A 57671-nucleotide genomic window follows, 5' to 3' on the forward strand; every position below is an offset into this window, starting at 1 on the left:
CCCCGGGGGGGTTTCCTGGGCCCCTACTTTTTTCCGGGGGCCCCGCGCGCGGGGCGGGGGGGCCGCGCCCCCCCCCCCGCGTCCGCGTATGTCGACGTCGGCGGGACGCGCCGGTGTCCGCGACGTAGGCGTCGACGAACAGGAGTTGCCGGTTCCCGTTGCACTTCGACGATCGATTCGACGCTCCGGCCGGTGGGGGCGCGTCCGCCGGCCGGCGGGTGGCCCGCGGTCACAACGGCGGTCGTTCGTTCGGGATTTGCTCGCGCCCGCGTGGGCGGCGCGTGCGGGGGCGCGCACCCGTGTGGTGATCTGTGTGCGCTTCGTACGCCCTACCGGAGTCGTCGAGTCGTCGTGATGATGAGCGAACCACAGGTGGCCCAGGCGACTCCGCATCGGCTCGTGACGAGCATGCGGGGCGGAAGGAGTCCGCGTTGTTGCTTCTCATCTCTCCCGACAGTGTCGAGGAAGCCCTGGATTGCGCGAAGGCGGCGGCACATCTGGACATCGTCGACGTCAAGAAGCCCGACGAGGGATCGCTCGGCGCGAACTACCCCTGGGTGATTCGGGAGATCCGCGAAGTGGTCCCGGCGGACAAGCCGGTTTCCGCCACGGTGGGCGACGTCCCGTACAAACCGGGGACCGTGGCCCAGGCCGCGTTGGGCGCGGTCGTCTCGGGGGCCGGCTACATCAAGGTCGGTCTGTACGGATGTACGACGCCCGAACAGGCCGTCGAGGTCATGCGAGGGGTCGTTCGGGCGGTGAAGGACTACCGCCCGGATGCGTTGGTCGTCGCCTCCGGCTATGCCGACGCCCATCGGATCGGGTGCGTGAATCCGCTCGCGATCCCCGACATCGCGCATCGCTCCGGCTCCGACGCGGCCATGCTCGACACCGCGATCAAGGACGGGACACGGCTGTTCGACCACGTCTCCCCCGACGCCTGTGCGGAGTTCGTCCGGTTGGCCCACCAGGCCGATCTGCTCGCCGCCCTCGCGGGCAGCATCAAGGTCCGCGACCTCCGCGAACTCACCGCCATGCATACGGACATCGTGGGCGTGCGCGGGGCGGTCTGTGCGGGCGGTGACCGCGACAGGGGGCGGATCGAGGCGCGATTGGTGGCCGACTTCCGCGCGGAGATGGATCGGCATGCCCGGGCGCACACCACCGGTACGGGCTGAGCGCCGTCGTGACGATCGAGGTATCGACGCAGCCGCTGGGGTCGGTCGTCCCGTCCGTTCTGCCCGAGCACGTCCCGACGGTGGTCACGGGCCGCGAGCCGCTCGGCGCGTGCCTCGCGTCCCACGCGGGAATCCGACACGTGACGTTCACCGGTTCGGTTCCCACCGGACGGGCCGTCGCACGCGGTGCGGGCGCGTCGTTGGCGCGCGTGACCCTGTTGTCGGGCGGCAACGACGCCGTCGTGCTGCTCGACGACGTGGATGTGGACGGCATCGCGGATCGGCTGTTCCGGGCCGCGTTTCGCGAGCCAGCGCGGGTCGAGCGGTACACCGCGCGGGCGCCGGCCAATGGCGCGCGAGCGGCGGCGGGCGGTCTGCGGCTCGGCCGTCCGTGGAGGCTGTACGGGAACCTCGGACCGTTCGTGGTGCACCGCCCCGAGTCGGGCGCGGAGCCGGCGACCGAGCAATTACGGGACCGGGAGCCGGACGGGCGCCGACCGGACGCGGATCCGCCGTCGAGGGAGCGGCCGTGAGATTCGACGCCGCGGTACTGCGCTCCTACGACGGCCGGTTCGTCGTCGAGACGGTGAATCTGGACGGCGGTCCGGGACCCGGTGAGGTGCTGGTCGAGATCGCGGGCTGCGGAATGTGCCGGACCGATCTCGCGGTGCGGCACTCCGCCGGCCGTTCACCGCTCCCGGCCGTGCTCGGCCACGAAGGGGCGGGAGTCGTGCTGGAGACGGGCGGCCCGGATACCGGAACGCAGGTCGGCGACCATGTCGTGCTGAGCTTCGACTCCTGCGGGCACTGCCGGAGTTGCCTGGGCGCGTCCCCGGCCTACTGCGACTCCTTCGCCTCACTCAACCTCTACGGCGGCCGATCACACCACGCGGCCCGCTTCACCGACGCGGCCGGGGAGCGGTTGGCGCCGCGATGGTTCGGCCAGTCCGCGTTCGCCGCCTACGCGATGGTCTCGGCCCGAAACGCGGTCGGGGTCGACCAGACCCTGCCCATCGAACTGCTCGGACCGCTCGGCTGCGGATTCCTCACCGGCGCCGGCGCGGTGCTGAACTCGTTCGGGATCGGCCCCGGCGACACCCTCGCGGTCTTCGGCGCGGGAGCGGTGGGCCTGGCCGCGACCATGGCGGCCGTCGCCGCCGGAGCGTTGGTCGTGGCGGTCGATCGTCGTCGCGAACGGCTGGGACTGGCCGAGCGGTTCGGCGCGATCGCGTTGCCCGCCGCGACAACCGGACTGGCCGATCGCATCCGACGACTGACCGACGGCGGCGCCCGCTACGCGCTGGACACCACGGGCTCCGCGCGTTTGATCAACGACGCGTTGGAGGCACTGCGCCCCACCGGCCGGCTCGGCTTGGTGGCCCGCCTGCACACCGCGTTGTCGCTCGCGCCGGGATCACTCGACCGTGGCCGAGGGATCGTCCACATCTGCGAGGGCGACGCGGTCCCCGCACTGCTGATTCCTCGCCTGACGGCGCTGTGGCGGGCCGGACTGTTCCCCTTCGACCAGCTGATCCGCACCTACCCGCTCGCCGACATCAACGACGCCGAACGGGACTGCGACGCGGGCCTGGTGGTGAAACCCGTCCTGATCCCGTAGGGCGCGGGCGAGCGGGGATCGACCCACGGTCGGGCGAGGACGAACGAACCGCTCATCGTGCGGGCTTGCTCGCGAACACCCAGCGATTGCCCGCCAGCGCGTCGTTGTGTTCGGGCAACGGACCGCGCCCGTGCCGACGGGTGAAGTCGAACGGGGTGTGGATCGTGGTGGACCAGCCCTTGCCGGCCAACTCGCCCGCGGAATCGGGTCGCGCGCCGTGGGCGAACAGCGCGAGCAGGTCGATGCCGATCTGATGCTTCGTCGAGGTGTAGATCGGACTGTCCCGGTACTCCCACAGATCCTTCTCCAGCTTGACCTCGAACGCGAATGCGCTGCCTCCGGTACTCAATCGATCCACCGTGTCGATGAGATACGTCTCGGCGGGGCGGGGCAGGTAGAACAACAGCCCTTCGGCCAGCCAGACGCTGGGAGCGCCCGGCCGGAACCCGGCATCGGTCAACGCACCGACCCAGTCACCGCGCAGATCGATCGGGATCGGTACACGGGCCGACTTCGGCACGGCGGACAAACCGTCGAGCACGTCGTGCTTGAACGCCAGTACGCCCTCCCGGTCGACCTCGAAGATCACACAGTCGGACGGCCATTCGAGGCGAAACGCCCGAGCATCCAACCCCGCCCCGAGCAGCACCACCTGGCGCGCTCCGGCACGCACCGACCGAAGGAGGAAGTCGTCCAGGACCCGCGTCCGCAGACCGAAGTAGCGTGCGAAGCGCCCCCACAGGGGGTTCTCGTCCCCATCTGGGACCTGCTCCATGCGCACCGGCCATCCGGCGGACGTCGGGGCGGCCCGCACGAAGTGCTCCGCGTAGACGTCCCGCGCCAGGCTGTCGCGGCGTCGGGTCTCGATCGCCCGCGCCGCGGCGACCATCAGGGCGGTCAGCCCGACGCCTCCTCCCACACCCTCCGCGTGGACGTCCCGACGCGCAGCGCCGACCATGAGTCCCCCTGAGACGAGCCGTGACCGCGAATGACGAGGACGACGGCCCCGAGCCACCGACGCCGAACCGGAACCGGAACCGGAGAAGAGGCAACCGAATCCGAGCCGCGCCGAACCGCATCCGAGCACGGAGGCGGACGTCGTCTTCCCATCCACCATCGCGCCACGCTCCCGCAGCCGCGCCGGAATCGCCCCGATTCCCCCGTTGGAGTGAATTCGGGCGTGGCCCGACACCGAGCCCTCGGTCGAAATCGCACCATGCGCCCAGGACGATCCACCACCCACACACCGCTCCTCGCCCGGCCTCCGGATCCGCACAGCACTCGATCGGCGGATGGCGCAAAGCCGCGCTCCGGAACCACAGTTCCCGAAGAGCCCGCACCGTAGCGGACGGGCCGCCTTCGGAGGGATGAGGCAGTGGAATCGCATATGAACGTCGACCCGATTCGACCCCACCCCGGTCGACACGTGCCGGGACATCGCCTGCCGGCCGTACTGCTCGCCGGCCTCGCACTGGCCGTGTCGACCGCTGCGGGAACGTGGGCGTCGCCCGCCGCAGCCGCCGCGCCGTCGGTCGCCCCCGCGATCCGAGCCGGCATCTGTGACCCGGGCCACGTCTGCATCTACAAGGGCGACATCTGGGACGACACCCCCAATCACCCCAAGGTGTACGACTTCTACCGCTACGGCACCTACAACGTGGCCGGCCTCGTCGGCGACTACACCGTGTTGAACTGCCAGACCGGCGGCGCGGGAGTCAAGGGGTATACCGGTCGCGACGGCACCGGCAAGGTCGACTGGAACCTCGACGTCAACAACTGCAACTCCGGCCTGTGGACCAGCCTCACCAAGACCAACTCCGTACGCTTGTACGCCTGAACACCCACCCATCCCCGCGGGCGCGACCGGCGAAGCCGACCGTGCCGCGCGCGTCGGCCCGGGGCGTCGCCTATCGGCCTCAAGCGGCCCGGAGGTAGGCGACGCCCTGGAGCACGTCGCTGGAGTACGCCACATCGGTGAGACCGAATCGGTCCGAGATGGCGGGGCGCGACAGCGGCAGGTCGACGCCGCCGCGGTGGGTCGTAGCGCCGGCGCGGTGGCGCCCGCGGGCGATGCTTCTTTTCCGACAATGGCTGAAAACGATGAAGATCGCGCCTCCCGTCGACAACGCGGGTTATTTCTCGCCTCTACTTTCTCTCGGGTTGCGAGCGGGCGGTAATCGATCAATCGGATTCTTCGCCCCGTACGAACCGACGGGGATCGAGGAAATGGATCCGACCAGGCCTGATCAAACCCGGGTCAAGTCCGGGCACAACACGGCGGCCGCGCCGCGGCGGCGGCGTCCGCACCCACACCCTCACCGTCCCGGGCACGCGTCGTGATCGCCGAAGGCGTCGCACCGGGCGAGCCGTCGCGATGCCTTCCGGGAAAAGCGGAATGGTCGACGGGATGTCCATTCACCACGCGAAGGAATTTATTTCGATCCGGACCTCTCGATCCGATTGGCTCGGGTCGAGTCGGGTAGCGATCCGGCGAACGTTTCCATCGGCTCGTGAATCCCCACACATCCGACCGGCGGGCTCGTTCGATTTCGAGATCTTCGACAGCGGGACACGAATGGTCCCGGGCGAGTGCGATCGGGAGCCGCACGGCCCGGCCGTCCCACGACGGTGGGACGACGCATCGCTGTCGCGGCGGGCAACGCGGCCACCGATCCCCTTCGGGCCGAGACGCGTACGAACCCTCCCCCGCCCGGTCGTGCGGCGGCGTCGAACACGGCGCGAGGGCACGCAGGCGCTGCCCCCGGCGATCGAAGCCGGGACGTGACCCGGGCGACACACGGACCCGTATCCGAGAGGTCTCGACGGCCCTGTCCCACGACACCGAGAAAGGAACATCGTGAAAGCCCAGGAACTGATCGCGAGTATGCGACCCGACGTGGAGCGCTGCATCGCCGACAACGAGACCGTGACGCGCGTACGCGCCCGGGATGCCGACCGGGACCTGCTGCGCCGACTGGTCATCGCGGAGTTCAACTGCCAGGAGTCCGAACTGGTCACCTATGGACTGCTGGTCGCCCGACACCACGACGAGACGTCCCTCGACCTGTTCTCCCTCACCATCCGCACGGTGACCGAGGCACGCAAACTGCTGAACGAGGCGGCCCGATCGGTGGATCTGGGACCGCAGGACCTGACCCTCGCGGGCGAAGGGCGCCTGGGGCGCGCCGTGAGCAGCCTGGTCGCACCGGGCCTGCTCGGCACGCCCGGAGCGGTGGCGCTCTACCTCCACAGCGATCTCGTCGTGTGGTGCGCCCTGTTCGATCGGATCGCGTCCGCGGCGCGCGAGGCGAACAATGTGCCGAAGCCGCTCATCGAGTACTTGGAGTCGTGGGGAAGCGAACCGTCCGCGGAGTTCGTCGACAACACCGTCAAGGTGATCTCCCACAGCCTGGCACATGGTGAGGATCCGGCACGGATGCTCGCCTCGAGCCGGCAACTGGAGTCGATCGTCTCGGACTACTGGGGCTTCGTGAACCACGGCGGCTAGCGCAGGGGGAACATCGCCCTCACCATCGTGCCGCCGGGCGCGGGGCGGCGTCCGGCGGCACGGCCTCCCCGCCCGATCGCGGATCGCCGGCCCCGGCGCGGCGCCGCCCAACGGCACCTCACCCACCGTGCGAAGGAGAACCCCCGTTATGCCCACCGTCCGCGACGCCGTGCTCGACGCGTTACGCCTGCATGGGATGAACACATTGTTCGGCAACCCCGGAAGTACCGAGATCCCGTTCCTCGCCGACCTGCCTTCGGATTTCTCCTACATCCTGGGCCTGAACGAGGTCGTCGCCGCTTCGATGGCCGACGGTCACGCGCGAGCCACCGGTCGGCCCACGCTGGTGAGTCTGCACAGCACGGTGGGCCTGGGCAACGCGATGGGCGCGCTCGTCAACGCCCAGCACGCGCACAGCCCCGTCGTCGCCCTGGTGGGTCAACAGACACGCGCGCTCGTACACTCGCGCGCGGTTCTGACCAACGAACACCCCCACGTCCTGCCGCTGGGCACGGTCAAGTTCGCCGCCGAGCCGGTCCGCGCCGCCCGGGTGCCCGCGGTCCTGAGTCAGGCCATCCACCTGGCCCGACTGTCGCCCGCGGGCCCGGTGTGTGTTTCGGTACCCATGGACGACTGGCACCGGGAGTGCGATCCGCTCGATATCCGGTACACCCTGCCGCGGCACGTCTTCGCCGACAGCGTCCTGAATCCCTCGGCGTTCGCGCGGCTCCTCGATCGGGTGCGCGCGGCGCGCAACCCGGCACTGGTCGTGGGCCCCGCGCTGGACACGGAGGAGGGCTATCGCCACACAACCGCGCTCGCGGAGCGGCTCGGCGCCCCGGTGTGGATCGACTGGCTGCCCGACCGCTGCGGCTTCCCCACCGGCCACCCCGCGTTCCGCGGCACGCTGGGCCCCGACGCGCCTTCCACCGCCGCCCTGTTCACCGGACACGACCTGGTCGTGGCGCTGGGCTGCCGGGTGTTCCGCTACTTCGCCGACGCCCCGGCTCCGCACCTGCCCGCCGGGACCGAACTGGTCTCGGTCACCGCCGATCCCCAGGACGCGGCCACCGCCGTCGTCGGCGACTGCTATCTCGGCGCACCCGCCGCCGCGGCCGAACTCCTGGCCTCCGCGCTGCCGGCCACCGCCCGCGCCGCTCCCGGCCGCCGTGTCCTTCCACCGGCGTACACCGACGCGGCCCCGCGACTCCTCACCGCCGACGAGGTGTTCACGACCCTGGCCGAGGTCGTGCCCCCGGAGAGCGTCATCGTCAACGAGGCGTATCGCCAACAGGAGCACTTCTGGGCCCGCGTGCCCGTGGAGCGCCCCGGCGGATACCACCTCGCGGGAGCCGGTGGCCTGGGCTTCGGCATGGCCGGAGCGGTCGGGGTGCAACTGGCCCAGCCTCGGCGACCGGTGATCGCGATCCTGGGTGACGGTGCCATCCAGTACACCGTCCAGGCCCTGTGGAGCGCGGTCCATCACAGGGCTCCGGTCACCGTCGTGGTCCTGAACAACGGGCAATACGCCATCCTCCACGACGTGGAGACCCGGGTGGGTGCGGGTCCGGTACCCGGCCTGCGCCTGCCCGGTCTCGACCCGATCGCCATCGCACGCGGATACGGCGTCACCGCCACCCGGGTCCACACCACGCGTGAACTGCGCGCCGCGCTGACCTCGGCCGTCGAATCCCCCGAACCGCACCTGATCGACGTCGCCTTCGTCGACGATCCGACCCCCGACCCGCCGCGACGAACGGGGGGATGATCAAGACCGTTCGACCGGTCCCAACGGCCTCGGCCCCTCGACCTGCCGGCCGGCACTACCACTCGCCGCCGCCCTGCCGCACGTCCACGGATCTCCCGACGGTGCATGCCCCGACCGCGTCGATCGGCGAGATCGCCGCGTGCCTCCGCTCGCGCCGGCCCCTACGGCCAGACGACTGCGCCGTCACGCACCACCAGCGGCTCGGCCTGCCGCGATTCATGGAACCGGGTCCACCCCAGATCGACACCGCCGTCGAAGCGGAGATGACGATCACCGGCCCTTGCCGCCAGCCAACCGAGCAACTCGCCCAGGAGATCGAACTCGTCCGGGTGGATCTCCTGCCGACTGGTCAGGGCCCACCTTCCGTCCCGCCGCCGAAGCAGAACCGACACCAGCGCACCGCCTGCCTTGTCCGCCTCACCGTGACGGCTCAGCAAAGGTTCGGGCCGGTCCTCGACGACAGGCGCGCCGTCATCGCCCTCGTACACGAACGGAAACCCGGTCACGATGTGCAGCATCTCCGGCTTCGGACCGAGCCCCAAGTGCCATCGCAATTCGGTGAGTTCGTCCTCGGACAGTTCATCGCGCAGGTCCACGGCGAGCACGAGCTCGAAAATGTCGGCCATGCACGCACACGCTAGCGTCCGTGTGCGGCCCGGCGCGTACCAGCTCGCGCACGCAATCCCCGTGTTCCGACCCGTGCTCCGCGGGCGGGAGGACCACGGCGTGCACGTGTCGTGGACGTCACCGTCCATCCGCCCCGGCTCGCGGTGGTGTACTCGCGCGTGCTCACCCGTCATGCCCCGGGACACCTCGCCGACGAATTCGCCGGGTCGCCGCACTGGCCATGGCCGCACCGCCGGTCCCTCCCACCGGGTGGCACGCACCCCCGAGGACGTGGACGCCTGCCCCTCGTCGTGACAGGACGTCGTGGTCAAGCCGCACCACGACCACGCGTCGGTCGACATCCTGCGTCTGCGGGCGGCAGGCCCCGACAGCCCGCACCCCGGCGGCTCGGCACCCGAACGGGCATTCTCGTCCGGCACCTGTCGAACGTGGTGTGAAGGATCCGGTCGTGTGGTTTGGGTCGGTGCGCGTGCCGGTACGGAGGCTGTACGCACTGCCACGAACACGGGAGAGACCTGCCGATGGGCACTTCGGAACGCTACATGCGCGCGTGGGAGGGGTTCTGGGCCGAGAACACGGGCGAGCCGGGTGCGGCGTTCTGGGACGCGGACGCGGCGCTGACGGCGGCTCCGCACACCGAGTTGCTCGCGGCCCACGTCGATCCGACGCTGCCGATCGTCGACCTCGGCTGCGGCAACGGCACCCAAACCCGGTACCTGGCCGGGCGGTTCCCTCGCGCGGTGGGCGTGGACCTGTCCCCCTCGGCCGTGGCACACGCCCGACGCGCGGACGGCGACGCGGTGGCCGAGTTCGAACAACTGGATCTCACCGACCTGGCAGGGGTGCGGGGGCTCGGCGACCGGCTCGGCGAGGCGAACGTCTACCTGCGGGCCGTGCTCCACCAGAGCGATCCGGCCGACCGGGCACCCGTCGCCGCCGCCGTCGCCGTGCTGCTCGGTAGGCGCGGACGGGGCTTCGTGATCGAGCCGACCGCCGCCGCGAAGGAGGTGCTCCGGCAGGTCGCCGAACGGCCCGGTGGGCCACCGGAGAAGCTGCGCCAGGTCCGCAAGCACAACCTGCGCCCGGCCGAGGTCGCGCCGGGGGAATTGCCCGACCTACTGCACGGCGCCGGACTGGAGATCCTCGACCGGGGCCGGACCGACCTCGTGATGAGCGAGCGCCATCCGGACCTCAGCCCCGTCGCGCTTCCCGCCGACTGGTTCGTGGTCGCCTTGAGCGAGGACGGCCGACCGGTCGGCTGAACGAGAGCCGGCGGCGGTCGGAGCGGGCGCACCCCGGGCGGTCGAAGGCCACCACCCGTACGCCGGCACGGTTCGGCCCCTGCCATCCGCCGGGACCCCATTCCCGCATCAGCAGCCTGCCGCCACGACCGATGTCGCCGCGTCGTTCGCGGCACGGCGGCACGGGGCGGGCAGTGGATGCGGACTCGGGGGTCTCGGCTGCCGCGCTCACCGGTTCGCCACCTGGAGCTCGGGCGCGAGCGAGGAGAGGAACCGCGGCTCCCCGTCGGTGAACACGACCGTGTCGACGAGCGGGCCTCGTCTCCGCCCCCCGCGGGTGCGCGAGACGCGGCGCGCGCGGCCGAACGGCGCCCGTGCGGCGTGTACGGGTCAGCTTCGAGGCTGCCGGGTGGGCACCGCCTCCGGAGGCGGTTCGCACCCCGGTTCGAGCCGGACCTCGCGCCCCCGCCAGCGCCGACGGAGCCAACGGTCGTGGCAGGCCACCACGATCGCCCCCGGCCCACTGCCCAGGGCGGCCTCCAGTTCGTCGCACAGACGGGGGGAGAGATGGTTGGTGGGCTCGTCGAGCAACAGCAGTTGGGGCGGGCGGGCCACCAGGAGGGCAAGGGCGAGCCGGCGCCGTTGCCCCACCGACAACTCGCCGACCGGTTTGCCCAGGTCCGAGGCGTGCATCAGACCGAGTGTGTCCAGCGGCACCCGCTCGGCCCGCGCCGCGCCCAGCGACAGCTCGTAAGTGTCGCGGACGGTGCGTTCGGGTCGTTCGAAATCGGTGTCCTGGGTGAGCAGTCCCACCGTCAACCCGGGACGCTCGCGCACCTCGCCCACGGCCGTGAGGCGTCCGGCGAGCACGGCGAGCAGCGTGGACTTGCCGACCCCGTTGCCGCCGGTGATCAGCAGTCGGTCGGTCGCCGACACCTCCAGGTCGATCGGGGCGAGCCGGCCAGGCACCCCCGCCCGCCGCAGGGACACCAGCGGCCGCGGGCTCTGCGTCGCCGGCGCCGCGAGGTGGGCGGCGAAGCGCAGGGGGCGCGGCGGCTCGGCGACCCGGTCGCGCTCCAGTTCCGCCAGCCGCCGGGTGGCGTTGCGCACCCGCCGGGAGATTTGATTCTGCACCCGACCCGCGCGGCGACCGTAGCCCATTTTCTCGTTGTCGGTGGGCCCGCGGTCCGGTGCCACGCGGTGCGCGGTCACGCCCGCCGACCGGCGCAGGTCCGCCAACTCCTCCTGCTCCTCGGCGTAGCGCCGCTCCCAGCGCGCCCGTTCGGCGTGCTTCTCGGCCAGATAGGCGCGGTAGTTGCCTCCGTAGCGGACGGGGCCGTCCAACGCGGGGTCGAGGTCGATCAGGTCGGTACAGACGGCGTCCAGGAACGCCCGGTCGTGGGTGGCGATCACCACGGTCCCGGACAGGCCGCGAACCTGCCCCTCGAGGAAGGCCGCGGCATCGTCGTCGAGATGGTTGGTCGGCTCGTCCAACAGCAGTGCGGATGGCCGCCGTACGAGCAGCGCGGCCAGAGCCAATCGGGCGCGCTGCCCGCCGGAGAGCGAGCCGAGCCTGCGGTCGGGCGTGAGGGCGCCCAGGCCCAGGCCCGCCAACATCAGTGCGGCGCGGCGGTCGGCGTCCCAGGACTCCCGATCGCGAGCCTGCTCCAGCCGCTTCCCGTAGGCGTCCAGGAGAGTGTGCCTGCTCGCATCGTCCTCCGCGACGCGGGCCAACTCCTCGCCCAGTCGGTCCAGTTCGGTGAGGTCCTCGCGGGCTTCGCGCAGCGCCTCGTCCAGCACCGCGGCCGGGGTGGAGTCTGCGTCGAAGGGCATCTCCTGCCGGAGGTAGCCGAGATCGCCGGGGCGGGTGACGGTCCCCGAGTCGGCTTCGTCCACACCTGCGAGCACCCGCAGCAGGGTGGACTTGCCGACGCCGTTCTCCCCGATCAGGCCGATGCGCCGGCCCGGGGAGGCGGTGAGGGAGACGCCGTCCAGGACGCGTCGGCCGCCCAGGGAGAGGACGAGGTCGTGGGCGAGCAGAGCGGGCTGAGGCATGATCGTCCGTCCGATGTCGTCGGTGGTCGACCCGCCGGGCATGGCGCCTCCGGCGCGCAAGCGACCTCGGAGACGGGAGTGCGGAGCCTGAACTCCGCCCGGCAGGTGCGGGAAACGGGGTACGACGAAAGCGGCCACGTCGGCGGCGCCTCTGGGGCGCCGGCCGGAGGCCGTCACATCCGGATCTCAGCCGGAGATGTCGTCTTCGCCCGCCACGTCTGCAACTCCTCGATGCCTCGAATGCCGATCGCCGGCAGCCTAGCAGCCCACGCCCCCGCTCGATCCGACCGGACACGAACACGCCCTGCCGAGGTACTACCGGTGTACCGCGCCTGGTTGTAGCGGTGGACGCGGGGCGCGGACGGTGTGGTGGATCTGCCGGCCGCGCCACATGCCCGGGAGCATCCACACAGCGGTCCCCAGGGACATCAGCACGGTGATGGTGCGGCGTGCTCGGGTGCCCGGGTGTCCGTGGCGAGGAGCCGCCGGAGTGCCGTCGGGGTGTGGCCGAGATATTGGCGCATGGTTCGGCAGAGGTGGGCCTGGTCGGAAAAGCCCAGGTCGGCGGCGAGGGTGGCGAGGCTTTCCTCACCGGCGTCCAGACGGTCGAGGGCGCGGCCGACACGGACCCGGTTGCGATAGCGGGTCAGGGACACCCCCAGTTCGCGGGTGAAGGCGCGGCTCAGCCGGTAGGGCGAGGCGCCGAGGAGTTCCGCGAGTGGCAGCAGTCCTTCGGAAGCGGGGTGGGCCTCGCCGATCGCCCGCCGGGCCGCGGCGACGAGCGGCCCCTCGTCCCGGCCGGGGCGCGCGCCGGGCGGGACGGCTCCGTCGACGGCCTGTCCGACGGTGGCGGCGAGCAGTGCGAGAAGTTCCTCCGTCACGGCGTGGTCCACGTCGCCGGTGTGGGCGGAGGCGAGGACGCGGCGGTGGGCCAGGTCGAGGCGGGCGTCCACGTACACGCTCTGCCGCGCCGGGCGGGCGTCCTCACCGGCCAGGGCCCGCCACAGCGTGGGCGTCAGGCTGATCGAGGTGCACTCGTCGCCTCCTTCGGCCGGGTGTGCGAATCGTTCCTCCTCGCCCGGTACGCCGAGATACGCCACGGTCGGGTCGACCTCGGCCGGGATGCCGGCCGCCTGCCTCCGGAACCGGCCGCGCCGCACGAGCACCACCCGGTAGTCCGCACGCACCTCCGTCTGTGACCAGCGGGTGTGGTCGTCCCGGCAACTGACGGTGGTGACGCGGAAGTCGGGCCGAGTGGCGAGGACCGTGGTGGTGAGCACTGTCGAACGCTACGTCGCAGGTCCGACAGTCGTCCCGCGCAAGGATCTTCAAGACCGGGAACGGGCGTGCCAGGCAAGCTCGGCAATGTCGTACTCGACGCCGCACCACACTCTAGGAGTCACCATCATGTCCGTTCTTGCGCAGATCAGCACCGTAGTCATCGATTGTGGTGACCCGGTTCGGCTCGCCGAGTTCTACAGCAGGGTCACCGGTTGGGAAATCACCCACAGCGGGGAGGACTTCGCCTCCCTGGCCAACGGGGACCACCCCGGCCTGGCGTTCGTACGCGTCGAGGGCCACCGGGCCCCCGACTGGCCCCACGACGCCAAGCACGCCCACCTCGACCTCACGGTCGTCGACCTGGAAGAGGCGACCGACCGGATCCTCGCCCTCGGAGCGTCGAAGCCCGCGTTCCAACCCGGCAAGGACCAGTGGATCGTCCTCACCGACCCGGAGGGGCATCCGTTCTGCCTGGCCACCGGTTCCTGACAGGTCCCCCCACAGGAGAAGCCCACATGGCTCACGACGATACGGCCCGCCGGGTGGCCTACGCGGTGATCGGAGGCTCGATGGCGCCGAAGCACCATCATGCCTCGATGCAGGTCCTCGCCGGGGCCATGGGCGAGATGGCCGAGCAGGACGTGCGCGTCATTCGGCGTTGAAGGCCGCCCCGGTCCCGACGCGCGGGTAGAGCCCTCGCGCCGGGGGCCGGACCGAGGGGGTCTCGGTCCGGCCCCCGGCATTGCGACCACGGGTCGCGCCGATAGTGGGCAGTCTCGTACGAACGAGGTTTCCGCCGCGCGTACTTGGACCGCCCTGGCGAAGTCGGTGACGCCGCAGGTGGGCCCACCGCGAGGCGTCCGCCCGGGAACTGCACCACCGCGGCGTCGTAGGTGTGGCCGATGGTGACCACAAGGTACCCGTGGCTGCCCATGCCCTCGACCACGCCGGTGCCGAACGCGCGGGTGGCGTTGACGCCGGGCGAGTACAGCGCCACCACCGGCACGGCGATCGCGCCTTGGGTTCGCCGCGCCGGCTCCTGGACATGCCGCAGCGGGACCGGTGTGGGCAGGGGTCCCATCGTGGCCCCGAGCCGTGTCGTCCTTGCCGAGCGGGCGTTGTCACTCGATCGGGTCGACCTTCGGGGATACGAAGCGCGCCGCCACGGATCGGCAGGAAGATCGTCCTCGGGCCGGTCCACGGCTCGTCGGAGCGCCGGATCCGTCCCGGCGCGACGTCACCGTCACTGCCGGGCCGTGTGTGCCGGGCTTCGTATGGAGGACAACCGTGATCTCGAACGTCAAGAAGGCCGTCGGCTCCCTGGCCATGGCGCTCGCCGCGGCGGCGTCGTTCACCGTCGCCGGACCGACCGGCACCGCCTTCGCCATCGACCACGTCGAATGCGTCGGCGGCGAGAACTTCCTGAAACTCTGGTCCCACCTCGACGGCCGGGAAAGCGTCGACTGCTACGCGAACGCCGGCAGGACCGACTTCGGCGGATGGTGGGTCGACCGGATCTCGACCGGCAACAACGACCTGATCTACTACGACGTCAACGGCGACTCGGTGAGGATCAACAGGTGGACCGACATCACCTTCCCCAACCGTCCCCCGCGCGTGAAGTCCATCCAGATCCTTTGAGCGCCTCGCGCGCGCCGAGACGCCGACGGAGTTCGACCACGAGGTCACGCGCCGGCTCGTGGCGAGGCTTCGCGACGGCGCCGACAGGCCGTCAACCGTGCGACCCACGCGTCGTCCGGGCACGGGCCGGCTCGCAGGTGCGGATGCCGTCGACCTGTTGAAGAACCTCGCCGAACGGATCGGCGCGACATCCGTATACCCGGCCTCGTCCCGTCCCCGACCGGCACCGCGGTGCCGGTCGGGGACGCGGAACAGGATGATGGTCCGGCGGTGTCCACCCGAGCGTCGTGCCTCTCGACGCGCCATGTGACACCCACGGCTTGGCCGACCGGGTGGTCGCCGGTCCGGCTCAAGCCGCGGAGCCCGGCACTCCCGCGTAGCCGGGCGGCCCAACGCCGTTGATCGCGCGCCCGACCAGCTCGGTGAACCACTCGCCGGCGAAATCGGGGACGCGGATCGCGTCGAACTCCGGTATCGGAGTGGTGTCGGGGCGGGCATGAACCGGGCCAGGCCCTGCACCCATCGGGTCGCCGAGCGGCCGTCGGCGGCGACGGCCACGGCGAACAGGCAGCCCCACGGGCCGGATTGCCGCGAACCGTTCACTCCTTCGCCTCGGTTCGGTCATCATGACGCCTGGACCGCGCACGGCGGAATCAGCCGCTGGGACCACGGCATCACTCTCACCGAACACGAGCAATACGTGTGGGAAGGCAACCCCGACACCGGCCGCCGCTTCCACCTCCCCGGCCCGGTACCCACACACGCCTGAACCGCCACACCACGACCGGGGTAGACGAAGGGGCCAATCCCGTCGGCGGCAAACGCGGCGTCGTCTTCGTCTGCCACGATCGCTCGTGGGCGTGTGTTCGGTGGGCTGTCGGAGCGTCTCGGTCAGGGCCCGGTCGCGGGGTTGCGCCCGGTGTGCGGGCGCCCCGGACCGCATGTTCGAAGCGGTGACCAGGGCTGCCCGTAGGTGCGGCGGGGTCGCCCGGACCGGGGCTGCCGCCCGCCACACCGGGACCAGCTACGGCAACGGACCCGACGCGCGTTCCACCGCGACCGTCTCCCCGGCCGGAGTCGCCGAACACGCACCTGTCGTGAGGAGGCCATTCCCGTGTTTCGGCCCCATCCGGCCTCCGTCCGGCGCGGTTCAGCCCGAGCGGGCGAATCCGGGGACGTCGGTGTCCTGCGCGTCCGCACTCGCGGCAAGGTGCTCGTACTGGGCGAGTGCCAGGCCCAGGCCGAAGAAGGTGGGCGCCCATTCGCCAACGAAAATGCCCCAGCGGTCGGCGCGTTCCGCGTCCTCGGCCTTGTTGCTGACCAGCCACGACGCGAAGGTCAGGCCGATCGAACCAAGCGCTGCGGTGTACGCGTGCTCGCTTCGCAGGCCCATCTCGTACAGCTTCTTGATGATCACGACGTCCTCCGGGGTCGGCGGGTGTGGTTTGGTTATTCGCTGCCCGGGCGGGCGCCGGGATTGTTCGTGGTCGCGACCGGACCGTGTACGGCCGCCGGCATCGGGGTATGTGCCGCGGTCGCGGCGACGGCGCCCGATGCCCGCCCGGAGGTGATGGCTTCGCGCAACGTGTCCTCGCGGGCCGCCTGTTCGGGGTGCCGGGAGCGCCAGTAGGGATTGTCGTGCGGAAGGTTGCCGCTGACGCGCCCGTACAGGCCGAAGGTGAGCACCATCAGACCGACGCAGAAGCTGAAGATCACGTTGGGCATACGGAAGGCGAGGATGTTGGCGTCCTTGCCGATCAGCCCGAGATTCACGAAGCCGCTGAGGATGAACGAGGCCCCGACCATGATGTTCAGGGTCGAGGCCAGGTTCCCGCCGATCACGGCGCCGGCGATCAAAATCGCGCCGACGACGACGGAGATCGTACTCAGCGCGCCATTGGTGCTGAGCCCGGCGACCCGTTCGCCGGAGGTGTCGAAGAACGTCAGCTGGTCGGCGAATCCCAGGGCGCCGAACACCAACAGCACCATGCCGGTGAAGCCGGCGCCGAAACGGTAGACATAGGCGAGCCGGTGGTCCACCGGCATCTCGTCGGACAACTTCACAACCGCCTCCAATGCGTGAGGCCCCCTACCGCAATGGTTCGCACCACCCGCCGCTTGCACAAGTTGCATCGTTAATGCATCGTTTTTCGGGACTTGGACCATAGAGGGAGGCCGTCCTTTGTCCGAACCACCACCGCCCGCGAGCATCGGCCCCGGCGATCCGGAACAGGAGCTGGACCTGACGGCCGGCGCGGCCGCGAGCAGGCTCGGTGTGGCCGTCACCACCCTGCGCTCGTGGGACCGGCGATACCACCTGGGCGCGAGCCGGACCAGCGCCGGCGGGCACCGCCGCTACTCACCCGACGACATGGCCCGCCTCCGGCGCATGTGCGCGCTGGTCGCCGACGGCGTCCCGGTCGCCGACGCCGCCCGCGCGGTCCTCGGCAACGAAAGGGGCGGCCAGACGAAACAGCGCCCGGCGGGGCGGTCCGGAGGAGGTCACACCTTCGCCGTCGGTACCCGCGCAAGCGGTCAAGCCCGCGGCCTCGCGCGCGCCGCGATACGACTGGACGGCGCGGCCGTGCACGACATCCTGGACCGGGCGATCACCGAACGCGGCGTCGCGGCCACATGGGAGGACCTGGCCCAGCCGGTGCTGTACGGGATGGGGCGCAAATGGGAAGGCGGGAGAGGCGATCGGGACTCGAACACGTACGTGGAGGTGGAGCACCTGCTGTCGGAGTGCGTGCTCGCCGCTCTGCACCGCGCGTGTGGCCGCAGCCATACGACCGAAGCACAGGGACCGTGCGCGTTCGGCACCCGCGGGGTGCTCCTGGCCTGCACGGACAAGGAACTCCACACCCTTCCCCTGCACGCTCTCAACGCCGCACTGATCGAGCGCGGGATTCCCACGCGCATGTTCGGCGCCGCCCTCCCCGCCGACGCCCTGGGCCGGGCGATCGCCCGCACCCGACCCTCCGCGGTTGTCCTGTGGTCCCAGAACCCCGACACCGCGGACGCGCGTTCCCTCGACCTGCTGCGCGACATCCCCGGCACCACCGTGCTCGCCGCGGGCGCGGGTTGGGGCGCGACGCCGGCCCGCGGCACCGTCCGACTGACCAGCCTCACGCAAGCACTCGCCATCCTCACCCCGACCCCGACCTCGACCCGCCGGCCGCGCCGGCGGCAGGGCCCGAAGACCGTGACGATGGAAGAACTTTCGTGAAGGCACGAGCGAATAAACCGCGGGATCACGGCGTTGCCTGTCGTGTGGAACGAACGAGGATCACCGTGATGGCCCGGCTGACCGCGAAGCCCGGGTACGAAGAGCAGGTCCGTGCGCAGTCGATCTCGCTGGTCGCGCCGTCACGCGCCGAGGCCGGCAACGTCTCCTACAGCACCTTCAACAGCGCGACCGACCCGCGGGAGTGGGTCGTGGTGGAGGAATGGGAGAGCCGCGAGGCATTCGAGCGTCACCTGGCCAGCCCGCACATGCGGGAGGCCTTCACGGCCGGCGCCGAGTGGCTGGCCGGGCCGCCGGTCGACACGGTGATCGAGGGGTGAGCCACGGATCCCCTTCGCGGCACTGTCGAATAGTTCTCAGTTCCCGACCGCGTTGACCGAGTCCAGGTAGAGGCAGTAGGCGGCGGTGTGGCTGCCGGCCCCGGCGGCGAAACGCCACCAGAAGCCGGCCGCCTCGTCGCGTCCGGTGATGTGCAGCAGGCAGGCGAACACCAGGGCTCCCCGCGGCTCGATGCGGCGGTCGTTGACCAGCCGTGACAGTCGGTGCGCCGCGTAGGGGGAGTTCAGGACCATCGCGTCGGTGGAGCCGAGTTCGCGGGCGGCGCGTTCGTGCCGCGACAGGTCCAGGCCCCGGCCGAGCATCGAGACGCCCACGGCCCGGCCGGGCGTGCGGGTCGGGCCGGGTCGGTCACGGTGAGCGGGCCGGCGTCCGGCTGCCCGGAGGCCAGTTCTGATCCACGACCAAGCCGACCTGCGCGAGCCGAGCTGCCCCTCCGCGAACGAGCACGTGGTCGGCCGGGTGCGGGACCCGGCGTTGTCCAGCAGCAGCCCACGGCTTGGCCTACCGGTTCGGCAGCGCCTCGCGGAAGGTCGTGGTGATCCACGCCGGTACGGTGATCGCGGTGCCGACCACCACCGCGTGCGCGCCGGCCGCGATGGCCGCCGCCGCGTCGGTCGGGCAGTGGTATCGGCCCTCGGCGATCACCGGGACGTTCACCCGTGCGGCCAGCGTCTCCACCAAGGCCAGATCGGGGCCGGGCGTGCGGGCCCTGTCCGGGGTGTAGCCGGCCAGGGTCGTCGCCACCGCGTCCGCGCCGGCCGCCTCGGCGGCCAGCGCTTCGTCCTCGGTGGACACATCCGCGAGGACCAGCGCCCCCATGGCATGCACCGCGCGCGCGGCGTCGGCGAATGTGCTGCCGTCGGGCCGGGCCCGGGTGGTGCCGTCGACCGCGACGATCCCCGCTCCCGCCGCTCGCACCGCCACGGCGTGGGCGGCGCTCGGCGTGATGTACACGTCCGCGTCGCCGTCCTTCCACAACCCGATCACCGGCACGTGTACCGCCTCGCACACCGCCTCGACGTCGGGGATGCCGCCGATACCGCCACAGCGGATCGCGGCCGCGCCGCCCTCCACCGCGGCGCGTGCGATCGCCGCCATGGTCGCCGGGCCCCGCAGCGGGTCGTCCGCGCGGTGGACCTGGACCGACACGATCAGGCCACCGCGCAACCGCTCAAGCAGGTGATGCATGGTCACATCCGTTTCGGTGCAAGGGATTCATCTGTTCCTTCGGATTCACGAAAGCACTCGGGCCGGCTCGGTTCACCGGCCCCTCGCGTCGTTCGCGTTCACGGCGACCGTCAGGTCCTCGGGCAGCAGGGCCGCGCCCACCAGGGGCGCGTCCAGCCCGAGCGCCGCCGTCAGCACGGGAATCGTGCGCAGCGGCGGCAGGACCTCGGCGCGCAGCGCGTCGGCGAGGGATTCGGTGAAGCGTGGGCCGATAGCGGCCACCCCGCCGCCCACGACCAGCGCCTGGGGGTCCAGCGCGCTCACGAGTCCGGCGAGTGTGCGTCCCAGGACGACCGCGGCCTCCTCGATCACCTGGCCGGCGCGGGTTTCCCCGGCGTGCGCGCGGCGGGCGATCTCGCGCAGGTCCGGTCCGGGGGTGCTGTAGGCGGCTTCGATCGCGGGTCCGGACGCGACCGCCTCCAGGTGCCCGGTGCGACCGCATGCGCACGGTCGCGCCCGCACCGGGCCGGCCACGCTCAGGTGGCCCAGTTCGCCCGCGACTCCGCGACCGCCGCGCACGATCCGGCCGCCGAGGGCGAGTGCGCCGCCCACCCCGGTGCCGACCGACACGTACAACACCGCGTCGTTGCCGATCGCGGCGCCGCGGCGCAGTTCACCCAGGGCCAGCACGTTGACGTCGTTGTCCACCAGGGTCGGCAGACCGGACGCGGACGCGACCGCGTCGCCCACGGCAGTGCCCGCCCAGCCGGGAAGCAGGTCCGTCGCGAAGCGGACGGTCCCGGTTCGGCTGTCCACGGCACCGGGCGCGCCGACGCCCACGCAGGTCGCGTCCGGGGCGAATTCGCGCACCAGGTCGATCACCGCCGCCAGCACCCGGTCCGGGCCCGCCGCGGCCGGGGTCGCGCGCACGCGGCGACCGATGACGCTTCCGTCGCGCCGCACCAGCCCGGCGGCGATCTTCGTTCCGCCGATGTCGACCCCGATCCGGGGCCATCCCGGGAGTGTCATGCCGCGAGCAGGCCGGCCCGGACCAGGTGGGCGCGCACGTCGGCGATCTCGGCCGCGTTCAGCGGGATCTGCGGTGCGGCGGTCGCGGGGCAGTCGATCACGCCGAGCAGGTGCAGCGCGGCCTTGAACGCGCCCAGCGCCGACGATCCGCGCCCCATGCGCTCCGGCGAGCCGACGTCGACGAGGCCGAAGAGCGCGATCAGACGCTCCTGTTCGGCCTTGGCCGCATCCCAGTCGCCGGCCGCGGCCAAGTCCCGCAGTCGCACGTAGCCGCGCGGGTCGACGTTGCCCAGACCCGGGACCACGCCGTGCGCGCCCATCCGGAAGGCGGTGTCCACGGTCAATTCCGAGCCGGTGAGCACCGCGAAGTCCGCGACGTCGGCGGTCTCCAGGAGCAATCGGCGCAATCCGCCCTCGTCGCCGCTGGAGTCCTTGACCGCCTGGATCACCCCGTCGCGGGCCATGTTCGCCAGTTGCGCGACGCCGAGCTTGGTGTGTACCGACACCGGCAGATCGTAGGCGATCACGGGCAGGTCGGTGGCGGCGCGCAGCGTGCGAAAGTGAGCGTTGATCTCGGCCGGGTGGGTGCGGGTGTAGAAGGGGGCGGTGGCCACCACTCCGTCCACGCCGTACTTCTCGGCGGTGCGGATGTGCTCGACCACGCGCAACGTGGCGGTGTCGATCACGCCGGCGACCACGGGCACCCGCCCGGCGACGGCGCTCACCGCGATCTCCAGGACCCGGGCCCGGTGCGTGTCCGGCAGGAACGCGACCTCGCTGGTGGAGCCGAGGACGAACAGGCCGTCCACGCCGGTGTCGAGCAGGTGCGCGATCAGTCGCTCCAGCGAGGGGGCGTCGACTTCCGATTCGGGGGTCAGCGGGGTGCAGACAGGGGGTACGACGCCGCGAAATGCGGTCGGCGACGAGGACATGCGGTTCAGAGCTCCTGGCAAGGGTGAACGGGGAAGGCGGAACAGAACGGGGCAAGGGCGGTAGGAGGGTGGAACAACGGCGGATCGCGGAAGAGCGCGGGAGCGGTCACAGGGGGTGGTGACAGCGGAAGAGGTGACCGGATTCCGCCTCGCGCGGCTCGGGCGACACTTCGGCGCAGGTGTCCGTGGCCTGCCTGCACCGGGTCCGGAACGGGCATCCGCTGGGCGGGTCGACGGCGGAGGGAAGGGGGCCGGTCAGGGTGATCCGCTCCGCCGAGTCGAGCAGGCTGGGCGTGGCCGAGAACAGGGCGACCGTGTACGGGTGCCGCGGGGTGGCGGTGACCAGCGCGGTCGGGCCCTCCTCGACGACGCGGCCCAGGTACATGACGGCGATCCGGTCGGCGAGGTAGCGCACGGTCTGGATGTCGTGGGAGATGAACACCAGGCCCAGGCCGAGCCGGTCCTTGAGGTCGCGGAGCAGGTTCAGGATCTGCGCCCGCACGGACACGTCGAGCGCCGAGGTGGGTTCGTCGGCGACGATCACCTCGGGTTCCAGGACCAGTGCTCGGGCGATCGCCACCCGCTGGCGTTGTCCACCGGACAGCTGTCCGGGCAGTGCCTCGGCCGCGCTCGGTGGCAGGCCGACCAGGTCCATGACCTCGCGCACGCGCGCCTCGCGCTGCTCCCTGGTGCCGCGCCCGTGCACGTCGAGGGGGTCGCGCAGGACCCGGCGCACGGTCAGGCGTCGATTCAGTGCCGTGGAGGCGTCCTGGAAGACCATGCCCAGGGCGCTGCCGAGTTCGCGGTCGCGGCGCTTGGCGGGCATCTCCCACAGGTTCCGGTCGTGAAAGCGCACGACGCCCGCGGTGGGCTTTTGCAGCCCCACCAGCACCCGGGCCAGGGTGGACTTGCCGCAGCCCGATTCGCCGACGATGCCCAGCACTTCGCCGCGGCGGATCGCGATCCGCGCACCGGTCAGGGCGTGCAGGTGTGCCCTGGCGAAGAGTCGGGTGCCGGGCACGGTGTGGGTGACGTCCACGTCGTGCACCGAGAGCACCGCGGGCTCGGCCGACGTCTCCGGTTCGGGGTTGGTCGCGGGTGTGGGCACGGTACGGGTCCGGCTCATCGGACGCCTCCGGTCGGGATGTGGGCCGGGTGGTGGCAGGCGGCGGCGTGCGCGTGCACGTCACCGCTCAGGGCCGGTCGCACGTCGAGGCACTGCTCGCTCGCCGCGGGGCAGCGTTCGGCGAATCGGCAACCGGGGCCGAAGTCGGCCGGCGGCGGCACCACTCCCGGGATCTGGTGCAGGCGTTCCTCGCCGGCTTCCAGGGAGAGCACCGAGCCCAGCAGGCCGCGCGCGTAGTGGTGGCGGGGTGTGCGCAGGAGTTCCGCCGTGCGGCCGGTCTCGATCACGTGACCGCCGTACATGACCACGATCCGGTCGGCGAGCGAGGACACCAGTGCCAGGTCGTGCGAGACCAGGACCAGGGCGAAGCCCAGTTCGTCGCGTAGCCGGGTCAACAGGTCCACGACCTGGGCCTGCACCGTCACGTCCAGCGCGGTGGTCGGTTCGTCGGCCAGGATCAGCCGGGGGCCGCGCGAGAGGGCCATCGCGATCAGCACCCGCTGGCGCTGGCCGCCGGAGAGCTGGTGCGGATGGCTGCGCAGCGTGCGGGCGGCGTCCAGGCCCACCAGTTCGAGCAGTTCGGCGGGAGTGCGGGTGCCGCCGCGCCTGGTGAGCTGGCTCATCTGCGTCTCGATGAGCAGGCCGGGGTTGAGCGAGCTGAGCGCGTCCTGGTAGACCATCGCGATCTCGTGTCCCAGGAGCGGGCGGCGTTCGCGCGGGGTCATCGCGAGCAGGTCCCGGCCGGCGAAGCGCACCTCGCCCGCGGTCTCGGCGCCCTTGGGCAGCAGGCCCATCACGGCCAGGCTGGTCAGGCTCTTGCCGCACCCGCTCTCGCCGACCAGCCCCACGGTCTCCCCGGGGCGTACGTCGAAGGAGACGTCGTCGACGACGCGTACGCCGCCGTGCCGGTCGGGGAAGCGTACCGACAGCCCACGCACGGACAACAGCGGTGGCGCGTCGGGGACCTCGCGAATCGGCAGCCGGTCGGCGGCCTCGGCCAGGCGTGCGTCCAGGACGGCCCGCGCGGCCGGGTCGAGCGGCGCGACGCGGGCGGCCTGGCGCTCGGCCTTGATCGGGTCCTTGGCCGTGTGTCCGGCCGGCGCGGCCCACGCGTCGGAGATGCCTTCCGCGAGGACGTTCAGCGCGAGCACGGTGAGCAGGATCATCAGGCCCGGGAAGAAGGTGGCCCACCAGCCACCGGTGAGCACGAGGGTGCGGCCGTAGGCGATCACCGACCCCCACGAGGGATCGGGGTCGGGCACGCCCGCGCCGATGAAGGACAGGCTCGCCTCGAAGACGATGGCGTCGGCGACCAGGACGGTGGCGAAGACCAGGATCGGCGCGGCGCAGTTGACCGCGACGTGTCGCACGAGGATGTGGGGGCGGCGGGCGCCGATCACGCGTTCGGCCGCGACGTAGTCCTCGCCGTACTGCGCGAGCACGTTGGCGCGTACGACACGGGCCAGCGAGGGGGTGTACAGGAACGCGATGGAGCAGACCAGCACGCTCAGCGAGCTGCCGAAGACGGCGACGAACACCGCTGCCAGGGCCACGTTGGGGAAGGCCATGACCACGTCGAGCACGCGCATCACGCCCTCGTCGACCGGACGGCGCGAGGTGGCGGCGAGGGCGCCGAGCAGGCCCCCGAGCACGAGCGCGAGGACGGTGGCGCCCAGACCGATGGCGAGCGACCAGCGGGCGCCGACCAGGAGACGGGAGAACACGTCCCGCCCGGCCCGGTCGGTACCGAACCAGTGGTCGCCGGAGGGGCCTTGGGCGGGTATGCCGGTGGCGAGCGGATCGTGCGGGGCGATCCACGGTCCCAGCAGCGCCGCCAGGCACAGCAGGGCGAGCGCGCTGACGCACACCCGGGCGGGCACCGACAGGCGGCGCCATCCGATGCCGGGGCGCGAGAGTCGGGCGACCAGTTCGGGACGCATCATGTCAGGCCTCCCTGGTGCGGGGGTTGGCGAACAGGCAGGCGAGATCGACGACCAGGTTGACCAGCACGAACACGACGGCGATCACCAGGACGGTGCCCTGTACGACGGCCACGTCGCCGGAGGTGACGCCGTTGAGGATGAGCGTGCCCAGGCCCGGGAGGCCGAAGATGGTCTCGATCACCACCGCGCCGCCGAGCGCGTATCCGGCGCGCAGGCCGAGTACGGTCAGCGGGGTCACCAGGGCGTTGCGCAGTACGTTGCGGCCCACGATCACCAGGGGTGGCAGGCCGTTTCCGGCGGCGGTGCGCACGTAGTCGCGGTCGAGTTCCTCGACCATGGAGGTGCGCACGATGCGGGTCAGCGACGCGCCGACGGGCACGGCGATCGCGACGGCGGGCAGGAACAGGCTCTGCAGCCAGGCGCTCACGCCGTCGACCGGGTTGACGTAGCCGCCGGTGGGAAACCAGCCCAGGCGCAGCGCGAACTGCTGGATGAGCAGGATGCCGAGCCAGAACGAGGGCGTGGCCACACCCGCCATCGACAGCAGGCGGATGACCTGGTCGGGCCATCGGTCGCGAAAGATCGCCGCGGTCACGCCGAGCAGCAACGCGCCCAGCGACGCGAGCAGCATGCCCAGGAAGGTCAGTTGCAGGGTCAGCGGCAGTGCGGTGAAGATCGCGTCCGAGACCGGCTTGCTCGGCGGGGTGGTGACCCCGAGGTCGCCGTGCAGCAGGTCGCCCAGGAAGGCGAGATAGCGCACCACGATCGGGTCGTCGAGGCCGTGGTCGGCGGCGTAGGCGTCGCGCGCGGCCTCGGACGCGCCTTCGCCGAGCGCGTTGTACGCGGGGTCGGTGGGCGAGAAACGCAGGACCACGAAGACGAACAACGTGATCCCCAGGAGGAGGGGTGGGAGCGTGAGCAGCCGTCTGCCGGCCATGCGCAGGATCGTGGTCATGGGGCTCTCGGGAGGCGGGAGGCGGGCCGCCCGCACGGGCGGGTGCGGGCGGCCCGGGTGACGGGCGGGGACGGGGCCGGGTGGCTTACGCGGGGCCCGAGTCCAGGAAGGACAGGCCGGTGGTGGGCAGCGGCCGAAAGCCGGTGAGCGCCTTGTCGTTCCAGGCGGTGGCGAGCTTGCGGTGGAAGACGGGGTAGAGCGGGACCTGTGCGGCGGCCAGGTCGATCGCCTGGGCCCACAGCTCCTTGCGCTTGACGGTGTCGGCCTCGGCGGCGGCGGCGTCCAGGAGCGTCCGGGCCTGCTTGCCCTCGGGCGTCTGTGACCACATGTGCCGCTTGTCGGCCCACAGGCCCACGTACCACCAGCGCATCAGCAGGTCGACGTCGTTGCCGAACACCGACGGGTCGCCGGGAGCCGCCATCACCTGGTATTCGCCGTTGTCGATCTTGTTCTTGTACTGGCCGCCGGACTGGCCGATGTCGAGCGTGGTGCGCACACCGATTCCGTCCCAGCTCTCCTTGATCAGCGGCGCGACGTCCTTGACCCACGCGGTGTCGGTGAGCACCAGGGTGAGGTCGAGCCCGCTCACGCCCGCCTCGGCCAGCAGGCTCTTGGCCCGGGCCGGGTCGTAGCCGTAGACGGTGCCCGCGCGCCGGTAGTCGGGGTGGGTCTCCTGGAGGAAGCTGCTCGCGGGCGTGGCGTTGCCGAGCAGGCCGGTGGCGATCAGCTTCTCCTTGTCCAGGCCCCAGTGCAGCGCCTGGCGCACCCGTACGTCGTCGAAGGGCTTGCGGCGCAGGTTGAACATCAGGAACAGCAGGCCGAAGCTCTGTACGGAGTCGGCCCGATGGGCCTTCTTGACCTGGGCGTAGTTGATGTAGGGGACGTCCTCGATGACCTGGACCCGGTCGGAGTCGAGCGCCGTGACCCGGGCGGAGGCGTCGGCGAGCAGGAGCCAGTTCATCGTGGCGGCGCGCGCCGGCTTGGGGCCGTTGTAGGCGGTGTGCTCGGCGAAGACGATCCGGTCGTCCTTGGTCGCGGACACCATCCGGTAGGGCCCCGATCCCACCGGCAGCGCGTCGAACTGCTGTTGGCCCTTGGTCACCACGGCCTTGGGGACGATCTTGACCACGGATATCCGCTCGCCGAACAGCGCGAAAGCGAACTTGAGGCCGAACTCGACCGTGTTCGCGTCGACGGCGCGCACCTCGCGCAGGAACGGCAGGAACTGGGTGATCAGGGAGTTGTTCGCCGGGTCCAGGATGCGCTGGAAGCTGAAGGCGACGTCCTCGGCGGTGACCGTCGAGCCGTCGTGAAAGGTGGCGCCCTGGCGCACCTTGACCCGCCATGTGGTGGCGTCCACCTGCTGGGGCATCGTCGCCGCCAGTGCGGCGTAGGGGCTTCGGGTGACCGGGTCGAGATCGACCAGGCCCTCGAAGACGTGCAGGTTGGCCGCGACGGGGAGCGCGCCGGAGGCGGTCATCGGGTCGAAGCCGGTGCTCAGCGTGTAGGAGAGACCGGCGTTGATGGCCTTCTTGCCACTGCTCTTGCCGCCCGAGTCCGCGTTGCCGGTGTTGGTCGACTCGGGGCCGCACGCGGCGAGGGAGCCACCGATGGCGGCTGCGGCGCCGAGCGCGCCGGTGAACCTGAGGAACTGCCGGCGGCCCAGCGCCTGGGCGGGCGAACGCGACTCGAACACGGCGTCTCCTGTCTTGTCCGGTAATGCGAGGACTCGAAATAGAACCTATGGGAATAATCGCTGAACATCAGACATCAGATGTGGAACGAGGGACGTCCTACGTCTAGACTCGGGTGAGATTAGGAGGCCATCCGTGACCCGGTCAAGAGGGCAAGGCGAACCGATGCGGCGACCACGCTGTGCGACGGGCGCCCATGCGTCGATGAGTAGGGTGACGCCCGGAGACATTCGGCGATGGGGGACGCGATGACGGTGCGCGACCGGCGCAAGAACGGCGTACAGGAACGGATCAAGGAGTTGATCCTGGAGCGCGGCCTGAGTGCCGGCGATCCGATGCCCACCGAGACCGATCTGATGGAACTCCTCGGCGTCAGCCGAAACTCCGTGCGTGAGGCGCTCAAGGCACTCCAGGCCGTGGGCATTGTGGAGATCCGGCACGGTTTCGGCACCTACGTGGGTCGCATGTCCCTCGGCGCCCTCGTCGACGAACTGTCCTTCCACGGCCGCCTCTCACAAGCCTCGGGCGCGCGCAGCATCACCGAACTGGTCGCGGTGCGCGAGGCGTTGGAGGCGGGCCTGATCGGACGGGTCGTCGAGACCGCCGACGACGCCGACCTGGCGGATCTGCGCGCGGTGGCCGATCACATGGCTGTGGAGGCGGCCGGCGGCGAGGTGTCGCCGCTGACCGACCGCCAATTTCACGAGACGCTGTATCGCCCGCTGGGCAACGACCTGATGCTGCGCCTGCTCGCCGCGTTCTGGGACGCCTACGATCGACTCGCCGCCGACCTGCCGCCGATCGGCGAGTCCGCCGAGGACGTCGCCGCCCAACACCGCGAGGTTTACGAGGCCGTCGCCGCCCGCGACGCCGAACGGGCCCGCCGCGCGCTCACGGTCCACTTCACCGGTATCCGAAGCCGCACACCCGGGCCCGTTCCGGCCCCGTGAGGAACAGTCGCGCGGCAGAGGGAACTCGGCAAGCGCCCGTGCCTCGGGCTCGTACGCCGTGCCTCCCGGCGGAGATCCCCACGGCCGGCCGCAGGTCGGATCGGGCGGTGCACAAACATGTGCGGCGCCTTCGTCCGCCTCTTCCTGCCGTGAGGCACCCCGCCGAGACGCCGGTACGGACTGTCGGGGTCGGTCGAGGCGTCCACGGCGGCTTCGGCTCGGACGAGCGAGGCGTGCAGGGCACGCGTGATGTCGTCGAGTCGCGTGGTGAAAGGGGCGTCCCTGTGGACAAGGCCGCCTCGCACCCACCCGTCCGTCGACACACGACGTACACGCGAGCCGGTATGTACGTCGCGGCGCGCAGGATGCGCGGACGCTTGCGGACCGATGCGCGGATCGGCCGGCCGGGGTGAGGCTTGGCGGTATGCGACGAACAGGCAAAACTCCCAGGCGGACCGGGATCCGCTCGCGACAGGCGACCGGAGGGACACGACGTGCGCGCGGTCGCGGCGTGGCCGCTGCCGTCGTGGCCCTGCTGACCTTGGCGGCCACGACACCGGCCGCGGCGTCCGGTGAGGCGACGGCGGGGCGCCGGCCCTCCCTTGCCGACCGGCTGGACGAGGACTCGGCGGCGCTCGTGGCCGCGGGTGCCACGGCCGCCCAGGTCCGGGTCGATGTCCCCGGTCTGCACCGGTCGTTCGCGGCCGGGCTCGCGGACGTTCCCGGTGGCGTGCCGATGACGCCGGACGCGACGTTCCGGATCGGCAGCACGACCAAGACCCTCGTGGCGACGGTGGTGCTGCAACTGGTCGGGGAGGCACGGATCGGGCTGGACGTCCCGATCGAGCACTATCTGCCGGGACTGGTGCCGGGCGGCGGTGCCATCACGGTGCGGCAGGTTCTGGATCATCGCTCCGGCCTGCACGACTACGTGTACGCGTTGGATGTGGGCACCGAGGACTGGTTCACGCACGGCCGGTTCCGGACCTGGACGGCGCGGGAGAAGCTTGCGGCGGGTGTAGGAATGCCGCCCTACTTCGCCCCCGGGACGGGGTACCGCTATTCGAACACCGACTACATCGTGGCGGGAATGCTGATCGAGCGGGTCACCGGGCGTACCTACGCGGAGGAGGTCACGCGCCGGGTGCTGCGACCCCTGGGGCTGCGGCACACGTCGTTTCCCGGGACGTCGACGACGATCCCGGGGCCGCACGCGCGCGCCTATGCCGAACTGGAGCCCGAGCCGCTCGACGTCACGGAATTCAACCCCTCGCAGGCGGGCGCCTCCGGGGAGGTTCTGTCCACCGGGCGCGACCTGAACCGGTTCGTTCGCGCGTTGCTCGCGGGCACGCTGCTGAGGCCGAACCAACTGCGGGAGATGAAGGCCACGTTGGACACCGGTCTGCCCTATCGCTACGGGCTGGGCCTGGAGTCGGAGGTGCTCGCGTGCGGGGTGACGGTGTGGGGTCATCCCGGTGGCGTTCCGGGATCCATGACGGAGATGTGGGCGACGGCGGACGGGCGCCGCAGCGTGTCCGTGTCGTACAACCCGCTGGGGTTGAAGGCGAACGACGCGCAGCGCGCGGCGGTGGGCACCTTGTTGGCCGACGCGCTGTGCCCGTAGGGCGGGCGCGTCGTCGGGATGGTCGTGGCGCGCCGAACGGTGGGCGCGGAGGCCCGGCTCAGGGATTCGCGGCGCGGACCAGGCCGGATTCGTAGGCGGTGATGACCAATTGCGCGCGGTCGCGGGCGTGGAGTTTGGTCAGGAGGCGGCTGACGTGGGTGCGGGCGGTGGCCGGGCTGAGGTGGAGGTGGGCGGCGATCTCGTCGTTGGAGAGGCCGCGGGCGACGAGGACGAGGACTTCGCGTTCGCGTGGGGTGACCGCGGCGAGGGCGGTGCCGGGGTCCGGGAGGGGGTCGCCGGGTGTGGGACGGCGGACGAACTCGGCGATCAGGCGGCGGGTGACGGCCGGCGAGATCAGCGCGTCGCCCGCGGCGACGACGCGGATCGCGGCGAGCAGATCCGGGGCCTCGGTGTCCTTGAGGAGGAAGCCGCCGGCGCCGGCGCGCAGCGCGGCGTACACGTACTCGTCGAGGTCGAACGTGGTCAGGACGAGCACGTGGCTGGTCGCGTCGGCGGCGCCGGTGATGCGGCGGGTGGCTTCGATGCCGTCCATGATCGGCATGCGGATGTCCATGAGGACGACATCGGGCCGCAGGTGCGCGGCGGCTTCGACCGCGGCGGCGCCGTCGGCGGCTTCGCCCACGCATTCGAGGTCGGGGGCGATGTCGAGGAAGGCCCGGAGTGTCGTCCGCAGCAGTGCCTGGTCCTCGGCCACCACGACGCGCAGCGGGCTCACGCGGCGGCCACCGGTTCGTCGATCGGCAGGCGGGCCAGGATCCGGAAGCCGCGGTCGGCGCGCGGCCCGGCCTCGAGCGTTCCGCCGCACAGGTTGACGCGTTCGCGCATGCCGGCCAGGCCGTGGCCGACGGCATGCGGGGTGTCGCTCGCGCGGCCGAGGTCGCTCACCTGGATCGCCAACTCGGCGGCGCCGTAGGTCAGATGGATTTCGCACCGGTCGGTGCGCGCGTGTCTGATCACGTTGGTCAGCGCCTCCTGGACGATGCGGTACGCCGACAGGTCGAGCCCGATCGGCAGGGGGCGGGGTGTGCCGGTGGTGGTGACGGTGACGCGTACTCCGGCGCGTTCGGTGCTCGCGAGCAGCTCGTCGAGCTCGCGCATCCCCGGCGGCGGGTGGAGGTGGCCGTCCACGGTGGCGTCGGCTTCGCGCAGGACGCCGAGGAGGCGGCGCAGTTCGCGCAGGCCGTCGCGGCTGGTGGCGGCGATCGAGGCCAGGGTGGGCTGGGCCTGTTCGGGTCGGACGGCGGCGACGTAGCCGCCGAGTTCGGCTTGGACCGCGATCAGGCTCATGCTGTGCGCGACGATGTCGTGCATCTCGCGGGCTATCCGCAGCCGTTCCTCGACCAGGGCGTGGTGGGCCTGTTCGAGGCGCGCTTCGGCGGCGGCCTCGGCTTGCTCGCGCAGTCCCCGGTCGTACGCGCGGCGCTTGCGCACGGCCACCCCGATCGCCCACACGGCCCCCAGACCCACCGCGTCGGGGATCAGCGTGGCGCCGGCGTTCGTCCACCCGGCGCCGCTGCCGTGCACGAAGAGTGCGGCACCGGCAGCCAGGGCGGTTTGGGCGAGCGCCAAACCGGCCGCCGCGATCCGGTCGGTGGCGGTCGCGGCGACGATGTACACGACGAGCGCCAGTCCGAGGAACGGTGTCTTGGGACATCCATGGGCAACCGCGAGCAGCGCCGCGCTCGCGGCGAGGGCCACGGCGGTCAGGCGGCGGACGCGGCGGATGGCGACCGCCGTCGCGGTCGCCGCGACGAACAGCAGGGCGCCCCAGAGCGGGAGGGCGCCGTCGCGTGGGAAGGCGCCGCCGGCGGGGGTGTCGAGGTATGCCACCGGCACCGCGCACACGATGTCGACGAGCAGCCAGTGCCGCGGGCTCGGTCGCCCGGCCGGCAGCGGACCCGAAGGATGACTCACTCGGTCAATGTAGAACGTGGATTCCGGTGCGGCGTCCTCGCCCGGGAGGGTTGTGCGCTGTCGACACCGGGGGTACGCCACACGCGGGCGTACGTGCCGGCGCGTAGTCTCGTTCCGCGCCCGCGGGTGGACGACGCGATCGCGGGCGGGCGATCAGGCTCCACGTCGTGAACCGGAAACGAGAGGATCCGGGTACGACGGCCGCGTCGCATGCGAGGCGGCCGTCGTGTGCCGGTCGTGTCGCCGGTCAGCAGATCCGGGGCAGTTGCTCCCCGATCGGCATGTCCAGTACCCGCGTTCCCCCCAGCCCGGTACGCGCCACCACCATCCCCGGGTGCGCCGTGACACACTCGCCGATCACCGCCGCCCCCGCACCCAGCGGATGCGCCCGCATCGCCGCGAGCACCGCGTCGGCGTGCTCGCGGGGAACGAAGGCGACCAACTTGCCCTCGTTGGCCACATACAGCGGATCGAGGCCCAGGATGGCGCACGCGTTGGCCACCTGGGGTGGCACCGGGACGTCGCGTTCGGCGATCTCCACCCCGACCCGGGCCGCCGCCGCGATCTCGTTGAGCACGGCCCCCAGGCCGCCCCGGGTGGGATCGCGAAGCACGTGCAGGTCCGGGGTGACCGCGAGCATGGCCTCGACCAGACCGCCCAACGCGGCGCAGTCGCTGCGGATCTCGACATCGAACTCCAGGCCCTCGCGCACGCTCATCACGGCCACTCCGTGGACGCCCATGTCGCCGCTGACGATCACCACGTCCCCCGGGGCGGCGCGCTGCGGGCGCAGATCGACGCCGGCCGGGACCAGGCCGATCCCGGCGGTGTTGAGGTAGATGCCGTCCCCGTGGCCGGCCTCGACCACCTTGGTGTCGCCGGTGGCGATCTCGACGCCGGCGGCTCGGGCCGCGTCGCCGAGCGCTTGGGCGACCCGCGCGACGACCGCCGTCTCGACGCCCTCCTCCAGGATGAACCCGACGGACAGATAGGCCGCCTTGGCGCCGCTCATGGCCAGGTCGTTGACCGTCCCGTTGACCGCGAGATCGCCGATGCAGCCGCCGGGAAAGAACAGCGGTCGAACCACGAACGAGTCGGTGGAGAAAGCCAGCCGGGCCCCGCCGAGGGTAACCACCGCGGAGTCGGCGAGCGAGGCGAGCACGGGCCCCCCGAAAGCGGGGGCGAAGACGTGTTCGACGAGTTCGGCGGACAACGCGCCGCCGCCGCCGTGTCCGGTCACGATCCGCGGGTGATCGCGCAACGGGGCCGGACAGGTCCACCCGGAGAAGTCCGGCGCGGAGGGCACGGCGGGTACGCGAGACTCCGCGATGAGAGCGAGGTCGGTGAGTTCAGCCAACGGGTGTCGCCTCCCGGGGCGCGGCGTCGGCGGCGTCGAGCCGACGGTAGAGGTAGTAGGCGGCGCACGCGCCCTCGCTGGAGACCATCGTCGCGCCGAGCGGATTGCGCGGGGTACACGTGGTGCCGAACGCCGCGCACTCGTTGGGCTTGAGCAGGCCCTGCAACACCTCGCCGCTGCGGCACTCGGCCGGTTCCAGGGTGTCGATCCCGGTCACCTCGAAGCGGTATTCGGCGTCGTAGTCGCGATAGCGCGAGGACAGCCGCCACCCGCTGTCCGGGATCACCCCGATGCCGCGCCAGGCCCGGTCGGTCACCTCGAACACGTCGGCCAGCATCGTCTTCGCGGCGGGATTGCCCTGCTCCCGCACCGCCCGGGCGTAGGCGTTGTCCACCGTGTGCTCGCCCCGCTCGAGTTGGTGGATCGTACGCCGGATGCCCTCCAAGATGTCCAACGGCTCGAACCCGGTGACCACGATCGGCACCCGATGCCGCTCGGCCAGTTCCGGGTACTCCTCCACACCCATCACGCTGCACACGTGCCCGGCCGCCAGGAAGCCCTGTACCCGGCAGTCGGGCGAATTCATGATCGCCTCGATCGCCGGCGGCACCCGCACGTGCGACACCAGCAGGCTGAAGTTGCGGATGCCCAGCCGCTTGGCCTGATACACCGTCATCGCGTTGGGTGGTGCGGTGGTCTCGAAGCCGATGCCGAAGAACACCACCTCCCGGTCGGGGTTGTCCCGGGCGATCGTGAGCGCGTCCAGCGGCGAGTAGACCACTCGCACGTCACCGCCCTCGCCGCGTACCCGGAACAGGTCGCGATCGGTGCCCGGCACCCGCAACATGTCGCCGAACGAGCAGAAGATCACCCCCGGGCGTGCCGCGATGGCCAGCGCCTTGTCGATCACCTCCAGCGGCGTCACGCACACCGGACAGCCGGGCCCATGGATCAACTCCACCTCGGTGGGCAGCAGTTGGTCGATGCCGTGCCGAATGATGGTGTGCGTCTGACCGCCGCAGACCTCCATGATCGACCACGGCCGGGTCACCGTGGCGCGGATCTCGTCCAGCAGTCGTCGGCCGATCTCCGGATTGCGGAACTCGTCCAGGTACTTCACCGCAGTGCCTCCTTCGACACATCACTGGGAATCGGATCGGGGACGACCACGGGTTCCGGCCGGACGAACTCCCCGGACGCCGCGCCCGCCGCCTCCCAGGGATCGCCGAACTCCTCCTGGAGCAGCCCCATCTCGTCGAACAGGGCAAGCGTGCGCAGGGCCGACTCCTCGTCCAGCCGTTGCAGCGCGAAGCCCACGTGCACGATGGCGTACTCGCCGACCTTCAGGTCGGGTACGTACTCCAGGCACACGTCCTTGACCACGCCGCCGAAGTCGACGAGGCCCATCCGGGTTCCGTCCCGTTCCTCGATCTTCGTCACTCTGCCGGGCACCGCCAGGCACATCGCTCTCTCCTCGTCGTGCGACAACGACCACGCTCGCGCGTCGTCGACTCATGGGTGATCGGGCGCACGCTCACGGGCGGCTCGACTCGCTCGGCGCCCGCCGACCGGCCCCGACCAGCACCTGGCCCAGCGCCAGCCCGCCGTCGTTCGGCGGCACCAGGCGATGGCGCAGCACGGTGAAGTCCCGTTCGCACAGCGCCCGTCCGCAGGCGGAGGAGATGATCGCGTTGGCGAATACGCCGCCGGTGAGCGCAACCGGGGTCGGCCCGTACCGCTCCCGTGTGTGCTCGGCCACCGCGACCACCAGATCGACCACCGCGCGGTGAAAGCGCGCCGCGAGCAATTCCGGGTCGCTGCCGGCCCGCAGGTCGGCGATCGCCGCCGCGAACACCGGGCCCGGGTCGGCGATCAGGGGATCGGCCTCGCCGTCGCCCGGAAGCAGCGCGAACGTGTACCCGTGAACCGGTCCGGGCCGCCGAACGGCCGCGCCCTCCAACTCGATCGCCGCTTGTGCCTCGTAGCCGGCCAGGTGGCAGACGCCGATCAGCGACGCGAACGCGTCGAAGAGCCGGCCCATGCTGGAGGTGGGCACACAGTTCAGGTCGCGTTCGAGTTGACGCGCCAACACCCGGCGTTCCTCGTCGGAACCGGCCCGCACACAGGGCAGGTCCTCGGACCACTCGATCCCGGCGGCGTACAGATGAGCCAGCGCCATCCGGTACGGCCGGGCCACCGCGGCGTCGCCGCCGGCCAACGGCACGTAGCGCAGGTGCGCCACCCGATGGAAGTCGGCGTAGTCGGCGAGCAGGAACTCGCCGCCCCACACCGCGCCGTCGTCACCGTAGCCGGTCCCGTCGAAGGCGACGCCCAACACCGTTGCGGCGCCGTCCAGTTCGTGTTCGGCCATCGCGGCGGCGATGTGCGCGTGATGGTGTTGGACCAGCCGCACCGGCCGTCGGGCCGCGGCGCGCCGGGCCCACCCGGTGGAGCGATAGCCCGGATGGCGATCGGCGACCAGCACTTCGGGACGCACGCCGGTGATCGCGCCCAGGTGTTCGATCGTGTGCTCGAAGGCATCTTGCGTGGCGAGGTCGTCCATGTCGCCGACGTGCCCGGACAGCCACGCCTCGCGGCCCTCGGCCAGCGCGAACGTGTTCTTCAGGTCCCCGCCGACGGCGAGCGTCGCGGGCACCTCCACCGGCAGCCGGATCGGCAGCGGCGCCCAGCCTCGCGAGCGCCGGACGAACAGTGGCTCGCCGTCCACCACCCGCACCACCGAATCGTCCAGCGGCACCCGGATGGGTCGATCGTGGGTGAGCCAGCCGTCCGCGAGTGTCGCCAGCCGAGTCAGCGCTTCGTCGTCGTCGGTCACGATCGGCTCGCCGGCCGCGTTGCCGCTGGTGAGTACGAGCAGGCGTGGCCCGGCCCGGTCGTCGAGCAGGCCCAGGAGCAGGTGGTGCACGGGTGTGTACGGCAACATGAAGCCCAGATCGGGGCAGCGCGGGGCGATCGCCTCCGACAGCGCGGCTCGGGCCGCGGGGCGCCGCCGCAGCAGCACGATCGGCCGGGCCGCGCCGGTGAGCAACTCCCTCTCCGCGTCCGTGATCGCGGCGTGCGGCTCGATCTCGGCGAGCGTGCGGGCCAGCAGGGCGAACGGTTTGTCGCCGCGCCCCTTGCGCTCGCGCAGCCGCAGCACCGCGTCCTCGTCGGCCGCGTCGCAGGCCAGGTGGTAGCCGCCGATGCCCTTGACCGCCAGGATCGCCCCTTGGGCGAGCATGCGCCGGGCCTCGTCCAGGGTGCCGAAGCCGATCGGGGCCCCGTCCGCGTCGACCAGGGACAGCCGGGGGCCACAGGCGTGGCACGCGATGGGTTGCGCGTGGAAGCGTCGGTCGCCGGGATCGGTGTACTCGCGGGCGCAGTCGGGGCACATCGGGAAGTCGGCCATCGTGGTGTGCGCGCGGTCGTACGGCAGCGCGGTGACGATGGTGAAGCGCGGGCCGCAATCGGTGCAGGTGATGAACGGGTGCAGGTGACGGCGGTCGGCGGGATCCTCGAGTTCGGCCAGGCAACGAGCGCACGTGGCGACATCGGGCGGAATCCGGGTGCGGTGCGCGGCACCCGGCTCGGGCGGCACGGACGCCACGATCGTGAATCCGGTGTCGCCGCCGATCGCGAGTTCCTCGTGGGTGATCGACTCGACCGAGGCCAGCGCGGGTGCCTCGGTGTCGATCCGCCGGCAGAACGCGGCCACCTCGGCCGGCCCGCCCTCGATCTCGACGAGCACGCCGGCACCGGTGTTGGTGACGTGTCCGGCCAGACCCAGCTCGGTGGCCAGCGTGTAGACGAACGGCCGAAAGCCCACGCCCTGTACGGTGCCGCGCACGAGGATCCGACGCCGCTGCGCGACCCGGGGCGGCCCGGCGGCGGTCAAGACGGCTCCCGCGCCGGAACCGGCCGCGCGTCGATCTCGTGCGTGTGCCCGTGCCCGTGCCCGTGCCCGTGCTCATGCCCGGGTTCACCACCGGGCTGGTACCCGGGGCCGTTCCCGGTCCCCGGCCCGGTGTCGGGCGATCCGTGCGCGTGCGTATGTCCGTCCGCCGCGTGCCGTGCCATGACCGGCGTGTGCACCGCCCCGCCGTCGAGCACCGCGACCGCGCGCGTCAGCAGCTCGCCGACACCTCGACCGGTCCTGGTCGAGGTGAGCAGCACCTCGACCCCGGGGTTCACCCGTCGGATGTTGGCCAGGAAGGCGTGTTCGTCGAATTCGACCGCCTCGGCGAGGTCGATCTTGGTCACCACCACCAGGTTCGCCAGACCGAACGCCGACGGATACTTGAGCGGCTTGTCCTCCCCCTCGGTCACCGAAGCGAGCGCGACCCGCAGGCTCTCGCCCAGGTCGTAGGAGGCCGGGCAGACCAGATTGCCGACGTTCTCCACGAACAGCACGCGAGTCTCCGCCGGCAGCCAGCCCGTGAGTTGTCGACGCAACTGCGCGGCCTCCAGGTGGCACAGCCCGTCGGTGAGAATCTGCTTGACCGGTGCCCCGGACCGGGCCAACCGCGTCGCGTCGTTGTCGGTGGCCAGGTCCGCGGTCAACGCCGCGACCGGCACCGCGCGTTCGCCGGCCAGGCGCAACTCCGCCTCCAGCAGGGCGGTCTTGCCACTGCCGGGGCTGGACAGCAGGTTGACGGCGATCACCCCGCGTGCGGCCAGTTCGGCGCGCAGGTCGTTCGCCCCGCGATCGTTGTGGGCGAGCACGGCCTGCCGCAACTCGTCGACTCGGCACATGTGAAGTCAACCCTCCTGGGTGGCCTGGGCGTATCCGACGGCCTGGACCGGATCCGCCCAGCACACGTCGACGATCTGCAATTCGCGCCCGCACAGCAGTTCGGTGCTCGCGCCCGCGCATTCGGGGCAGCACAGGTCGGGTGGCACGCCCACCGCCCACTCGACGGCGCACACGCCGCAGCGGGCCCGGCCCGGGACGCCTTCGACCACCAACTCCGCGTCGCGCAGCACCGTCTCGGCGCGCGCGATCTCGAACGCGAAGGCCAGCGCGTCGGGAACCACCCCGGCCAGTTCGCCGACCCGCAGCCGAACGGTCAGCGCGGCCCGCTCCCCGGTTCGCGCGGCGACCGCCTCGACCTGCTCGATGACGGCCAACGCAATCGACATCTCGTGCATCGACCCTCTCCCGGGCTCGACGATCCACCGCCGCCGGCCCACCGAGTCGACGGGCCCGCGCTCCATTACAGGCACCGACGGCGCCGCGCACGGGCACCCACGCCGTGTCCGACGCCGCACGTACGCCGTTCGCCGCAGTGCGGGGCTCCGTCGAGGGGTCGCCTCGCGGGGCGGGCTACATGGCTCGCATCCGCAGGTAACGTCGAATGTCCGCCCGGTTCGCGAACGCGACAAGCCCGAACAGGGCCACTCCGCCGATCAGAATCCTTCGCATGTCGGCACCTCTCCAGACTCGAGACCGCGCACCGCGTCAGCGGCGGCGGGTCGGACATCGACCGCGTCCGGCGCGCCGGTCGGTGACGCGATGGGCTCCTGCCGGCGCAGCACCCGCAGGATCAGCGCGACCGCCTCGTCCACGGCCGCCGCGACCGGTGGGCTGAGCCCCACCCGCTCGTCCAGGTCGGCCGGTTCGCAGCCGACGACCAGCACCCGGCGAGGCGGGGTGCCGCCGGTGCCCGCGCTCAGCGTGCCCAGCAGCGCGAGGACCGCGTCGGGCCCCATGCGATGGCCGTCCACGAGCGCCGTACCGGTCTCGACCGAGCCCGGCACGGCGGCCTCGATCAGGTACACGGTGCCCGGTTGGCCGCCACGCGCGGTGGCGTCCACCAGGATCAACGTGTCGTAGCCCTCCAGGAGTTGGTAGGCCAGATGCACGCCGCGCACGCCGAAGTCGACCACCTCGGCACCATCCGGCAACGGGTGCCCGGCCAGCCTGGTGGCGGCCTCCACCCCGAAGCCGTCGTCACCGAGGAAGATGTTGCCGACTCCGGCGACGAGCACACGCTCGACGCCCGCGGCCGGCGGACCGTGACCGATCACGTGTCCTCCAGGACCGTGAGTTCATCCGGTTGGAAATACAGGAACCGGCCCTGGGCCCGCCGGATGTCCGCGCCGGGGTCGCCGTCCACGGTCACCGCGAGGTGCACCGCGCCGTCGACGTCGTGCAGCACCGCCTCGACCAGGGCGTCCCGACCGTGCAGGAACAGGTCTTGGGCGTCGGTACGGCGCGGTCCCGGCCGCAGCCGGACCCGACTGCCGGGACCGATCGAACGCCCGTCGACCGGCACCCGATCCGAGGCGGGATCGAATCCGGCGTCGCTTGCCGGGTCCCACCAGGGCCGGTCGGTTCCCGACGTGTCCGGATCGGACCTGCCCGGTTCGATCAGGGTCGTCGGCCCGGCCGGCCCGGTGCTCTCGCGCAGCGCCCGCACCGTGCCGTGCAACCGGTCCCACACCTCCGGGGGAAGCGAGTCGACCAGGTCCACGGCGGCGCCCGCGCGGGCGTCGGTACCGCGTGCCTCGCGCTTCTCCCGCTCGGTCAGGGCCGAGGTGCGCAGCGCGAGGATCTCGTCGATCTCGGTCGCGTCGTAGAGCGCGCCGGGGCTTTCCGGGGCCACCCGCGGGTGATCCTCCAGGATGATCGGCGAGGACAACACCACGTCGTCCCGCTCTCCGGCCAGCACCGGCCAGGTCCGTAGGTTCGCACACGTCGCGACGGCGGCCCGGGCCCATTCGGGCGGGTCGGTCACGGACAGGAAGGAGCCGGTGTCCAGGCCGAGCAGCACATGTGCCGACACCAGCGCATGCGGCAGCGCGGCGTCCCGGTCGGCACCCGTGTCGGGCGTCCACCCACTGGTGTTGGCCACCTCGACGGTCAGCTTGAGTGTGCGGTACGGGCCGGGCACTTCGGTGGTGCGCACCCGGATCTCCCCCTCGACCCGTGCCCGTCGGCGGACCAGTCGCCCGCACACGCGGCCGTCGAGTTCGACCGTCTCGGTCTCCTCGCGCTCGGCCCGATCGAACGGCAGGACCAACCCGTCCCCTGCCGACGCCGCGACCGGCAGCACCAGTTCGACCCGCTCCTCGACGCCCTCGTCCCATGGGACGAGCACCCGATCGGGCAGCTCCAGCGCGTCGGTCGCCGCGAACTCGCCGTCGGCGCCGACCTGTTCCACCGTGCGCCGCTGGGCGTGCAGGAAACGCAGCTCGATCGAGAGGTTCGCCTGCGCGCGGGGCTCGATCAAACACTCGGTGCGCTGGTCGTGATGTTCGCCGCTGCCCCGCCCCCAGGCGGGCGGCACCAGCACGCCGAACTGCCAGCGCATCCGGTTCTTGGCGGCCGAGGCCCGGTACGGGTAGAGCACATAGCCCTCGAAGAGCACGGCGTCGGCGATCTGTCGCGCGACGGCGAACCGCTCCTGGATCGCGGGCTCGAACAGCGTCATCGTTCGCTCCCCTCGGTGAGGCGGGTGCGGTCCGAGCCGCCGGGGCGATCACGGCGAACACCGAAGGCCCGCACGGGCGCGGTGTCCGGCTCCGCGCTCGCCAGCAGCGCCCGCATCGTGGCCTCCCAGGAGGGCAACGCGTGCCGGGCCCGGTAGGCGAGCAGCGCGTCCATCTCCTCGCGCGGCAGCCGCAACCAGCCGCAGCCGGGGAAGTGCTGCTCGACCATTTCCCGCCATACGGTGACCGGCATGCGATAGGCGGTCTCCTTGTGCCAGGGCACCGGTTCCACCCGGAAGCCGCCCGCGCCGGTGAACGCGGTCCCGGAGAAGAGCATCAGCAGCGGCACCTCTCCCTCGTCCAGCGCGTGGAAGTAGCGGGACGAGGCGATGTCCATGTCGTAGGTACACGGCACCACCAGATCCACCTCGGTCTCCCCGATGAAGCCCGGCACGTTCGACGCCACCTGGGCGAACTCGATCGGGTGGAGCGTGCCGCCCCAGCGGGAACGTTCGCCGAACAGCACGCCCAGCCGGGCGCCCTCGACCGTCCCGTAGCGACGCCGGGCGGGCTCGATCCGCACCTGGACACGCAACGCGAGCGCGTGCACCCGGGACCGCTCGGCGGCGGTGATCCGCAGCCGAAAGACCAGCGTGGGGCCCGCCGCGTACCCGTCCGCGCGCACGCCGACGCAGGAGAAGTCCAGCTCGGTCACGGTGCTTCGTCCCCTCCGGGCACCCGCGCGCGCGAACGCACGTCGGCGAGGAACGCGGCCAGGTCTTCACGGGCCTCGGCGCCGCCGTCGAAGCCCCGCCACCGCAGGCGCATCCGGCCGACCAGCTCGTAGCAGACGTCGATCGGAACCAGGAAGCACTCGCTCGACCCGTCGGTGCGGTGCAACAACAGCGCTTCGACGTCGGGACGCAGCAGCTCGGCGAGCCGGCTCTCGCCGAGCACCGCCTGCCACAGCTGTGGGTCCAGGTCGCTCTCGGTGGCGCCGGCCGGGCTCGGGTAGAGCGCGATCAGCCGGTCGAGCGCGGCGTTGCGCAGGAAGAACGCCAGGCCGACCGGGATCTGCAGGGCGTCCCAGGCGGCTTCGTCCAGGCTGTGCCCGGGGTCGGCGAGGTAGCGCTCGGGCACCGCCCGATAGCGACCGCCGGCCGCGCCGCGCCGCTCGAAGAGCATGGCGCAGCCCCGGCACGCGCAGGCCAGGACCCGCGCGTCGGTGTCCACGAGGTGGCGGTGTCCGGCACCGACCTCCTGGGCGCACAGCTCGCAGCGTTCCGGGCGCGGCCCGGTCGGGAGGCGGAATCGGCGCAGCCCTCCCGCCGGTCGGGCGGTCGTCGGGAACGGCGCGTTCACCGTGTGGCCCGGGCCGGATCGGCCGGTCGGGTGCCGATCTGAAGCAGCGCGGGTTCGGGCGACACGGCCGGGGCGTCCTCGATCTCGATCCGTTCGACCTCGGGTGCGTAGCCGGCCAGGAGCCCTTCCACGCCCTCGGGTGAGCCTGCGGCGTTCCCACTCGCGCATCCGCATCCGCCGCTCGTGGCGGTGATCCGCAGTCGCAGGGTCCGGGCGTGCTCGTCGTAGTCGAGGAACTCGGCTCGGTGTTCGGGGTGCGCCGCGAGGCCTCGCGTGACCCGTGTCGGCACGTCGTCGGGGTGCAGGTCGTGCAGGACCAGCAGAGCGGTGACCAGTTCGTCGTCGAGCACGGCGCGTCGATCCGCGCCGGCGTCGCGCAGCAGCGCGGCCAGCCGGGCCAGGCCGGTGCCGTAGAAGTCCATCAGGGCGCGGACCAGTTCCTCGGCACCGACGCGCACATTCGGGTCGGCGCTGTCGCCGAGACGGGTCAGGATCTCCTCGACCCGCAGTCCGGTCTGTTCGGCGTTCATCCGCTCAGTCCGCTCAGCCCGGTGGGCACGTGCAGCTTCTGCAGGGTCTTGCCGTCGCCGAGATACATGTGTACACCGCACGGCAGACAGGGGTCGAAGCTGCGCACGGCCCGCATGATGTCGATGCCCTTGAAGTTCTCCGGGGGGTTCTCCTCGAAGATCGGCGTGTTCTGCACCGCGTCCTCGTACGGCCCGGGGGTGCCGAGGGTGTCGCGAACGCTGGCGTTCCACGGGGTCGGCGGGTACGGGTGGTAGTTGGCGATCTTCCCGTCCCGGATCACCATGTGGTGCGAGAGCACGCCGCGCACGGCCTCGGTGAAGCCGACGCCGACCGCCTGATCGGGCACCTCGAATTTCTCCCACGTCTTGGTCCGGCCCGAGCGCACCTCGTCGAGTGCCTTCTCCGCGAAGTACACCGCCATGGCGGCCATGTACGCCTGGAAGTAGGTGCGCGCCCGGTTGCGCTCCAGGGCGTTGCTCCACTGCGGGATCTTCCACTCGAAGGTGGTTTCGGGTTTGGTCATCGACTTGGGCAGGTTGATCACCACGCTGTGCCCGGTGGCCTTGACGAAGCCGGTGTCGACCAGTGCGTTGAGCGCGGTGGACCACAGTCGGGCGAGCGGGCCGCCGCCGGTGTCCAGGGCGAGGTAGTCGGTGCCGTCGAACCAGCGCGGCGACATGACCCAGCTGTACTTGCCGTCGAAGTCCCGCTTCTGTGGGGCGGGGATGGTGTGTTGGTTCCACGGGTGGCGCGGGTCGACGGGGTTGCCCAGCGGGTCGTGCGTGACGAACGGCTCCCGGCCCTCCCAGTCCTGGTAGTAGGAGCTGCCGAGCAGGATTCGGATACCCAGGTTGATCTCGGTCAGATCGTTGGTGATCAGCTTGCCGTCGACCACGACGCCGGGGCTGACGTACATGCGCCGGCCCCAGTCGGTCATGTTCCGGTAGGTGAAGTCGCAGTGGTCGGGGTCGTTGAGCGCGCCCCAGCATCCGAGCAACACCCGCCGCCGGCCGACCTCTTCGTAGCCCGGCAGAGCGGTGTAGAAGAAGTCGAAGAGGTCGTCGTGCAGCGGGACGACGCGCTTCATGAACTCGACGTAGCGCATCAGTCGGGAGAGGTAGTCGGTGAACAACTGCACCGAGGCGACGGTGCCCACACCGCCCGGGTAGAGCGTGGAGGGGTGTACGTGCCGGCCCTCCATCAGGCAGAACATCTCCCGGGTGTAGCGGCTGACCGCCAGCGCCTCGCGGTAGAACTCGCCCTCGATGGGGTTGAGCGAGCGCATGATGTCGGCGATGGTGCGGTAGCCGTGTTCGGCGGCGTGCGGCGCCTCGGTGCGTTCGGCCATGTCCAGTACGCCGGGGTTGGTCTCGCGGACCATGCGCTCGCAGTAGTCCACCCCGACCAGGTTCTCCTGGAAGATGTTGTGGTCGAACATGTACTCGGCGGCCTCGCCGAGGTTGATGATCCACTCGGCCAGGTGCGGCGGCTTGACGCCGTAGGCCATGTTCTGCGCGTAGACCGAGCAGGTGGCGTGGTTGTCGCCGCAGATGCCGCAGATCCGGCTGGTGATGAAGTGCGCGTCGCGCGGGTCCTTGCCCTGCATGAACACGCTGTAGCCGCGGAAGACCGACGAGGTGCTGTAGCACTCGGCGACCTGCTTCGCCTTGAAGTCGATCTTGGTGTGGATACCCAGGCTGCCGACGATCCGGGTGATCGGGTCCCAGGACATCTCGGTCAGGCCGCTGCCGTCACCGGCCGTCTTGGTCGAGGGTGCCATCGTGTGTTGTGCCCTTCTGCGGTGAGGACTGCGGCACGCTTGGGGCCGGCCGCGGGATCGGGGACTACGGCGAAGGCGATCCGCTCACCAGGGCGGGCGGTAGCCGGTGGTCAGCGCGCGCCCGGTGTGGCGCCACTTGGGTTCCCTGTCCACGGTCTTCGCGGTGATCGAGCGCAACTTGCGGATCACCACGCCGTACGCACCGCTGGTGGTCGCGGAGATCTTGCCGCCGGGCGGTTCGTCCATGAACGGCATGAACTTGTCCGGGAAGCCCGGCATCGTGCACGCGATGCAGATTCCGCCGACGTTCGGGCAACCGCCGACGCCGTTGATCCAGCCGCGCTTGGGCACGTTGCACTTGACGACCGGGCCCCAGCAGCCGAGCTTCACCAGGCACAGCGGCGAGCCGTACTCGTGGGCGAACTGGCCCTGCTCGTAGTAGCCACCGCGGTCGCAGCCCTCGTGCACGGTGGCGCCGAACAGCCAGGTCGGGCGCAGCTTGTCGTCCAGTGGGATCATCGGCGCGGATCCGGCGAGTTGGTAGAGCAGGTAGGTCAGCGTCTCGGCGAAGTTGTCCGGCTGGATCGGGCACCCGGGCACACACACGATCGGCAGACCCGCCTTGGACTTCCAGTCCCAGCCCAGGTAGTCGGGAACGCCCATCGCACCGGTGGGGTTGCCGGCCATCGCGTGGATTCCGCCGTACGTGGCGCAGGTGCCGATCGCCACGACGCCGGTGGCCTTGGGCGCGAGCCGGTCCAGCCATTCGCTGGTGGTGATCGGCTGGCCGGTGGCGGGATCGTCGCCGAACCCGCTCCAGTATCCCTCGGTCTTGATCGACTCGTTCGGGATGGATCCCTCGACCACCAGCACGAACGGGTCGAGTTCGCCCCGTTCGGCCTTGAAGAACCATTCGATGAAGGTGTCCGCGCCCTGGACCGGTCCGCACTCGAAGTCGATCAGCGGCCAGTGCACGGCGATCGGCGGCAATCCGGGCAGCGCGCCGGTGACGATCTCCTCGATCGACGGTTGCATCGCGGCGGTCAGCGCGACGGAGTCGCCGTCGCAGCTGAGGCCGGCGTTGATCCAGAGGATATGGATCGGGGACGCTTCCTCGACCGGCGTGGCGGCGGTCGAGTGCCCTGTGGGGTTCTCGGACGTGGCGCGCATGAGGACACCTCCTCAAAGGTTACTTGTCCGATATAACGGACTCTCGGATCTTCCTATCAGTCCGACACGTAACGCGCCTCACATCCGGTCCGTTCGGGCGAGTCGCGCCGCTGGCGAGGCCGGCGCCCGCGGGCTATCGATCGCCGCGCAGGTAGCGCGTGATCATGTCCGTCAGTTCGTTCTCGAACGACTCGATGGGGATGGTCCGCGGGTCGGCCATGAGCTTGTGCGTGTTCGTCTCCACGGTGAAGACGATCAGTTCGGCGGCGGTGCCGAGGTCTCGCACGCGGACGTCCGGGTGCCGGGCGAGGATTCCGCGGACCTGTGCGACACGGTCGCGTCCGTGTCGCTCGATCGTGTCGAGCAGGTCCTGGGAGAAGGACGCCTCCTCGATCATGATGCGGAGCAGCTGAGGGTCGTCGCGGTGGTTGTCGATCGCGTCGCGGACGAGGGCCCGCACCATCGTTTCCAGGCTTCCGTCGGACAGGTCGATCCGATCGGCATGGGTCCATGTGCCGCGTTCGATGTGACGGACCAGCAACTCGGCCAGGATGGCGTCCTTGTTCGGGAAGTACTGGTACAGGGATCCGATGGAGATCCGGGCGTGTTCGGCGATGCGGTTGGTCGTGCCGGCGGCGTAGCCGTGCTCGGCGAAAACGTGAGCAGCGGCGGTGAGGATGCGCTCGCGGGTGAGCTCGGCGCGCACCTGGCGGGGCTTGCGACGTGGGCTGAGGCGGCGGTCCGCGGATGGCATCGGTGGGACTCCCCGGGGCGTGGAATGCGAGTAGCCAAAGAGCTGAGCTATTGCTCAGAATAGTGCCATGAGCTGCAGAAATACCGCCTTCCCCGGGCGGTGCGGATGCCGACCGCCTCGAACGAGGCGTGGATAGCGCAGCTCCTGCGGGTGGCGACGTCGACTCGCCCCCGCGTGCACAACCCGACCATTCGCCGCGCACGGCCCGCCGACGTGCCCAAGCAGGACGTCTCCTTCTTGGGCCACCGGCGCGTGGGCCGCTCCGCGCCCGGCGGACACGAGCACGACGCCCTGTGCGTGAAGAAGCGAGAGGAATCCTCATGACCTCCCGGATCCGGCAGTCCGCCCCGCGGCGGCTGAAGACGGTGACCGACATCGAGGCGATCGTCGGCCGTCCCGCACCGGTGATCAGGCTGAAACAAATCAGTACGCTCGACGAAGGCTGCCGGGCCGTCCTTGCCCACAGCACGATCGCGGCTTTCGGCTACCGGGACGGTGACGGCACCGGCAGGACGACGTTCGTCGGCGGGGCGCCGGGGTTCGCACGAGTCCTCTCGGCCACCCGCATCTCGTTCTCCCTGCCCGGGACCGACGACCCACACGGTCCGGTCTCACTGTTCTTCCTCCTGCCGGGCGTAGGGGAGATCCTGCGCGTCAACGGCACGGCGGCCGGGCGCGAGGGCGCCCGGACATCCATCGACATCACGGAGGCATACGTACACTGCGCGCAGGCCGTCCTGCGCTCGGGCCTGTGGAACCCGCCGGCCGTCCCGTCGTCGTCGCCCACCCGCGTCGAGGGCGACGGTCCCCTGTCCGGGCCGGGCATCGCCGACTTCCTGGCCGCGGCACCGTTCCTGGCGCTGTCCTCCTGGGACACCGCCGGTGGCAGCGACACCAGCCCGCGCGGAGACCGGCAGACGGTCGCGCGGATCCTGGACGATCAGACCCTGGTCATCGCGGACCGCAAGGGCAACAAGCGAGCCGACACCCTGCACAACCTGCTGCAGGACGACCGCCTCTCGCTGGCCGCGCTCGTCCCGGGGCGCGACGGTGTGCTGCACGTCCGCGGCCGCGGTGCGATCACCGACGATCCCGCGCTGTTGGAGACCATGGCGCTGCGTGGGGTGTCCCCGCACCTGGCGCTGCTCATCGGCGTCGAGCACGCGGAAGTGAGCGCCAACGACGCCCTGGCGCACGCACGCCTGTGGAGTCCCGGCGCGCACCCGGACCGTGCCGCGATGCCGGACCTGATGGCACTGGGTGCGGAACACCTCGCCGCCAACGCCGGCGCCGAAGGCGCACCACCGGCCTTCCTCCTCAGAGCCATCGGCGCCATCCCGGGAGTGAACCGGCTGCTGCGCCGGGCGGTGAATCGCGGCTACCGCTCGGGGCTGCGGAAAGAGGGGTACGGGGACATCGGGACCGCGGACGGCCGCCGTGGCCGCCGGCGTCGACGTCGTGCCGAAGTCGGCGCAGGCGAGCCCGCGTTGCGCCAGGTGCGCGTCGCCGAGGTGCGCAGGGAGACCCCCAGCGCGATCACGCTCGTGCTCGAAGACGTCGGTCGACCCCCGCAACCCTTCGATTTCCTGCCGGGCCAGTACTTCACACTCGTCGCCGACATCGACGGCCATCCGGTACGACGGGCCTACTCGGCCTCGTCGGCGCCCGGGACATCCCGGCTGGAAGTCACCGTCAAGCACGTGGAGGACGGCCGTTTCTCCACCCATGTACACCGACGGCTGGGCGTGGACGATCGCCTCGCGATACGCGGCCCCTCGGGCTCCTTCCACGCCCGACTCCAGCCCCCGGACGACACCGTGCTGATCGCGGCGGGCAGCGGCGTGACGCCCATGATGAGCATGATCCGCACACGACTCGCCGACCGGCGGGGACGCGACAGGATCGCGCTGCTCTACAGCAGCCGCACCACCGAGGAGGTCATCTTCGGCGCCGAGTTGGACCGGCTGGCGAACAACTTTCCCGATCGGCTGTCGGTCACCCACGTCCTGACCCGCCGGACGGGGCGGCTCGACGCCGACGGTGTACGGCGCTGGATCACCCAGCGCTCCCCCACCCGTGACGCGCACTACTACGTCTGCGGACCCGACCCGCTGATGGACGCCGTGCAAGCCGTCCTGACCGATCTCGGGATACCCGACGAGCAGGCACATCAGGAGCGTTACACCAGCCGAGCGGACAACAGCGGTGTGACGACCGTGCCGCGGGAGATGCGCGTCGAGAAGGACGGAGCCCCCCTCGGCGCGGTGACCGTCGAACCCGGCCGGACGCTGCTCGAGGCGGGACTCGCCGCCGGGTTCGCGATGCCGCACTCCTGCACGGTCGGCAACTGCGGCGACTGCGTGGTGCGGCTGCGAAGCGGCGAGGTCGCCCAGGACGAACCGAACTGCCTGACACCACAGCAGAAGTCCGAAGGGTACGTACTGACCTGTGTGGGATACCCCCTGACGCGGGTCACCCTCGACATCACCGACCCGTGACCACCCCGCCGGGATCGCGCGAGGGCGGCAAACATGACCGTCGGTCTAAATCTGCCGCGCGAAATTCGGCCGAAGCGCCAAAGATGCCCGGGGTACCGGCTGGTCTACTGATCGGAATACAAAACGCACATGCCGCGAGGGCGCACCTTCGAGGACGTGGACACGCCGGTCGCCGGCGTGAGGGAGGCCCACTATGTCGTGGAGATCCGCATCAGGTTGTCGCAGGTTTCATCCCCGAATCTCTTTCGCGCGAGTCGCCACCGCGTCTCTGGCAGCGATAGCTCTTGCAGCGTTCCTTACCAGCATGTATACCGCATCATCCACCGTTGCCGGTCATCGGTCGGGGACCGATGCGGTTGCATCAGGACCTGACGGCGCAGGCACCCGGGGCGCGGGCGGAAAGCTCACTGTCGGGGCCGTCGGCGAGGTCGACACGCTTAATCCCATGACATACATCCTGTCCAACTCGTACGCCCTCATACCGTACCTGTTCGAGGCGCTGACCTCGCCCTCTCACGATTCCCTCGCCGAACAGGGACCGGGGCTCGCCGAATCATGGGATATCGCGGCCGACGGCCTTACCGTCACGTACCACATGCGGCCCGGCCTCACATGGAGCGACGGAACACCGCTCACCGCAGCCGACGCGGCATATACGCTCGGCCGGGTGCTGGAGGGTGGGCCGGGGAGCAGTACATGGGGAAATTATCTCGACAACGTGGAAACCGTGAAGGCCCCGGATGACAACACCGTCGAGCTGAGCCTCGGCGCGCCGAGCGCGACGCTGCCGAAAATGCCGATCCCCATACTCCCGAAGCACATCTTGGAGCATTATCCCGACGACAAGCTCGACCGGTATCCTCTCGGCCCGAAAAGCTTGGTGACGTCCGGGCCCTACCGACTCCTGGAGGGAGGGGCGGGCAGCTCGCTGTACCGCTTCGAAGCGTGGCCCGGCAACTGGCGCGGGCTCAGTCCGGTCACGTACGTCGACTGGCGATTCTTCAAGGCACAGGACACGATCATGCAGGCGATTCGAAAGGGGGAGATCGACTATACATCGAGCGTGAACGCATTGCAGGTTCGAAAGCTCAAGAGTCGGCAGCACATGTTCGCCAATCAGTTCCCACTCCTCGGCAACTTCGTCGAAGTGGGTTTCAATTCGGGCTCTGCCGACCCCAAGACGGGCAAATCACTCGGTGATCCGAACCCCGCGGTTCTCGATCCGAGATTCCGTTTCGCGTTGTCCACCGCCTTCGATCCGGCGGAGCTTTCACGCAAGGCGTTCAAAGGAGGTCTGTCGCCGCTGCGGACGATCGTCCCCGACGGATTCCCGGACTTCCAGTGGAAGCCGCCGGCGGACGGCACGGCGTACGACCCACAACTCGCCGCCAAGAGGCTCGACGAGGCCGGGTACAAGCTGAATGCCGACGGAAGGCGTACCCTTCCGACCGGCCGCTCGGTACCGCGGCTCCGGATCGCGGTCGACGCGTCGGATCAGTCGTCCCTTCTCGCCACTCGACTCGTCCGCGAATGGATGGAGAATCTCGGATTCGACATCACGATCGACGCGATGACGGCCGACAAGCTGACCGACGAAATCCTGAGCGGGAATTATGACATGTTCTGGTGGGGCTGGGGATTCAGTGACGACCCCGATGCGATGCTCGTCTACCTGACCTGCGACCAACGCTCGCTTCAGAGTGACAGCTGGTACTGCTCCAAGGAATACGACGAACTGTACACCGAACAGAAAAACGAACTGGACCACGGCAAACGCGTCGAGATCGTCAAGAAGATGCAGCAGATTCTGTATCACGACGCTCCCTACATCGTGATGGGACAGCCGATGGCCCAGCAGGCATATCGCAGCGATCGGTGGACGGGATGGACATCCGCGTTTCAGCCCGGTGGTGACGTCATGGCCGACGTCACCAGTCTCTACGACCTGAGGCCGACCGACGGTGCCGCGCAGGACGTGAGTGCGGACCGAACGGCGCGCACGGCCACAGTCGTCTACCGCAGCCTCGCAACGCTGATTCTGGTCCTGCTACTCGGGCGATTCGCCGTAGCGCGATGGCGCCGAGCGACAGCGGAGGAGCGCGAATGACGTCGCAATCGATCTCTACCACCACCCACGTCGACGGGCTGGTCGGACCGGGCTTTCGTCATCGACGTTCACGGCTCGCCGGCCGGTTCAGCCGCCGGTTCGTGCTGACGCAGTTCGCCGGTTCGGCTTGCGCGCTGATGTTCGTCATCGTCGTGAACTTCTTCCTGTTCCGGGTGATCAACCCCCATCCCGAACGGACCCTCGGACGAGGAAAGGCTCGTACCGCAGAGGACCTGGAAGAGATCCGGCACCGACTGGGGCTCGACGAATCGATGTGGATGCAGTTCGGAAAATACCTGAAGCAGGTCTTCACGGGAGACTTCGGCGTTTCCTTCCAGTACTCCAAACCGGTCCCCGAGCTCATCGGGGAGCGCATATGGCCGACCCTCCTCCTCGTCCTGCCGGCGACGGTTCTGTCGATCCGGCTGGGCAGCCGACTGGGCAGCCGTCAGGCGTGGAGGCACGGCGGGCGGTTCGACCGCTCGACATCGGCCTTCGCGACCGTCATGTACTCCATGCCGGAATGGTGGCTCGGTCTGTTGCTGTTCATGGTGTTCGCCGCCAACCCCGTCTTCGGCGTCTTCCCCATCGGCGGGCTCCACTCGCCCGGAGTCGCACCGATGAGCGTCGAGGGCGTCGCGGACACCATCTGGCACCTCGTCCTGCCGACGACGACACTGACGGTCACGTATCTCGCCGAGTACTCGATGATCATGCGGTCGTCGATGCTCGACGTCATGGGTGAGGACTACCTGCTCACCGGGCGTGCCAAGGGGCTCTCCGACCGGCAGGTTCTGCACCGACACGCGCTTCCCAACGCCCGGTTGCCCCTGACCACGCTCGTCGCACTCAACCTGGCGTTCACCGTGGGTGGTGCGATCACCATCGAGACCGTCTTCTCCATCCCGGGGCTCGGACTGCTCACGAGCGAAGCCATGAGGATTCCCGATCTACCGCTTCTGCAGGCGCTGTTCCTCGTCTTCTCCGCCGCGGTCGTGGTCGCCAACCTGGTGGCGAACTTCATCTACGCACTCCAAGATCCGAGGGTGAAAGCATGACCACAGCACCCGCTCTCCCTCGACGGGCCGGCGCGACAGCGCTCCGTTGGAAGCTCCGTCGCGAAGCCTGGGGCCGTACGTGGGCGAAGTTCCGCGCGAATCGGGCGGGCATGGTCGGCCTCGTCGTGCTCCTGCTCTTCGCGGTCGTCGCGGTCTTCGCGCCGCTGCTGGCCGACTCCCACGCGTTGCGCGTGAGCGCCGCGTCGGGTCCGATCCTGGCGCCGCCGAGCCGGGAGTATCCGCTCGGAACCGATGACAACGGACGTTCGGTGCTCACCCTTCTCATATTCGGGGCCCGCGTTCCGCTCCTGGTCGGCCTGATGGCCACGGTCATCTCGATGGTGATCGGCACGATCGTCGGCATGGCCTCGGGGATGTCCGACGGGTGGGCGGGCACCATCCTCTTCCGGTTCACCGAATGGTTCATCGTCATTCCGTTCCTGCCCCTCGCCCTCGTCCTGGCGACCCTGCTGGGCGGCTCCCTGCTCTCGATCATCGTGGTGATCGGCATCACCGGCTGGCCCGCGACGGCGCTGGTGATCCGGGCGCAGACCTTCTCGGTGCGCGAACGGCCGTTCATGGAACGAGCACGGGTACTCGGCGCGGGGCCCTGGCACCTCATGTCGAAACATGTGTTCCCCAACGTGCTGCCGCTCGTGTTCGCGAACACGACACTCACGGTCGCCGGTTCGGTCCTTGCCGAGACCACACTGTCCTTCCTCGGCTTCGGCGACCCGACGGCGGTTTCCTGGGGCACGATGCTCAACGCGGCGTTCGGCACCGGCGCCGTGTCGCTGGGGGCATGGTGGGCGCTGCTCCCGCCCGGTATCTGCGTCATCGTGGTGGTGCTCGCGTTCACGATGGCCGGCCAAGCGCTCGAGGACATCGTCAATCCGCGCCTCGAGGAGGGCCGATGACCCCACTACTGAGGATCGAGGATCTCCGGGTCACCTACCGATCCAGTCGAGGAGACATCGCCGCCGTGCGCGGCGTCTCCCTCTCCCTCGACCAGGGCCGCTCGCTCGGCATCGCCGGCGAATCGGGTTCGGGAAAGTCCACGGTCGCGAGCGCCGTGCTGCGGCTCCACCCCCGCAGGGCGGGCGTGGAGGGGCGGGTCGAAGTGTGCGGCAAGGACGTCAACTCCCTCACCTGGGGGGCGCTGCGCCGCATGCGCTGGTCGGACGCCGCGATCGTCTTTCAGGGAGCGATGAACTCGCTCAACCCCGTGCGGACGGTGGGCGAGCAGATCGCCGAACCCGTTCTCGTCCACCGACCCGAGACGACGCGGCGCGCATCCGATCTCCGCGTGGCCGAACTGCTCGACATGGTGGGCCTCGCGGCGGAGCACGCGTACAGCTACCCCCATCAGCTTTCGGGCGGACAGAAGCAGCGCATCATGATCGCCATGGCGCTCGCCTGCGACCCCAAGCTGCTGATCGCCGATGAAGCGACCACCGCGCTCGACGTGAAGGTGCAGGCCCAGATCCTGCGCCTGCTTCGAAACCTGGCTGTCGAGCTCGAACTCGGCTTGATGATGATCAGCCACGACCTCGCGGTCCTGTCGAGCGTGTGCGACGAAGTGGTCGTCATGCACGGCGGCCGGATCATAGAGCGGGCTCCCGGCCCGAGGGTGTTCCAGCAGGCGAAGCATCCCTATACGCGGGCGCTCGCAGGCGCGTTCCCCACGATCGGCGACCCGGCGTCAAGGTATCGGCCCCAGGGCCTCGCGGACGATCCGGGCATCGTCGTCGACGACGTGGCCGAGCGTGGATTCGCCGCGCGGTGCGCGTCTGTCGACGGCGAATGCCTCGTCCACAAGCCGGAGTTCGCCAGGTACGCGCGAGGACTGGAAACCGGCTGCCTGCGCGCCGAGGATCTGGGCATCGCCCCTACGGAATCGACGGTGGCCCGATGAACCGCATCGTGCTGAGCGCGACCGATCTCCATGTCACGTTCCCCTCGCTCCACGGTCGCAGCGAGGTCCATGCCGTCGACGGCGTGAACCTCGAGATCCGGCACGGCGAGATCCTGGCGCTGGTCGGTGCGTCGGGCTCCGGAAAAACGACGCTGAGCAGAGCGCTTCTCGGCCTCGAACGTCCCACAAGCGGAGAGGTGACCGCTCTCGGCGAGCGGCTTCCCACCGGTGGCGCCGCGCTTCGCCGCTACCGCCGCCGGGTCCAACTCGTCATGCAGGACCCTGCGGGTGCGCTCAATCCGAAGCACTCCGTCTACGAGTCGGTGGCCGAGGGCATCCGGCTGCACCGGCTCGTCGCCGAGCACAACGCTCGCGGCGATGACGTCACCGAGGTCGATCTCGTCGCACGGGCGCTCTCGAACGCGGGCCTGCGCCCGCCGGAGCAGTTCTTCCCGCGCTACCCCCACGAGCTCTCCGGCGGTCAGCGTCAACGTGTCCTCATCGCCGGTGCGCTCGCCGTCGAACCCGAGACCATCATCGCCGACGAGCCCGTCGCAAGCCTCGACGCGTCGCTCCGCGGCGAGATCCTCGGCCTCTTCCTCCGGCTGCGCGAACAGATGCGCCTCAGCGTCATGGTCGTCACGCACGACCTCGGCCTGGCCTGGAACATCGCCGACCGTGTCGCGGTGATGCGGTCCGGACGGCTGGTCGAGGTCGGCACGACCGAGGAAGTGCTGCTGAATCCGCAACACGCCTACACGCGTGAGCTGCTGGCCGCGCTGCCGAGCGAGCAGCACGGGGCGGCCATGAAGGAAAGTGAAGGATGAAACCGACCATCACCTACGACGAACGTCCTCGGGCCGGTGCGGGCGACGAGGCACCGTACGCCGACGCGTTGCTTCGTCACGCCGCCCGCCGGCCGGTGTCGTTCATGGTGCCCGGTCATGGCGCCACCGGCGACGGTTTCGCCGCGGGGCAGGCGGAGTTCGCCGGGGAACGGGCGCTGGCCGTCGATGTCACACAGCTGCTCGACGGCATCGACCTCGGAAGAGACTCCCCGCGCGAGCGTGCCCATCGGATGGCCGCCAGGGCATGGGGTGCCCGGCGGACCTGGTTCCTCACGAACGGGTCCTCGCAGGGCAACCGGCTCGCGGCGCTCGCGGTGAGTCAGCTGGGTGACGGAATCGTCATTCAGCGCAGCGCGCACTCGAGCGTCGTGGACGGTGTCATCCTCGCCGGGTTGCGTCCGGCCTACGCCCTGCCCGGCGTGGACATACGCAACGGCATCGCCCACGGTGTCACGCCGGCGTCCGTCGCGAAGGCGATCGCCGACCATCCCGGGCCGGTGACAGCGGTCTACATCGTGAGCCCGAGCTATTTCGGGGCGGTCGCCGACGTGCCGACCATCGCCCGGTTGGTCCACGACGCGGGCGCCGCGCTCATCGTCGACTGCGCCTGGGGAGCCCACTTCGGGTTCCACCCGGACCTGCCCGCCTCCCCCGTGCGGCAGGGGGCCGACATCGTCGTCATGAGTACGCACAAGATGACGTCGTCCCTGCACCAGAGCGCGGTGCTGCACCTCGGCGACACCGATCTCGCCGACGCGCTGGAGCCCGCTCTCGAACGGGCGTATCGCATGACGGCCTCCACGAGTGAGAGTTCACTGCTGATCGGATCGATCGATGTCGCCCGTCGCGACCTTCAACGGGGCGGGCCGCAGGTCGATGACGCGCTGCGTGTCCTGGCAGCGGCACGTGACCGCGTTCGGGCGGAGCGGGGAATCTCGTTGATCGAGGACACCTTCTCCTCCCACCCGGACATCGTCGACCATGATCCCCTGCGCATGCCGATCGACGTCAGCGGGATCTGCGCGGACGCGCACGCCCTTCGGCTCACGTTGGCGCGCGACTTCGGCATGTGGGTGGAGATGGCGACGCGCACGACTCTCGTCCCGCTTGTGGGGATCGGCAAGCGAACCTCGTTCGACCGACTCATCGACGCCGTCCTCGAAACCCGAGGAGACGCGGCGCCGCATGAGATCGGCGACCCGGCGGACCTGCCGTCGCCCGGGCGGATACAGGTCTGTCCGCGCGACGCGTTCTACGCGCCGTCCGAGGTCGTCCCGCACACCGAGGCGGTGGGCCGGACGAGCGCCGACGCCCTTTCCGCGTATCCCCCGGGAATCCCCAACATTTTGCCCGGCGAGGAAATCACTCGGCCCGCCGTCGACTTCCTTCGTCAGGTCGCCCGTTCACCGGGCGGGTACGTTCGAGGCGCCGTGCTTCCCGACGTGAGCCGCTTTCGCGTGATCGGGAAGCCGTAGCGGCATCGGCCCTCGTAAACCGCACCGCGGCACCTCGTCGGTCACGCCCCGCGTCAGGAGGCGCGGACTCCTGAATGCGTGCGCAGCTGCAACCAGACGCCCAAGCACGAGTCGGCGTCCTCCAGGTCCACTCCCGTCAGTTCGGAGAAGCGGCGAAGCCGATACCGCAACGTGTTGGGGTGTACCTGGAGCACCTGCGCCGCCCGGGTCACCTCGAACCGCGCGTCGAACCACGCCGCCACGCTGCCGGCGATCTCCCGATTGCGGGCCGAGGCGGTGAAGATCCGGGCGATCTCCGCGTCACGCAGCCAGGGAGTTCTCGTCAGCTCGGCTGCCACGTGTCGCAGGATCACATCCACCCGGACGTCGCGCAGGGTCGCGGTGGACCGGTCCGAGCGGGCGACGAGCACCTCCAGCACGTCGTCCGCCTCGGCCCGCAGATCCGTGAGCGGCCGCGTCGCGTCGTGGTCGACGGCCACCGCCGCGAACAGCCGTCGCCGCTCTCGGCCTCCCGGGATGCCGGTGATCGACTCGGCCAGGGAGGACGCGGCGGAGTTCACGTGATCGTCGGCGAGGAGGACGTAGACAACCCCTCCGGACACCGTGATCGAGGCGCTGGGGCGCAGAGCGGTGATCTGGCGTGCGACATTTTGTGCCGCGCGGGCCGTCGCCGAGGATTCGGACCGGTCCGCCGATGAGCCCCCGAATCCGAACGCGAGCAGCGCGCGAGGCACATCGTCCCGCAAGCGGAGCCGCGTACGCGCACCATCCGCGTTCCCCGTTCCGTCGATGAGCGACCGCAGCGCGTCGCCGCGGAGTTCGTGATGGAACTCGAACGGGCTGCGCGCGCGCAGCATGTGCAATGCCGCCAGCTGAGCGCCCTGCCGCAGCGCGGCTTCGTCACGAGCGCTGATGCCGTGCTCGCCCTCGATCGCCCAAATCGTGCCGAGCGGAAGGTCGCCGGCCCTGACGGCCATCGCCGCACGCGCGAGTTCGTCACCGTCCCGCTCGAATCTGACCACGCCGTCCGACCGCAGGATGCGCCCGTACCGTTCCCGATCTCCCGGATCGTGCGGGGCACTTCGGTCGAGGATGCCTTCGCTGCGTACCGCGTCGATACGCTGGCCCGGAACGCTCGAGTAGGCGACGACGCGCTGCGAGAGATCCTCGATCGACACCGAGCCACCGATCGTCGCCGCGACCGCGTCCGCGATCACGTACAGCTCCTCGACACCGACAGCGGGTCCCCCATCGGACGGTGCCCAGTGCGATTCGATCACCGTGTCGAGCAGAGCGGCCAGCTCACGCCAGTTCAGCTCGCTGTCGAAGGACATCAGTGAAATCCCGGCCTCGGCCGCCGTGCGCAGGACCGTCGGTGTCGTCGACGCACCCGCTCGGAGGAACACCGCACCGAACCCACGCTCGGCCGCTTCCCTCACCGATGCCTCGATCTGCGGCACGTCGCCGCAGCCGGCCAGCAGGAGGATGCCACCCGACAGATCGGGCAGCCCCTCCCCCGGTCCCGCG

The 57671-nt window shown here is 70.7% G+C and carries 51 protein-coding genes and 1 pseudogene (1 of these 52 cut by a window edge); 21 read left to right on the plus strand and 31 right to left on the minus strand.

Translation table 11 applies throughout. The features are described from left to right. Positions 1–431: 431 nt before the first annotated feature. From ACFRCG_RS09840 to ACFRCG_RS09850, 3 genes and pseudogenes are all read left to right on the plus strand, one after another. On the plus strand, positions 432–1178 hold the full coding sequence (locus ACFRCG_RS09840; RefSeq protein ID WP_380030280.1) for a (5-formylfuran-3-yl)methyl phosphate synthase: 747 nt from the start codon (positions 432–434) through the stop codon (positions 1176–1178). Between the two features lie 20 nt (positions 1179–1198). Then, positions 1199–1645: pseudogene (locus tag ACFRCG_RS09845) on the plus strand (aldehyde dehydrogenase family protein); the annotation flags it as partial. 62 nt (positions 1646–1707) lie between these two features. Beyond that, positions 1708–2796 (plus strand): NAD(P)-dependent alcohol dehydrogenase, encoded by a 1089-nt coding sequence (locus ACFRCG_RS09850; RefSeq protein WP_380030281.1) that lies wholly within the window; start codon positions 1708–1710, stop codon positions 2794–2796. 52 nt (positions 2797–2848) lie between these two features. Here ACFRCG_RS09850 and ACFRCG_RS09855 read toward each other — a convergent pair whose 3' ends face one another. Then, the gene (locus ACFRCG_RS09855) at positions 2849–3754 is read right to left on the minus strand and encodes a class I SAM-dependent methyltransferase (RefSeq protein WP_380030282.1); all 906 of its coding nucleotides are present in this window, start codon (positions 3752–3754) and stop codon (positions 2849–2851) included. 468 nt (positions 3755–4222) lie between these two features. Here ACFRCG_RS09855 and ACFRCG_RS09860 point away from each other — a divergent pair, with 468 nt between their 5' ends. From ACFRCG_RS09860 to mdlC, 3 genes are all read left to right on the plus strand, one after another. Further along, complete coding sequence (locus ACFRCG_RS09860; protein ID WP_380030283.1) at positions 4223–4633, plus strand: hypothetical protein; 411 nt, start codon at positions 4223–4225, stop codon at positions 4631–4633. 1020 nt (positions 4634–5653) lie between these two features. Further along, positions 5654–6304: a hypothetical protein gene (locus ACFRCG_RS09865; RefSeq protein WP_380030285.1), complete on the plus strand. Its 651-nt coding sequence runs from the start codon at positions 5654–5656 to the stop codon at positions 6302–6304. Positions 6305–6452: 148 nt separating this feature from the next. Beyond that, the gene (gene mdlC, locus ACFRCG_RS09870) at positions 6453–8072 is read left to right on the plus strand and encodes a benzoylformate decarboxylase (RefSeq protein ID WP_380030286.1); all 1620 of its coding nucleotides are present in this window, start codon (positions 6453–6455) and stop codon (positions 8070–8072) included. Between the two features lie 161 nt (positions 8073–8233). Here the strand turns inward: mdlC and ACFRCG_RS09875 are convergent, their stop codons facing one another. Next, complete coding sequence (locus tag ACFRCG_RS09875; protein ID WP_380030287.1) at positions 8234–8698, minus strand: hypothetical protein; 465 nt, start codon at positions 8696–8698, stop codon at positions 8234–8236. A gap of 522 nt (positions 8699–9220) precedes the next feature. On the opposite strand from ACFRCG_RS09875, the gene ACFRCG_RS09880 reads away from it, so the two are divergent. Beyond that, on the plus strand, positions 9221–9961 hold the full coding sequence (locus tag ACFRCG_RS09880) for a class I SAM-dependent methyltransferase (protein ID WP_380030288.1): 741 nt from the start codon (positions 9221–9223) through the stop codon (positions 9959–9961). 369 nt (positions 9962–10330) lie between these two features. Here the strand turns inward: ACFRCG_RS09880 and ACFRCG_RS09885 are convergent, their stop codons facing one another. Both ACFRCG_RS09885 and ACFRCG_RS09890 read right to left on the minus strand, forming a co-directional pair. After that, positions 10331–11995, minus strand: a complete 1665-nt coding sequence (locus ACFRCG_RS09885) for an ABC-F family ATP-binding cassette domain-containing protein (protein ID WP_380030289.1) — start codon at positions 11993–11995, stop codon at positions 10331–10333. A gap of 428 nt (positions 11996–12423) precedes the next feature. Continuing rightward, positions 12424–13275, minus strand: a complete 852-nt coding sequence (locus tag ACFRCG_RS09890) for a helix-turn-helix domain-containing protein (protein ID WP_380030290.1) — start codon at positions 13273–13275, stop codon at positions 12424–12426. Between the two features lie 127 nt (positions 13276–13402). Here ACFRCG_RS09890 and ACFRCG_RS09895 point away from each other — a divergent pair, with 127 nt between their 5' ends. From ACFRCG_RS09895 to ACFRCG_RS09905, 3 genes are all read left to right on the plus strand, one after another. Continuing rightward, the gene (locus ACFRCG_RS09895) at positions 13403–13765 is read left to right on the plus strand and encodes a VOC family protein (protein ID WP_380030291.1); all 363 of its coding nucleotides are present in this window, start codon (positions 13403–13405) and stop codon (positions 13763–13765) included. Positions 13766–13791: 26 nt separating this feature from the next. Next, the gene (locus tag ACFRCG_RS09900) at positions 13792–13938 is read left to right on the plus strand and encodes a hypothetical protein (protein ID WP_380030292.1); all 147 of its coding nucleotides are present in this window, start codon (positions 13792–13794) and stop codon (positions 13936–13938) included. Between the two features lie 664 nt (positions 13939–14602). Beyond that, positions 14603–14917: a beta/gamma crystallin domain-containing protein gene (locus ACFRCG_RS09905; protein WP_380030466.1), complete on the plus strand. Its 315-nt coding sequence runs from the start codon at positions 14603–14605 to the stop codon at positions 14915–14917. 1150 nt (positions 14918–16067) lie between these two features. Here the strand turns inward: ACFRCG_RS09905 and ACFRCG_RS09910 are convergent. Next, positions 16068–16334 carry a hypothetical protein gene (locus ACFRCG_RS09910; protein WP_380030293.1) on the minus strand — a complete coding sequence of 89 codons (267 nt, stop codon included), beginning with the start codon at positions 16332–16334 and terminating at the stop codon, positions 16068–16070. 32 nt (positions 16335–16366) lie between these two features. Continuing rightward, complete coding sequence (locus tag ACFRCG_RS09915; RefSeq protein ID WP_380030294.1) at positions 16367–16981, minus strand: DUF4383 domain-containing protein; 615 nt, start codon at positions 16979–16981, stop codon at positions 16367–16369. A 118-nt stretch (positions 16982–17099) separates the two neighbouring features. On the opposite strand from ACFRCG_RS09915, the gene ACFRCG_RS09920 reads away from it, so the two are divergent. Together ACFRCG_RS09920 and ACFRCG_RS09925 are read left to right on the plus strand one after the other, a co-directional pair. After that, positions 17100–18146, plus strand: coding sequence for a MerR family transcriptional regulator (locus ACFRCG_RS09920; RefSeq protein WP_380030295.1), 1047 nt, complete (start codon positions 17100–17102; stop codon positions 18144–18146). Positions 18147–18214: 68 nt separating this feature from the next. Continuing rightward, positions 18215–18484 carry a putative quinol monooxygenase gene (locus ACFRCG_RS09925; RefSeq protein ID WP_380030296.1) on the plus strand — a complete coding sequence of 90 codons (270 nt, stop codon included), beginning with the start codon at positions 18215–18217 and terminating at the stop codon, positions 18482–18484. A 36-nt stretch (positions 18485–18520) separates the two neighbouring features. On the opposite strand, the gene ACFRCG_RS09930 is transcribed toward ACFRCG_RS09925, so the two are convergent. The 8 genes from ACFRCG_RS09930 to ACFRCG_RS09965 all read right to left on the minus strand — a co-directional run bounded on the left by ACFRCG_RS09930 (position 18521) and on the right by ACFRCG_RS09965 (position 27351). Further along, a complete protein-coding gene (locus ACFRCG_RS09930; protein WP_380030298.1) occupies positions 18521–18817 on the minus strand; it encodes a hypothetical protein in 297 nt (98 codons plus the stop codon). A gap of 187 nt (positions 18818–19004) precedes the next feature. Continuing rightward, positions 19005–19691, minus strand: a complete 687-nt coding sequence (locus ACFRCG_RS09935; RefSeq protein WP_380030299.1) for a putative N-acetylmannosamine-6-phosphate 2-epimerase — start codon at positions 19689–19691, stop codon at positions 19005–19007. A 72-nt stretch (positions 19692–19763) separates the two neighbouring features. Next, positions 19764–20699 carry an ROK family protein gene (locus ACFRCG_RS09940; protein WP_380030301.1) on the minus strand — a complete coding sequence of 312 codons (936 nt, stop codon included), beginning with the start codon at positions 20697–20699 and terminating at the stop codon, positions 19764–19766. Next, positions 20696–21631 carry a dihydrodipicolinate synthase family protein gene (locus ACFRCG_RS09945; protein ID WP_380030302.1) on the minus strand — a complete coding sequence of 312 codons (936 nt, stop codon included), beginning with the start codon at positions 21629–21631 and terminating at the stop codon, positions 20696–20698. Before ACFRCG_RS09945 ends, ACFRCG_RS09940 begins: the two co-directional genes overlap by 4 nt. A 106-nt stretch (positions 21632–21737) precedes the next feature. Then, complete coding sequence (locus ACFRCG_RS09950; protein ID WP_380030467.1) at positions 21738–22688, minus strand: oligopeptide/dipeptide ABC transporter ATP-binding protein; 951 nt, start codon at positions 22686–22688, stop codon at positions 21738–21740. A 65-nt stretch (positions 22689–22753) separates the two neighbouring features. Continuing rightward, entirely contained in the window at positions 22754–24700 is a 1947-nt protein-coding gene (locus ACFRCG_RS09955) for a dipeptide/oligopeptide/nickel ABC transporter permease/ATP-binding protein (protein ID WP_380030303.1), read from the minus strand. 1 nt (position 24701) lies between these two features. Next, the gene (locus ACFRCG_RS09960) at positions 24702–25655 is read right to left on the minus strand and encodes an ABC transporter permease (RefSeq protein WP_380030304.1); all 954 of its coding nucleotides are present in this window, start codon (positions 25653–25655) and stop codon (positions 24702–24704) included. A gap of 85 nt (positions 25656–25740) precedes the next feature. Further along, entirely contained in the window at positions 25741–27351 is a 1611-nt protein-coding gene (locus ACFRCG_RS09965) for an ABC transporter substrate-binding protein (RefSeq protein ID WP_380030305.1), read from the minus strand. A 234-nt stretch (positions 27352–27585) separates the two neighbouring features. On the opposite strand from ACFRCG_RS09965, the gene ACFRCG_RS09970 reads away from it, so the two are divergent. Together ACFRCG_RS09970 and ACFRCG_RS09975 are read left to right on the plus strand one after the other, a co-directional pair. Beyond that, positions 27586–28299: a FadR/GntR family transcriptional regulator gene (locus ACFRCG_RS09970; protein ID WP_380030306.1), complete on the plus strand. Its 714-nt coding sequence runs from the start codon at positions 27586–27588 to the stop codon at positions 28297–28299. Positions 28300–28810: 511 nt separating this feature from the next. Beyond that, positions 28811–29923 carry a serine hydrolase domain-containing protein gene (locus tag ACFRCG_RS09975; protein ID WP_380030307.1) on the plus strand — a complete coding sequence of 371 codons (1113 nt, stop codon included), beginning with the start codon at positions 28811–28813 and terminating at the stop codon, positions 29921–29923. Between the two features lie 58 nt (positions 29924–29981). On the opposite strand, the gene ACFRCG_RS09980 is transcribed toward ACFRCG_RS09975, so the two are convergent. The 16 genes from ACFRCG_RS09980 to ACFRCG_RS10055 form a co-directional block, all read right to left on the minus strand. Beyond that, positions 29982–30659 carry a response regulator gene (locus ACFRCG_RS09980; RefSeq protein ID WP_380030308.1) on the minus strand — a complete coding sequence of 226 codons (678 nt, stop codon included), beginning with the start codon at positions 30657–30659 and terminating at the stop codon, positions 29982–29984. Continuing rightward, positions 30656–31858: a sensor histidine kinase gene (locus tag ACFRCG_RS09985; protein ID WP_380030309.1), complete on the minus strand. Its 1203-nt coding sequence runs from the start codon at positions 31856–31858 to the stop codon at positions 30656–30658. The genes ACFRCG_RS09980 and ACFRCG_RS09985 overlap by 4 nt, the downstream gene beginning before the upstream one ends. Before the next feature lie 247 nt (positions 31859–32105). Next, positions 32106–33215: a hydrogenase expression/formation protein HypE gene (gene hypE / locus ACFRCG_RS09990; RefSeq protein WP_380030310.1), complete on the minus strand. Its 1110-nt coding sequence runs from the start codon at positions 33213–33215 to the stop codon at positions 32106–32108. After that, a complete protein-coding gene (hypD, locus tag ACFRCG_RS09995; protein ID WP_380030311.1) occupies positions 33208–34335 on the minus strand; it encodes a hydrogenase formation protein HypD in 1128 nt (375 codons plus the stop codon). Before hypD ends, hypE begins: the two co-directional genes overlap by 8 nt. Continuing rightward, on the minus strand, positions 34332–34679 hold the full coding sequence (locus ACFRCG_RS10000; RefSeq protein ID WP_126642477.1) for a HypC/HybG/HupF family hydrogenase formation chaperone: 348 nt from the start codon (positions 34677–34679) through the stop codon (positions 34332–34334). The genes hypD and ACFRCG_RS10000 overlap by 4 nt, the downstream gene beginning before the upstream one ends. Positions 34680–34749: 70 nt before the next feature. Further along, positions 34750–37110, minus strand: coding sequence for a carbamoyltransferase HypF (gene hypF / locus ACFRCG_RS10005; protein ID WP_380030312.1), 2361 nt, complete (start codon positions 37108–37110; stop codon positions 34750–34752). Further along, the gene (gene hypB / locus ACFRCG_RS10010) at positions 37107–37967 is read right to left on the minus strand and encodes a hydrogenase nickel incorporation protein HypB (protein WP_380030313.1); all 861 of its coding nucleotides are present in this window, start codon (positions 37965–37967) and stop codon (positions 37107–37109) included. Before hypB ends, hypF begins: the two co-directional genes overlap by 4 nt. 6 nt (positions 37968–37973) lie before the next feature. Beyond that, positions 37974–38363 carry a hydrogenase maturation nickel metallochaperone HypA gene (locus ACFRCG_RS10015; RefSeq protein ID WP_380030314.1) on the minus strand — a complete coding sequence of 130 codons (390 nt, stop codon included), beginning with the start codon at positions 38361–38363 and terminating at the stop codon, positions 37974–37976. 258 nt (positions 38364–38621) lie between these two features. Further along, entirely contained in the window at positions 38622–39242 is a 621-nt protein-coding gene (locus ACFRCG_RS10020; RefSeq protein WP_380030315.1) for a hydrogenase maturation protease, read from the minus strand. Further along, entirely contained in the window at positions 39239–40648 is a 1410-nt protein-coding gene (locus ACFRCG_RS10025) for a hypothetical protein (protein ID WP_380030316.1), read from the minus strand. The genes ACFRCG_RS10020 and ACFRCG_RS10025 overlap by 4 nt, the downstream gene beginning before the upstream one ends. Then, entirely contained in the window at positions 40645–41361 is a 717-nt protein-coding gene (locus ACFRCG_RS10030) for a DUF6084 family protein (protein ID WP_380030317.1), read from the minus strand. The genes ACFRCG_RS10025 and ACFRCG_RS10030 overlap by 4 nt, the downstream gene beginning before the upstream one ends. Then, positions 41358–42008 (minus strand): DUF5947 family protein, encoded by a 651-nt coding sequence (locus ACFRCG_RS10035; RefSeq protein WP_380030319.1) that lies wholly within the window; start codon positions 42006–42008, stop codon positions 41358–41360. Before ACFRCG_RS10035 ends, ACFRCG_RS10030 begins: the two co-directional genes overlap by 4 nt. Further along, complete coding sequence (locus tag ACFRCG_RS10040; RefSeq protein WP_380030320.1) at positions 42005–42538, minus strand: hypothetical protein; 534 nt, start codon at positions 42536–42538, stop codon at positions 42005–42007. Before ACFRCG_RS10040 ends, ACFRCG_RS10035 begins: the two co-directional genes overlap by 4 nt. Then, positions 42535–44319 (minus strand): nickel-dependent hydrogenase large subunit, encoded by a 1785-nt coding sequence (locus tag ACFRCG_RS10045; RefSeq protein ID WP_380030321.1) that lies wholly within the window; start codon positions 44317–44319, stop codon positions 42535–42537. Before ACFRCG_RS10045 ends, ACFRCG_RS10040 begins: the two co-directional genes overlap by 4 nt. A gap of 84 nt (positions 44320–44403) precedes the next feature. Then, complete coding sequence (locus tag ACFRCG_RS10050; RefSeq protein ID WP_380030322.1) at positions 44404–45489, minus strand: hydrogenase expression protein HypE; 1086 nt, start codon at positions 45487–45489, stop codon at positions 44404–44406. A gap of 133 nt (positions 45490–45622) precedes the next feature. Then, positions 45623–46243, minus strand: coding sequence for a TetR/AcrR family transcriptional regulator (locus ACFRCG_RS10055; RefSeq protein WP_380030323.1), 621 nt, complete (start codon positions 46241–46243; stop codon positions 45623–45625). 320 nt (positions 46244–46563) lie between these two features. Between ACFRCG_RS10055 and ACFRCG_RS10060 the strand changes: the two genes are divergently transcribed. From ACFRCG_RS10060 to ACFRCG_RS10090, 7 genes are all read left to right on the plus strand, one after another. Further along, entirely contained in the window at positions 46564–48741 is a 2178-nt protein-coding gene (locus ACFRCG_RS10060; RefSeq protein WP_380030324.1) for a 2Fe-2S iron-sulfur cluster-binding protein, read from the plus strand. A 445-nt stretch (positions 48742–49186) separates the two neighbouring features. Next, positions 49187–50848: an ABC transporter substrate-binding protein gene (locus tag ACFRCG_RS10065; protein ID WP_380030325.1), complete on the plus strand. Its 1662-nt coding sequence runs from the start codon at positions 49187–49189 to the stop codon at positions 50846–50848. Then, complete coding sequence (locus ACFRCG_RS10070) at positions 50815–51906, plus strand: ABC transporter permease (RefSeq protein ID WP_380030326.1); 1092 nt, start codon at positions 50815–50817, stop codon at positions 51904–51906. The genes ACFRCG_RS10065 and ACFRCG_RS10070 overlap by 34 nt, the downstream gene beginning before the upstream one ends. Further along, positions 51903–52823 carry an ABC transporter permease gene (locus tag ACFRCG_RS10075; RefSeq protein ID WP_380030327.1) on the plus strand — a complete coding sequence of 307 codons (921 nt, stop codon included), beginning with the start codon at positions 51903–51905 and terminating at the stop codon, positions 52821–52823. Before ACFRCG_RS10070 ends, ACFRCG_RS10075 begins: the two co-directional genes overlap by 4 nt. Further along, positions 52820–53821, plus strand: a complete 1002-nt coding sequence (locus ACFRCG_RS10080) for an ABC transporter ATP-binding protein (protein ID WP_380030328.1) — start codon at positions 52820–52822, stop codon at positions 53819–53821. Before ACFRCG_RS10075 ends, ACFRCG_RS10080 begins: the two co-directional genes overlap by 4 nt. Further along, complete coding sequence (locus ACFRCG_RS10085; RefSeq protein WP_380030329.1) at positions 53818–54648, plus strand: ABC transporter ATP-binding protein; 831 nt, start codon at positions 53818–53820, stop codon at positions 54646–54648. The genes ACFRCG_RS10080 and ACFRCG_RS10085 overlap by 4 nt, the downstream gene beginning before the upstream one ends. Then, positions 54645–56144, plus strand: coding sequence for an aminotransferase class I/II-fold pyridoxal phosphate-dependent enzyme (locus ACFRCG_RS10090; protein WP_380030330.1), 1500 nt, complete (start codon positions 54645–54647; stop codon positions 56142–56144). The genes ACFRCG_RS10085 and ACFRCG_RS10090 overlap by 4 nt, the downstream gene beginning before the upstream one ends. 53 nt (positions 56145–56197) lie before the next feature. Here ACFRCG_RS10090 and ACFRCG_RS10095 read toward each other — a convergent pair whose 3' ends face one another. Beyond that, positions 56198–57671, minus strand: partial view of a PucR family transcriptional regulator gene (locus ACFRCG_RS10095; protein WP_380030331.1) — the 3' portion only. 131 nt of this gene lie beyond the right edge of the window; the window shows 1474 of its 1605 coding nt (coding positions 132–1605); its start codon lies beyond the right edge, outside the window — the gene reads right to left on this strand; it ends in the stop codon at positions 56198–56200.

Origin of the sequence: Embleya sp. NPDC056575 (genome assembly GCF_042793325.1) — a bacterium.
Taxonomy (GTDB): Bacteria; Actinomycetota; Actinomycetes; order Streptomycetales; family Streptomycetaceae; genus Embleya.

What these genes read in the sequence shown, in the direction of transcription:
- ACFRCG_RS09855 (WP_380030282.1), bottom strand. Translation starts at nt 3,754, where the DNA reads ATGGTCGGCGCTGCGCGTCGGGACGTCCACGCGGAGGGTGTGGGAGGA.
- mdlC (WP_380030286.1), top strand. Translation starts at nt 6,453, where the DNA reads ATGCCCACCGTCCGCGACGCCGTGCTCGACGCGTTACGCCTGCATGGG.
- ACFRCG_RS09875 (WP_380030287.1), bottom strand. Translation starts at nt 8,698, where the DNA reads ATGGCCGACATTTTCGAGCTCGTGCTCGCCGTGGACCTGCGCGATGAA.
- ACFRCG_RS09880 (WP_380030288.1), top strand. Translation starts at nt 9,221, where the DNA reads ATGGGCACTTCGGAACGCTACATGCGCGCGTGGGAGGGGTTCTGGGCC.
- ACFRCG_RS09885 (WP_380030289.1), bottom strand. Translation starts at nt 11,995, where the DNA reads ATGCCTCAGCCCGCTCTGCTCGCCCACGACCTCGTCCTCTCCCTGGGC.
- ACFRCG_RS09895 (WP_380030291.1), top strand. Translation starts at nt 13,403, where the DNA reads ATGTCCGTTCTTGCGCAGATCAGCACCGTAGTCATCGATTGTGGTGAC.
- ACFRCG_RS09900 (WP_380030292.1), top strand. Translation starts at nt 13,792, where the DNA reads ATGGCTCACGACGATACGGCCCGCCGGGTGGCCTACGCGGTGATCGGA.
- ACFRCG_RS09905 (WP_380030466.1), top strand. Translation starts at nt 14,603, where the DNA reads ATGGCGCTCGCCGCGGCGGCGTCGTTCACCGTCGCCGGACCGACCGGC.
- ACFRCG_RS09925 (WP_380030296.1), top strand. Translation starts at nt 18,215, where the DNA reads ATGGCCCGGCTGACCGCGAAGCCCGGGTACGAAGAGCAGGTCCGTGCG.
- ACFRCG_RS09935 (WP_380030299.1), bottom strand. Translation starts at nt 19,691, where the DNA reads ATGCATCACCTGCTTGAGCGGTTGCGCGGTGGCCTGATCGTGTCGGTC.
- ACFRCG_RS09940 (WP_380030301.1), bottom strand. Translation starts at nt 20,699, where the DNA reads ATGACACTCCCGGGATGGCCCCGGATCGGGGTCGACATCGGCGGAACG.
- ACFRCG_RS09945 (WP_380030302.1), bottom strand. Translation starts at nt 21,631, where the DNA reads ATGTCCTCGTCGCCGACCGCATTTCGCGGCGTCGTACCCCCTGTCTGC.
- ACFRCG_RS09955 (WP_380030303.1), bottom strand. Translation starts at nt 24,700, where the DNA reads ATGATGCGTCCCGAACTGGTCGCCCGACTCTCGCGCCCCGGCATCGGA.
- ACFRCG_RS09960 (WP_380030304.1), bottom strand. Translation starts at nt 25,655, where the DNA reads ATGACCACGATCCTGCGCATGGCCGGCAGACGGCTGCTCACGCTCCCA.
- ACFRCG_RS09970 (WP_380030306.1), top strand. Translation starts at nt 27,586, where the DNA reads ATGGGGGACGCGATGACGGTGCGCGACCGGCGCAAGAACGGCGTACAG.
- ACFRCG_RS10000 (WP_126642477.1), bottom strand. Translation starts at nt 34,679, where the DNA reads ATGTGCCTGGCGGTGCCCGGCAGAGTGACGAAGATCGAGGAACGGGAC.
- hypB (WP_380030313.1), bottom strand. Translation starts at nt 37,967, where the DNA reads ATGTGCCGAGTCGACGAGTTGCGGCAGGCCGTGCTCGCCCACAACGAT.
- ACFRCG_RS10015 (WP_380030314.1), bottom strand. Translation starts at nt 38,363, where the DNA reads ATGCACGAGATGTCGATTGCGTTGGCCGTCATCGAGCAGGTCGAGGCG.
- ACFRCG_RS10025 (WP_380030316.1), bottom strand. Translation starts at nt 40,648, where the DNA reads ATGACGCTGTTCGAGCCCGCGATCCAGGAGCGGTTCGCCGTCGCGCGA.
- ACFRCG_RS10040 (WP_380030320.1), bottom strand. Translation starts at nt 42,538, where the DNA reads ATGAACGCCGAACAGACCGGACTGCGGGTCGAGGAGATCCTGACCCGT.
- ACFRCG_RS10045 (WP_380030321.1), bottom strand. Translation starts at nt 44,319, where the DNA reads ATGGCACCCTCGACCAAGACGGCCGGTGACGGCAGCGGCCTGACCGAG.
- ACFRCG_RS10050 (WP_380030322.1), bottom strand. Translation starts at nt 45,489, where the DNA reads ATGCGCGCCACGTCCGAGAACCCCACAGGGCACTCGACCGCCGCCACG.
- ACFRCG_RS10055 (WP_380030323.1), bottom strand. Translation starts at nt 46,243, where the DNA reads ATGCCATCCGCGGACCGCCGCCTCAGCCCACGTCGCAAGCCCCGCCAG.
- ACFRCG_RS10060 (WP_380030324.1), top strand. Translation starts at nt 46,564, where the DNA reads ATGACCTCCCGGATCCGGCAGTCCGCCCCGCGGCGGCTGAAGACGGTG.
- ACFRCG_RS10065 (WP_380030325.1), top strand. Translation starts at nt 49,187, where the DNA reads ATGACATACATCCTGTCCAACTCGTACGCCCTCATACCGTACCTGTTC.
- ACFRCG_RS10070 (WP_380030326.1), top strand. Translation starts at nt 50,815, where the DNA reads ATGGCGCCGAGCGACAGCGGAGGAGCGCGAATGACGTCGCAATCGATC.
- ACFRCG_RS10075 (WP_380030327.1), top strand. Translation starts at nt 51,903, where the DNA reads ATGACCACAGCACCCGCTCTCCCTCGACGGGCCGGCGCGACAGCGCTC.
- ACFRCG_RS10080 (WP_380030328.1), top strand. Translation starts at nt 52,820, where the DNA reads ATGACCCCACTACTGAGGATCGAGGATCTCCGGGTCACCTACCGATCC.
- ACFRCG_RS10085 (WP_380030329.1), top strand. Translation starts at nt 53,818, where the DNA reads ATGAACCGCATCGTGCTGAGCGCGACCGATCTCCATGTCACGTTCCCC.
- ACFRCG_RS10090 (WP_380030330.1), top strand. Translation starts at nt 54,645, where the DNA reads ATGAAACCGACCATCACCTACGACGAACGTCCTCGGGCCGGTGCGGGC.